Source organism: Pseudomonas sp. NPDC077186 (assembly GCF_044543505.1).
Taxonomy (GTDB): domain Bacteria; phylum Pseudomonadota; class Gammaproteobacteria; order Pseudomonadales; family Pseudomonadaceae; genus Aquipseudomonas.
The window spans coordinates 956,123-1,009,097 of the sequence record NZ_JBITWE010000001.1 but is presented as its reverse complement, the minus strand read 5'-3'; the positions used below and the strand labels follow the sequence as shown (position 1 = coordinate 1,009,097).

Below are 52,975 nucleotides of genomic sequence, written 5' to 3'. Positions count from 1 at the left end.
CCGACGGCGCGTGCTCGGCGTCCGCCATGTTCTCCTCCATCGCCGCCTTGGCGATGCGGTTGGGGATGATCGAGCCATTGGGCAGGACAAGGGGATCGAACAGGTTCATGGGGCGCTTCCTCGGCTGAAGGTGAGGCGACCTTAACCTTTAAGCTCACTTTAATGTCAATGGGCATTTGCACGCGATTTGCCCTGTTACCGCGGCGAAACAAAATCGCCGATTCGACCGCTTGACCTTAAAGCTCTGTTTAACCTTAGGGTTGCCGCGTCTGCCCCTCGGAGCGCTTTCCGGCGGGCAGGAACCGATCGAATCCTCAACGCGGATAACCCCCATGAAGCAGCTTGCCGAGCTTACCAAACGCCTGAAACGCCAACCCACCGCGCTGCTGGCCGGCGCGATTCTCCATGCCGTCGCCATGCCCCTGTGGGCGCAGCAGAGCGACGCGCCCACCGCCACGGTCGATATCGCCGGCCACACCGTGCCGGTGCTGGCAGGCGGGCTGTATGACCGCTACCACTCCAATCCGCCGCTGTCGGTGATCGCCGCCGAGGCGCCGGACATCGATCTCAGCTGGTTCCGCGGGCTGCAGAAAACCAAGGTGGACATGGGCTTCGAGTCCTACTCGCCGAACTTCTATTACCGCAACACCCGCGTCACCGCGGTGTTCACCGCCGACCTCGACAGGCTGCGCGAGCTAATGCCGGCGCAGGTGCTGGAGCAGGTGCAGCCGCTGCAGGTCTGGCCGGGCAGGGGCCTGGTCGCCTTCACCGCCTACGCCTATCACCATTGCGATAACGACAGCTACAACGAGATCGCCCTGTCCATCGTCACCAACAAGCCCGGCAACGCCAACCTGGGACCGCTCAGCCTGGTCGGCCAGTCGCTGTCCAAGGACTTCTGGGGCTACGTGCTCAAGCTGCCGGTCAATACCGAACTGGCGCGGGTGCGCGGCGTGGTCGGCTACAACCTGCCGAAGTGGCTGACCGCCATCGATTATCGCGAGACCGACCAGCGCCTCGTCTTCGAGATCGCCGACAGCGAAACCGGCAAACTCGACGTTGCCTTCGAGGTGGAGAAGCTTGCCGAGCTGTCCAACGAACCCGAACTGGTGACCAACAGCTTCACCAATATCGGCCACGACGGCGAGCTGGCCTATGGCTACGCCGTTTCCCGGCAGCTGCGCCATGCCTCCAACTCGAACGCGGATTCGGTGAAGCTCAAGCTCGGCGATGGCAGCCTGTCGACCTACATCGAGTCGCTGCAGCTGGGCAGGATGATGAAGTACGAATACGTGCCGGACTTCCAGAGCGCGCTCTATGCGCCCGAGCCGCTGAAAGCGGAGTAGGGTGCGCCGCGCGCACCAACGCCGGCGCCGCAACGCTTAGGGTGCGAGGTGCGCACCACCGCCGACAATCCACGGCCGGTGCGCACGGCGCACCCTACGAAGCTCCGCGCCGCCCCACGGCCGGCCTGCGCTTGTTCGTCTTGCTCGCGGCTTTGGGCGCTTCGGCTGCATCCATCTCGCCCAGGTTCATCTTCGACAGCACCCGCTTGGCATTGGCCGCGCAGTCGAGGTCGTCCGGTTTGCCTTCGATCTCGTCGATCAACGCCAGCAGGTGCGTCTTGCTCTGCGCCAGGCGCCGTTCAAGCGCCTCGATGTCATGCACCTTGGCCTGCAGCGTGTCGAGCAGCTTGCCGTGCTGCCACTGCGACAGATCCTGCGGCAGCAGGGTGCGCAGCTCGTCGAGGCTGAAGCCGGCCTGCTGCGCCGTGGTGATCAGGTTCAGCACCAGCACGGCCTCCTGCGGATAGCTGCGATAACCGTTGGCCTGCCGCTGCACCAGCCTGAGCAGGCCGATGCTTTCGTAGAAGCGAATGCGCGAAGCTGCAAGGCCGGTGCGCTGCGCCAGTTCGCCGATTTTCATGGCTGTGCTGCCCCTTTGCTGCAAGGTGATTTCAGGTTTAAGCCTAACTTTAACCTTTGGCTTAGACCATGCCCTCGTCGCGTTGCCGGGGCCGCAGTGCGCAAGTATCAAGACTTCAGCGCCGCCTCGATCTGCGCGATATCGATCTTGCTCATGGTCATCATGGCCGCGAAGGCGCGCTTGGCCGCCGCGCGATCGGGGCTGGCGATGGCGGCGCTGAGGAGGCGCGGGGTGATCTGCCAGGAGATGCCCCACTTATCCTTGCACCAGCCGCATTCACTGGCCTGGCCGCCGTGGTCGATGATCGCGTGCCACAGGCGATCCGTCTCGGCCTGGTCGTCGGTGGCGACCTGGAAGGAGAAGGCCTCGTTGTGCTGGAACGCCGGGCCGCCGTTGAGCCCGAGGCAGGGAATGCCCATCACATTGAACTCGACCGTCAGCACATCGCCCTGCTGGCCAGAAGGGTAGTCGCCGGGGGCGTGATGCACGGCCAGCACCGCGCTGTCGGGAAAGGTCTCGGCATAGAAGGTCGCAGCCTCCAGCGCGTCGCGGTCGTACCAGAGGCAGATGGTGTTCTTGCTGGTCATCCTGAGTCTCCCACCGTGGGTTGAAACTCAGGAGTCTAGACGGCAGTGGGGGGCTGACCCGGTGCGACCGATCTGCGCTGTCCGCGGGGCGTCAGGCGCTGACCCATCTCTGCCGCGCCCAGCCACTCAAGCCATCGACCGCCAGCACCAGCACCAGCATGGCGAGGATCACCGTGGCCGCCTGGGCTTCCTGGAACAGGCTGAGCGACACGTAGAGCATCTGCCCCAGGCCGCCGGCGCCGACGAAGCCGAGCACGCTGGCCATGCGGATGTTGTTCTCCCAGCGGTACAGCGTATAGGCCACCAGTTGCGGCCAGACGCCGGGCAGGGTGCCGTAGCAGAAGGCATTGATGCGCCCGCCGCCGCTCAGGCGGATGGCTTCGGCCGGTTCGCGCGGGGTGTTTTCCAGCGCCTCGGCAAATAGCCGTCCCAACACTCCTGCCGTGTGCAGGGCCAGGGCCAGGGTGCCGGCGTTGGGGCCGAGGCCGGCGGCCAGCACCATCAGCGCGGCCCACACCAGTTCGGGGATGGCGCGCAGGGCGTTGAGCAGCAGGCGCGTGGCATGCAGGGCAACGCTGCCGAAGCGCCCGGCGGCCGGCAATGCCAGGGCCAGGCCGAGCACGGCGGCGAGCAGGGTGCCGATGGCGGACATGGCCAGGGTTTCCAGGGCGCCGCGGCCGATGGCCTGCAGGTGCGTGGCGGAGAAGTCCGGCTGCATAAAGCCGCCGGCGTACCTGGCCATCTGCGCCAGGCTGTCGCCGCCGACCAGGCCGGCCAGGTCGATGCCCAGGTAGAGGAAGGAAGCGATCACCGCGGCGATCAGGGCGGCGAGCAGAATCAGGTTGCCGGCTCTCATGTCAGCCTCGCGCGCAGCAGGCGGCTGAGCTGGTCGGCCAGCAGCACCAGGGCGAGGAACACCAGCAGCATGCTGGCCACCTCGCCGCCGGCGAACATACGCATCGACAGGTCGATCTGCTGGCCGAGGCCGCCGGCGCCGACGAAGCCCATCACCACCGAGGCGCGGACCGCGCATTCCCAGCGGTACACGGTGTAGGACAGCATCTCTCCCGCCGCATTGGGCAGCACGCCGTAGGCGAAGGCGCTCAGGCGGCCGCTGCCGGCCAGCAGCAGGGCGCGGCTGGGGCGGGCGTCGACCGACTCGAAGATTTCCGCGTAGACCTTGCCGAGCATGCCGGCGTAGGTGATGGCGATGGCCAGCACCCCGGCAGTGGGGCCGAGGCCGACGGCGCGGACGAACAGCAGCGCCCAGACGATCTCCGGCACGCTGCGCAGGAAGATCAGCAGGCCGCGCACCGGCCAGCGCGCGAGATTCGCCCACCAGGCCGGGCGGCCGCCGCGGTGCAGCGCCGACAGCGACAGCGCGCGGCTGGCCAGCAGCGCCGCGGGGACGGCGATCAGCAGCGCCAGGCTCATGCCGGCGGTGGCGATGGCCAGGGTTTCCAGGGTGGCGCGGCCGAGCAGGGCGAGGAACTCGCCGTCGTGCGCCGGCGGCCAGAAGTCGGCCAGGAAGTTACCCATGCTGCGGGCGTTGTCGCCGTCGACCAGCACGCCCAGGTCCAGCTCGCTGAGCTGCAGGCCCGGCCACAACAGCAACAGCGCCAGCAGGGTGATCAGCAGCCGCGGCAGGGCGGCCGGGTCGCGCGGGGAGCGGCTCAGCATCGCGGGATCTGTACCGTGAGCGGCTGCACCGGCAGCGAGGCCGGCAGCGGCTGCAGTTGTTCGTTGGCGTACAGCGCCTCCAGCGCCGCCGGCTCGATGGCCGCCGGCGGCAGGTCGAAGACGATGCGGCCGTCGCGCAGGCCGATCACCCGCGGGAAATGCGCCAGGGCCAGCTCCACCGCGTGCAAGCTGGCCAGCAGGGTCATGCCGCGGCTGGCCGCCTCCTGGTTGAGCACCGCCAGGGTGTGGCCGGCCAGCACCGGGTCCATGGCCGACACCGGCTCGTCGGCGAGGATCAGCTGCGGCGCCTGGTACAGCACGCGGGCGATGCCGACCCGTTGCAGCTGGCCGCCGGACAGCTGGTCGCAGCGCTGGAACAGCTTGTCGGCGATATCCAGGCGCGCCAGCGCGGCCTGGGCGCCGGCGGCGTCGAGCGGGTGCAGCAGGTTGAGCAGGCCCTTGGCCAGCGGCCACTGGCCGAGCTTGCCGGCCAGCACCGCGGTGACCACCCGTTGCCGCGGCGGCAGCGGCGGCGCCTGGTGGATCAGCCCAATGCGCGCGCGCAGGCGCTGGCGGGCGCGGTTGCCGAGACGCCAGGGGTCTTCGCCGAGCAGTTCGAGCTGGCCGCTGCTGGGCGCCAGGTTGCTCGCCAGCAGGCGCAGCAGGCTGGTCTTGCCGGCGCCCGAGGGGCCGATGATGGCCACCCGTTCGCCGGGGGCCAGGCTCAGGTCGATGCCGTCGAGCGCCCGCGTGCCGTCGGCGTGGGTCAGGCCCACGCCGCGCAGGGCGATGCTCACTTGAGCAGGCCGGCGGCGCGAGCGGCTTCCTCGATGCCGGCGTAGTTCTCGGCCTTGGTCTCGATAAAGCGGCTGGCGGCCTGCAGCTCGAGGATCGCCTTGTGCTCGGGGTTGGCCGGGTCGAGGGCGAGGAAGGCGGCCTTGATCTTGCCTTGCAGCTCGGCGTCGAGGTTGCCGCGCACGGTCCAGTTGTAGTCGTAGTAGGGCGGGGTGGTGGCGATCACCTTGACCTTGTCGACGTCGACCTTGCCGGCGGCGACCAGCTTGTCCCACACGCTGGCGTTGAGCACGCCGCCGTCGGCCTTGCCGGCCTGGACCCAGGCGGCGGTGGCGTCGTGGGCGCCGGAGTAGGCGATGCGGCTGAAGAAGTCTTCCGGCTTGATGCCGTCCTTGAGCATGAAGTAGCGCGGCATCAGGCTGCCGGAGGTGGAGGACACCGAGCCGAAGGCGAAGGTCTTGCCCTTGAGGTCCTGCAGCGATTTCACCGCCGGGTCGGCGCTGATGATCTTGCTGGTGAACTGCTCGTCCTCGGCGCGCTGCACCAGGGGCACGGCGTTACCGGTCTTCAGGCGCGTCTGGACGAAGGTGAAGCCGCCCAGCCAGGCCATGTCGACGCGGTCGGCGGCCAGCGCCTCGACCACTGCGGCGTAGTCGGCCACCGGGACGAATTCGACTTTCATCTCCAGCTGCTGTTCGAGGTAGGCGCCCAGCGGCTTGAACTTGCGCAGCAGTTCGGTGGGGGCTTCGTCGGGGATGGCCGAGACCTTGAGGACCTCGGCGGCCTGGGCGAAGACGGCGGAAACGGACAGGGCGAGGCCGGCGGCGAGCGCCAGGGTGTGCTTGAGCATGACGGGTTCTCCGGTTCAATAGCGGGGAAAGCGCGCGGAGTATAGTGAGCCGAGGGCCAGGATGCAGCAGGCTTGCGCTGCCGCCGGCCTGACTCTGTGGTTAAGATGGCGTTTTTCCCCTGTTTCAGGAGCTGCTCGATGACCGCTACGCTGCCCGCCCTGGCCTTCGCCGGGATCGGCCTGATGGGCCTGCCGATGACCCGCCGCCTGCTCGCCGCCGGCTACCCGCTGACCCTGTGGAACCGCTCGCCGGACAAGTGCGCGCCACTGCTGGCGCAGGGCGCGCACCGGGTGGAGACGCCGGCCGAGCTGTGCCGCGAGGCCAACGTGGTGATGCTCTGCCTGGCCAATACCGAGGTGGTGCGCGAGGTGGTGTTCGGCCCCGGCGGCATAGTCGAGGGCGCGCGGCCCGGCCAGCTGCTGGTGGACTTCTCCAGTCTGGAGCCGGCCGCCACCCGCGAGATGGCGGCGGAGCTTCAGGCGCGCAGCGGCATGCGCTGGGTCGATGCGCCGGTCTCCGGCGGCACCCCCGGCGCCGAGGCCGGCAGCCTGGCGATCATGGCCGGCGGCCGCGAGGAGGATGTGCAGCGGGTGCGGCCGATTCTCGCCCACCTGGGCCAGCGCCTGACGCGCATGGGCGAGGTGGGCGCCGGCCAGGTGACCAAGGTGTGCAACCAGATGATCGTCGCCTGCAACGCCCTGGTGATCGCCGAGGTGGTGGCCCTGGCGGAGAAGGCCGGGGTCGACGCCAGCCTGATCGCACCGGCGCTGGCCGGCGGTTTCGCCGACTCCAAGCCGCTGCAGATCCTCGCCCCGCAGATGGCCGAGAGCCGCTTCGAGCCGGTCAAGTGGCACGTGCGCACATTGCTCAAGGACCTCGACACCGCGGTCAAGCTGGCGCGCGAGCAGGGCAGCGCCACGCCGATGAGCGGCCTGGCGGCGCAGCTGATGCGCCTGCACGGCAGCCAGGGCAACCTCGAGCGCGACCCGGCCACCCTGGTGGAAATGCTGCGGGAGCAATGCCCATGAAGATCGCCGCCAACCTGTCGCTGCTGTTCACCGAGCTGCCGCTGCGCGAGCGCATCCAGGCGGCCGCGGCGGCCGGTTTCGACGGCGTGGAGATCCAGTTTCCCTACGAGCTGCCGGCCATCGCCCTGCAGGAGGCGCTGGCGCGTGCCGGCCTGCCCTTGGTGCTGATCAACCTGCCGGCCGGCGACCTGATGAGCGGCGGCCCTGGCCTGGCCGCGGTGCCGGCGCGTCAGGCCGAGTTCGACGCCGCCCTGCAGCAGGCGCTGACCTACGCCGCCATGGTGCGCCCGGCCTGCGTCAACGTGCTGCCCGGGCGCCTGGCCGCGGGCGTCAGTCGCGAGCAGGCGCTGGATTGCCTGGCCGCCAACCTGCGCCAGAGCGCCGAGGCCTTCGCCCTGCTCGGCATCCGCGTGCTGGTGGAGGCGATCAACCCCATCGACATGCCGGGGTTCCTGATCAACACCCCTCAGCAGCTGGACGAGCTGCTGCGCGCGGTGGATCACCCCAATCTGGCCGCACAGTACGACCTCTACCATATGGCCCGTCAGCAGCTGGACCTGGCCGCCGGCATGCGCCTGTTGGCCGGGCGCATCGGCCACGTGCAATTCGCCGACTGCCCCGGCCGCGGTGCGCCGGGCAGCGGCGAACTGGCGTTCCCCGCGCTGCTCGGTGCTTTACGTGACAGCGGTTACAGCGGCTGGCTGGGCGCCGAGTACAAGCCGGGCGAGGTGGGTACGCAGGCGAGTCTGGGTTGGTTGCAGGCGTTCAGGGCTTGAGTGCGAGGCGTGCTTTGGTCGCGGCTGAAGCCCCTCCCACAAGGGCTGCACAGCTGGTTGTAGGAGGCGCTTTAGCGGCGAGCCTTTTGGCTGGGCGCGTTTCGGTCGATAGGACGTAGCCCGGATGCAATCCGGGGATCGCTGGCGCTAGAAGCGCGTACCCACCCGCTCCAGCGGCCGATAGTGCGGGGGAAACAGGCTGACGATCTCTTCCAGCGGCAGCGGCTTGCTGAACAGGTAGCCCTGCACCTGATCGCAGTCGCGCTCCTGCAGAAAGGCCAGTTGCTCGCTGGTTTCCACGCCTTCGGCCACCACCTTCAGGCGCAGGGCGTGGGCCATGGCGATGATCGCGTGGACGATCTCGCGGTCCTGGCCGGAGGCGGCGAGGTCCTGGATAAAGGAACGGTCGATCTTGAGGGTGTCCAGCGGCAGGCGGCGCAGGTAGGCCAGGGACGAATAGCCGGTGCCGAAATCGTCGATCGACAGGCTTACGCCCAGGGCGCGGATGCTCTCCAGCAGGCCGATGGCGCGGTTGATGTTGCTCAGCAGCGCGCTTTCGGTGACCTCCAGCTCCAGGCTCTGCCCCGGGCAGCGGCTGTCGTGCAGGATCTGCGCGATGCGTCCGGGCAACTGGTCGTTGCCCAGGTTCAGCGCCGAGCAGTTGACCGCCACCTTCAGCCCCGCATAGCCCATCCCGTCCAGGCCGCGCAAGTCGTGGCAGGCGCGGCGCAGCACCCAGTCGTCGAGCTGATCGATAAAGCCGTTGGTCTCGGCGATGGCGATGAAGCGCTCCGGGGTGAGCAGGCCGTGCTGCGGGTGGCGCCAGCGCACCAGCGCCTCCAGCTTGTGCAGGGCGCCGCTGCGCAGGTCGACGATCGGCTGGTAGAACAGGGTCAGGCCGTTGTCCTGCTGCAGCGCCAGGCGCAGGTCTTCCTCCAGTTGCAGCTCGAACGAGGCCTTCTGTTTCAGGTGCGGGTTGAAGAAGTGCACCACGTTGCGCCCGCTGCCCTTGGACTGGTACAGCGCCAGGTCGGCATGCTTGAGCAGCTCGTCGGCGCCGCCGCCGTCGCGCGGGAACAGGCTGATGCCGATGCTGGTGGTCATCACGATCTTGCGCCCGGCCAGCTCTATCGGTTCCTTCATCTGCTCCAGCAGACGTTGGGCCAGAGCGCGCGGCGCGGCGTTGCTGTCGAGGCTGGCGACCACGCAGAACTCGTCGCCGCCGAAGCGGGCGATCAGGTCGCGCTCGCGCAGGGCGCCGCGGATGCGCTGGGCGACCACCCGCAGCAGGTCGTCGCCGGCGGCGTGGCCGAGGGTGTCGTTGATGCGCTTGAAGTGATCGATATCGAGGAACATCACCGCCAGGCCGCGGCCGACTATGGCGTGCTCCTCCAGGGTGGCGGCGAACACCCGGTTGAAGCCGCGGCGGTTGAGCAGCTCGGTCAGCGGGTCGAAGTGCGCCGCCTGTTCCAGCGAGGCCTTGGCCTGGTCGAGCTGCGCCAGCAGGTGGTTGACCCGCTGCAGGTCGCGCTCCTTGTCGTCCAGCTTGCGGTTGGCCCAGGCCGCCACCAGGCTCAGGGCGACCACTGCCAGGGTGATGGCGGCCACGCTCAGCCCCAGCTGCAGGCTGTTGTCGGCGCCCTGCACCTCGAGCACTGCACCTTGCGGCACCACCAGGTGCAGCGCCGCCATGCCGGTGAAATGCATGGCGGTGATGGCGGCGCCCATCACCAGCGCGGCCGCGTACTTCAGCCAGTGGCGGTAGGACGCGCTGCTGCGGCGCCGATGATGGGCCAGCAGCTGCGCGGCGAGGCTGGCGCCGATGGCAATGACGATGGACAGGGCGAACAGCCCGCCGTGGTAGTAGGCCTGCGCCGTCGAGCGCATGGCGGCCATGCCGCTGTAGTGCATGGCTGCGATGCCCAGGCCGATGATCGCCGCGGCCAGGGCGCGGCGGCCGAGGCCGGCGTCGCGCTGGGCCATGCAGTAGAGGGCGAGCAGGGCGGCGGCCAGGGCCACCAGCAACGACAGCAGGGTGGTGGCCAGGTCGTAATGGATGGCCAGCGGCGCGCGAAAGGCGAGCATGCCGATGAAGTGCATCGACCAGATGCCGCCGGCCAGGCACAGCCCGCCGACCAGGCCCCAGGCCAGGCGCATGCCGCGCTGCGGCACCTGGTCGAGGTGCTCGACTATCGCCAGAGTGCCCAGGCTGCCGGCCGTGGCGACCAGGTAGGCGAGCACCGTCAGCCAGGGATCGTGGCTGCAGTCCAGCAGCAGCTGGCCCTGCTCGGGCAGCTGCGCGAGAAATCGAATCGACCACCCATCCATAGCCACCCCCAGGGTGCGCCCGCGACGCCCTCCTCAGTCAAGCACAAACGTGCCAGGTCAGTCGCTTTTGCCGTAATCGTTGAGCGAGATCACCCGGGTCTTGCCGATGCGGTGGCGGTAGATCTCGCGCAGGTACTTGATCGCCTGCTTGACGCTGTCGCGGCTCAGGCGGATGTCGTTGATCGAGACGAATTTGTCGGCGTCGTGGATCAGCTCGCGGTACTTCTTCTCGTACATCGGCTTGATCGCGTACCAGTTGGTGTCGAGGATCTTCGCCGGGTCCTCGTGCTCGTTGAGCATGGCATCGAGCTTGGCCTCGTCGAAGCGCTCGGCGACGATGAAATCGAGCATGGCGTCGTCCAGGCTGTCGTCGAAGCGGTACTGGTCGCGGGCGAAGCAGCGCTTGATGTAGGCGACGATCAGGGTCAGGAAGTCGTCCGACAGGCACGGGCTCTTGACGATCAGGGTGGTCAGCGACAGGTTGGCCGAGGCGCCGATCACCAGGGCGTAGCGCTTGAGCGTGGTGTTGGGGAAGAGGTTGTTGAGGTGGGTCTTGAGCCGGTTCAGGTCCATGTAGGACAGCTTGTAGTCCTTGGGCAACGAGACGATGGACACCACCGAGGAGCAGTTCTTGAAGAAGTGCAGTTCGCTCAGCTGCGCCGCGTCGTAGCCGCTGGCCTTGTACTGCTCCAGGGCCTGGCGATAGCGTTTGGACTCGATCGGCAGCAGGCTGATGCCCTCGATGGCCTGGGTCACCTTATTGAAGTGCGGCAGGTCGATGGAGCGGAAGAACAGGTCGTCGATGTTCAGCCGCGGCGCGTGCTGCTCCTTGTCCAGCACGCGGAATTTCTCCGAGAGCTGCGCCGGCTGTTCGGGCACCACGGATTCGGCGTAGGCCACCGCCACCGGGCCGGCCAGGCTCATGAACAGGTCGTTGGCGTCGAGGCGGATGGTCTCGCCGATGTCGATGCCGGCGCGGCGGAAGTAGTTCTGGTCGTAGTCGCCGGTGACCGCCTGGGCGGTGAGGATGTTGAAGATCTGCTGCGAGATGTACTGGTTGGCGTGGCGCTCCATGGCGGTCACGTCGATGTTGTGGATGCTGCCGTCGCCGCTTTCCTCGGCGTAACGCATGATGTCGTTGGAGATCAGCATCATGGCGTTCCACGGGCGGATGCGGCGCATCACGCTCTCGGCGCTGCTTTGCTCGTTGTCGAAGTTGTAGGAGAAGTCCCATTCCTCGGCCAGGTACTTGCACAGCAGGCGCCCGGCGTTGATGTGCAGGGCTTCGGACATCTCGCTGCGCTGGTCGGAGATGTTCGGCAGGATGCAGATGCCGCTGGTGAAGATCGGCTCGAAGACGAAACCGTGGTCGCGCTGCGCCTCGTCGTCCACGTTGGCCTTGCTGTCGAAGGTCTTGCTCATGTAGGCGAACTGCTGCGCCAGGCCGAACTCCGAGGCCATGCCCGAGCCGGTGCCGCCGCCGGCGCTGAAGATATAGAAGTACAGGCGCGATTGGTTGGCCTTGATCCCGCAGGAATCGATCAGGTAGCTGTGGATGAACTTCCAGTCTTCGTTGGAGAAGCGCTGGGTGTCCTTGTTGAGGATGATCTTGGCCAGGTACTGACCGAGGATCGGCGCGTTGCCGGCGCCGCCGGCGTGCACCTCGGACAGGTCCATGATCTTCAGCTTGCTGTAGTCGTCGAGGAAGCCGCTCATCTCGCCCTTGCGCGAGAAGCGGATGCGGCCCTCGATGTCCTTGTCCAGGTCGCCGAGCATCACCAGCGGCTCGATCAGGAACACCGGCTTGCTGCTCTTGTGTGGGGCGCGCAGCAGGTTGCTGCGAATCCAGCGGCTGGGCCGCGAGGCCTGCTCGGCGGCGGCGGTGGCCTCGCTGTGGAATTCCTCCAGGTAGAACTGGCGGGCGTTGTAGACCAGCGAGGCGACGTCCAGGGCGATGTTCGAGCCGCAGCGGCCGAGGCCGATCAGGCACACCGAGGGGAACTGCTGGATGCGGCTCGACTCGCCCTCGTCCAGCGGCTCGCCCAGGGGGAACACCAGGTTGCGCAGGCCGTCGAGGTTGTCGAGGATGCGCTCGATGTCGCGTTCGGTGAAATACAGGTACTGCTCGCCGCTTTCGCCGGGCAGCGGCAGCGCGGGCGGCGCCAGCAGGGTGTCGGCGAGATCGGCCAGGGTGGCTTCCTTGGCGGCGGCAACGGCGTCTTTCTTGGTTTTCATCGGCGACAGTCCGGCGGGTCGGTGGGGTATTGGCCATTGGCCATGAAATGGCCAGCCCCATTGGTTCTAGCACGGAATAAAGCACTTCGCGTTATTCCAGCCGGATATGAACGATTTTTGGCGTCAGCGCCCCATCGACGTGCATAAATCCAGCGAATAGTCGCAGACAAGCCGCGGCAAAGGCTCTAGATTGCCCCTCACTCAACGTCCGGCCGGTGCTGCCAAGGTAGGCGCCACCGCGGTAGGCCCGACGTGGACAACAACAAGAGACATTGCCATGCAGCCCAACCAGCAAGCGTCCAACGCCTGGCGCATCCTGTTCCTGCTTTTCCTCGCCAACCTGTTCAACTTCTTCGACCGCACCATCCCCGCCATCATCATCGAGCCGATCCGCCTGGAATGGGGTCTCAGCGACCTGCAACTGGGGCTGATCGGCACCGCCTTCACCATCGTCTACGCCCTGGCCGGGGTGCCGCTGGGACGCATGGCCGACACCGGCGCGCGGCGCAAGATCATGGGCTGGGGCCTGGCCGCCTGGAGCGGGCTGACCGCGCTGAACGGCATGGCCTGGAATTTCTGGAGCTTCCTGCTGATCCGCATGGGCGTCGGCATCGGCGAGGCCAGCTACGCGCCGGCAGCCAACTCGCTGATCGGCGACCTGTTCCCGGCGCACAAGCGCGCGCGGGCCATGGGCATCTTCATGCTCGGCCTGCCGCTGGGGTTGCTGCTGGCCTTCTTCACCATCGGCGCCATGGTCCAGGCCTTCGACAGCTGGCGCGCGCCGTTCCTGATCGCCGCCGTGCCGGGGCTGATCCTCGCCCTGTTCCTGTTCTTTATCCGCGAGCCGGCGCGCGGTGCGGCAGAGAGCACCCGGGTCAGCAGCGCGCCGGTGGACAAGCCGCTGCGCAAGGTGCTGGCGATCCGTACCTTCTGGTGGCTGGTGCTGGCCGGGCTGGCGTTCAACTTCGCCTCCTACGCCTGCAACTCCTTTATGGTGCCGATGCTGCAGCGCTACTTCGGTCTGCAGTTGCAGGATGCGGCGATGGCCACCGGGGTGATAGTCGGGCTGACCGGCCTGCTCGGCCTGACCCTGGGCGGCTGGCTGGCGGACCAGGTGCACCAGCGCTGGGCCAATGGCCGCCTGCTGTTCGCGGCTTTCAGCATGCTGGCGGCCTGTATCTGCACCGCCTGGGCGCTGAGCGCCGGGCGTATCGACACGGCGCTGTTCGTCGGCGTGTTCAGCCTCGGCTGGCTGTTCTCCTACAACTTCTACACCTGCGTCTACACGGCGATCCAGGACGTGGTCGAGCCGCGCCTGCGGGCCACCGCCATGGCCCTGTTCTTCGCCGGCCTGTACCTGCTCGGCGGCGGCCTCGGCCCACTGGCGGTGGGCTGGCTGTCGGATCACTACGCCCAGGCGGCCATGCACGCGGCCGGCGCCAGCGAGATGAGCGAGGCGTTCAAGGCCGTCGGCCTGCACGACGCCATGCTGCTGATTCCGCTGGCGCTGTTTCTCACCCTGCTGGCGCTGCTGCAGGCCGCCCGCTGCTTCCAGCAGGATGCGCTGCGTATGCGCGAGGAGTTGGCGGAGGCCGTGCCGGCATAGGCGGCGGTGCGTGGCGCACCGCATGGATTAGGTCCGCAAAATCCGGAAGCGATTGCGGCCTCGTAGGGTGCGCCGTGCGCACCCAATGGACGGTGTGCATGTGCGCACCACCGTGCATTGAATGGTGCGCGCAGCACACCCTACGGTCGGCACTTCGGAGGTAGAGGGCGCCGTGCGCACCAATCGTGGCTTACCTCAGGGCACCAGCAGGATCTTGCCGTCGCGCTCGCCGCTGGCGGCTGCGGCCACGGCGTCCTTGATATGGGCCAGGTCGTAGGTGGCGGCGACGCGGGTCTTCAGTTTGCCGCCGGCGATCAGCTGCACCAGTTCGCCGAACACCTTCATCTGCTGCGCCGGGCTGGCCTGCTGGAACCACTTGGCCAGCCAGAAGCCGCGCAGGGTGACGTCGCGGAACACGAAGGAGGCCGGCGATACCAGGCACGGCTGGCCGCTCATCATGCCGTAGTTGACCAGCACGCCGCCGTTGCACAGGGTCGCGGCGATATGGTCGGTGCTGGCGCCGCCTACCGCGTCGATGCCTAAGCGCACGTCGGCGCCGCCGGTGGCCGCGCGTACGCGCTTGGCCAGCTCGGGGCCGTCCACCAGCACCAGGTCGCCGCCTTCGGCCTCGACGCCGGCAATCGCGGATTCGCGGCGCACCACGTTGATGGTCTTGAAGCCGCGCAGCTTGGCCAACTGGATCAGGTAGCTGCCGACGCCGGAGTTGGCGGCGTTCTGGATCACCCAGTCGCCCGGCTTGAGGTCGACGAACTCGCTGAGCAGCAGCGAGGCGGTCGGCGGGTTGACGGTGAGCATGGCCAGTTGCAGCGGGTCGGCGTCCGGCAGCGGGATCAGCTTGTCCGCCGGCGCGTTGAGGGCGCTGACCCAGGTGCCGCAGCCCACCGGCAGCAGCACGGTCTGGCCGACCTTGAGGTTGCCGACGCCCTCGCCGAGCGCCTCGACCCGGCCGACGCCCTCGTTGCCGCCAATGGCCGGCAGCGGCGGCAGCATGCCGTAGGCGCCGGTCAGGGTCAGCACGTCGGAGGGGTTGATCGGCGCGGCCAGCACCTTGACCCGCACCTGGCCGGCGGCCGGCGCCGGCAATTGCAGCTCGACCGCTTCGATCACGTCCTGCGGCACCGGGCCGCGTTGCTGGTATTGGGCTTTGAGCATGATGATTCTCCTGGGGCGGGCGCAGAAATGCGTGGAGCCAGTCTAGCCGCGCGCGGGCAAAGCGGAATGAATCGCCGTGCATCCACTCTGGTGATGGGCGGCCGGCGCCGACTATGCTCAGGGCTCGTTCGAATCAGGGACTGCACATGGGCCGGTGCTGGGTGGGGCTGCTGTTGCTGTGGCTGGCCGCGGGGGCGTGCGGCGAGACGCTGCGCGTCGGTTTCGGCACACACAAGCCGCCCTACGTGTTCGAGGGCGAGCCGCGCGGTCTGGAATACGAACTGGTGGACCGCGCCGCGCAGCTGGCGGGGTTCGCCATGGCGGCCTACTACGCGCCCATGGAGCGCCTGCACCTGATGCTGCGCCGCGGCGAGATCGACGCCATCACCACCACCAGCGAGCGTAGCGGCGTCGAGGCCTTCTACTCGGACATCTATATCCACTACCACAACGCCGCCGTCGCCCTGGCCGCGCGCGGCTACCGCATCGAGCGCATCGCCGACCTGGGTGGCTACTCGGTCAGCGCCTTCCAGCGCGCCCGCCTGCTGCTGGGCGCGGAGTTCCAGCGCATGGCCGAGGGCAATCCGCGTTACCGCGAGGAGGCCCTGCAGATCAACCGCAACCGCCTGCTCTACAGCGGCCGGGTCGAGGTGGTGATAGGCGATCCGCGGATCATCCAGCACTTCAATCGCGAGGTGGCCGAGCAGGTCGACGTCAGCCAGCCGCTGGCCTGGTACCCGCTGTTTCCCCCCACCGCCTACCGGGTCGGCTTTCGCCAGGAGGCGCAGCGCCAGCGCTTCGACCAGGGCCTGCGCCAGTTGCGCGCCAGCGGCGCTTATCAGGTGATCGAGCGTCGCTACCTGAGCGACTGAAACCTGGCGAAACCTTTTGCCGGGCTGTCTCGGCCGTACCGCTGTAGCACTATGCGGACTCGTTCCGCGACTCGCATGGAGGAACCCCGATGTTGCGTCCACACCTGCTTGCCAGCCTTGCTCTGGCGGCGCTGCTGAGCAGCCAGGCGAGCCTGGCCGAGTCCCGCCAACTGCCCAGCGAGCTGGGGCAGCTGCAGATCGATACCGTTGCCGAGGGGCTGGCCAACCCCTGGGGCCTGGCCTTTCTGCCGGACGGCCAGGGTTACCTGGTGACCGAGCGCCCCGGGCGCCTGCGCCGGATCGCTCCGGACGGCGGGTTGTCGGCGCCGCTGGGTGGCGTGCCCGAGGTCTACGCCAGCGGCCAGGGCGGCCTGCTCGACGTGGCGCTGTCGCCGGATTTCGCCGCCGACCGTCTGGTCTACCTGTCCTACGCCGAGGCCGGCGACGGTGCGGCCGGCACCGCGGTCGGGCGCGGCCGCTTGTCCGCCGATGCCACGGCGCTGGAGGGCTTCGAGGTGATCTTCCGCCAGCAGCCCAAGCTGTCCAGCGGCACCCACTTCGGCTCGCGCCTGGTGTTCGACCGCGACGGCCACCTGTTCATCGCCCTCGGCGACAACAACCAGCGCCCCACCGCGCAGGCGCTGGACAAGCTGCAGGGCAAGCTGGTGCGCATCCATCCGGACGGCAGCATTCCGGTGGACAACCCCTTCGTCGGCCAGGCCGGCGCGCGCGCGGAAATCTGGTCCTACGGCCATCGCAACCAGCAGGGCGCGGCGCTCAATCCCTGGAGCGGCCGCCTGTGGAGCCACGAGCACGGCCCGCGCGGCGGCGACGAGATCAACATCCCCGCCGCCGGCAAGAACTACGGCTGGCCGCTGGCGACCCACGGGGTCAACTACTCGCTGCTGCCGATTCCCGAGGCCAAGGGCGAGGTCGTCGCCGGCACCGAGCCGCCGCACCACGTCTGGGAAAAATCGCCGGCCATCAGCGGCATGGCCTTCTACGACGCCGAGCGTTTCCCGGCCTGGCAGCACAACCTGTTCATCGGCGCGCTGGCCGGCCAGGCGTTGATCCGCCTGCAGCTCGACGGCGACAAGGTGGTGCACGAGGAGCGTCTGCTGCAACCGCTCAAGGCGCGCATTCGCGACGTGCGCCAGGGGCCGGACGGCTTTCTCTACGTGCTGACGGATGCGAGCGACGGACGACTGCTGCGCCTGGGGTTGGCGCGCGAGTGACGCGGGGGAGGGAGATGCCGGGTGCGCGCTGCGCACCCGCGGGCATTACTTCTTGCTGATGGTGATCTGCCGGGTGCCGCCGTAGGTCTGGCCGCTGACGCCCTTGGCGATCTGCTGGATCTCGCCGCCGCCCTGGAGGAAGGCCGCCACCTGGGCCTCGATGGACTCGCGGGTTTCCACGGCAGGGGCCGGCTTGCTGACTTTGCTGGTGGACGACTTGACGCGCAGGGTGGCCATGACCTTATCTCTCGACGATGGGCGGCCGGCCATTGTGCCTGATCGGGGCGCCGCCTGCTCGCCTAATCGTCTGGGGCCGCTCTGGCGGGGCCGCTCGTCGAGGCCCTGGATGCCGGCTAATCGCTTGTTTTCCAGACACTTAACGCGCTTTTCGACCGGCTGTCGATTAACCGTGCGGGCAACCCTGGCGCCGCCGAACTCGGGTAGAATGGCCGGCTGTTTTGGCGAGGTGGCACGCGATGGCCTTAATCGGGCGGATGAATTCTTTGCAGGTGGTCAAGCACACCGACTTCGGTCTGTACCTGGACGGCGGTGCGGACGGCGAAATCCTCCTGCCCAAGCGCTACATCCCCAAGGACACGCCGAGCGAGGTGGACGACTGGCTCAACGTGTTCCTCTACCTCGACAGCGAAGACAAGCTGATCGCCACCACGCAGAAGCCCAAGCTCCAGCTCGGCGAGTTCGCCAGCCTCAAGGTGGTGGATATCAACCGCATCGGCCTGTTCCTCGACTGGGGCCTGGCCAAGGACCTGCTGCTGCCGCACTCCGAAGAGAAGCGCCCGCTGCAGCTCGGCGACTATTGCGTGGTCTACCTCTACCTGGACAAACGCACCCGCCGCCTCACCGCCACCGCGCGTCTGGATCGTTACCTGGACAAGACCCCGGCCAATTACCAGGTGGGCCAGGAGGTCGACCTGCTGGTGGTCGAGCGCAGCGACCTGGGCTTCAAGGCCATCATCAACGGCCAGCACTGGGGCCTGATCCACAAGAACGAATTGTTCAAGTTCGTGCGCAACGGCATGCGCGAGAAGGGTTATATCAAGGAAGTGCGCGCCGACGGCAAGATCAGCCTGAGCCTGCAGCCGGTGGGCCGCGAGGCGGCCAGCGGCCTCGGCGAGCAGATCCTCGAACGCCTGCGCGCCCAGGGCGGCAGCCTGGCGCTGGGCGACAAGAGCCCGCCCGAGCTGATCGCCGAACAATTTCGCGTCAGCAAGGGCAACTTCAAGAAGGCCATCGGCGGCCTGTACAAGCAGGGCCTGATCCGCATCCACGACGACCGCATCGAACTGCTCGACGGCTGAGCCGCCAGCGGCTTGAGTCGCGCCGCGCCAACTCGCATAATGCCGGCGTTTCCCCGCCGGTGTAGCTCAGTCGGTAGAGCAGCGCACTCGTAACGCGAAGGTCGCAGGTTCGATTCCTGTCTCCGGCACCATCCAACCCAAGGGCTTGCAGCGATGCAGGCCCTTGGCGTTTTCGGGCGTAGAATGCCGGGAACCTTGGTTCTGCCTGTGAGGTGCCCATGTTGCTCCGACAGCTGCTGCCGATCCTGTTCTGTGCATGGGCCTTGCCTTCCTGGGCCGATGCCACGCAGCCGATCCGGGTGATTCCCAAGAGCTATGTCAGCCCCGGCGCCAGCGGCAGCGTGTCCGGTTCGGCGCATTTCCAGCAGTACGATCTCTATGGCGGCCAGCGCCTGCCGCAGGCGCCGCTGCGCGAGGAGAGCCGCTACGGCAGCCATGCCAGCGAGGTTCGCGGGGGCATTCGGCAGAGCATCGAGTATCCCGGCGGTTTGCGTCTGGAGCTGCAACCCGGCAACGGCAGTTACCAGCAGCAACGCAGCCGCTGAGCGCGATCGGCCTCGCGACGGGCGTGGCGTCAGCGCCGACGATCCGCCGCGTGGTGGGCGGCGTTCGCTTGCGGTGCGGGGTCGTTGCGGTCGATGACCACGCGGTTGCGGCCACCGCTCTTGGCTTGATAGAGGCATTCGTCGGCGCGTTGCAGCCAGCTTTCCCAGTGTTCGCCGCTGCGCAGGATGGCGCCGCCGATGGACACCGTCACCGGCCCGCCGGGGCTCTCCAGTTCGCTCGCGACGCGCTTCAGCAAGTGCTGGGCGGCGGCGTGCAGGCCGTCGAGTTCGGTATTGGGCAGCAGCAGGAGAAATTCCTCGCCGCCGAAGCGGAACAGGCGGTCTTCCTTGCGCGAACAGCGCTTGACCAGCTCGACGAAGGCCACCAGCACCTGGTCGCCGACGTGGTGGCCGAAGCGGTCGTTGATCTGCTTGAAGTGGTCCAGGTCCATCACCAGCAGGCCGAAGCTGTCGCTGTGGCGGCGGTGGCTGGACATGGCGATCTTCAGTTCCTCGTTCATCGCCCGGCGGTTGCGCGCGCCGGTCAGCGGGTCATGGATGGCCAGCAGTTGCAACTGGTCGCGCTGGGTGCGGGTGCGGACGGCGAAGATGAAGCTGAGCACGCTGGCCATCATCCCGGTGACCAGGAAGGAGACCATCTGGTAGTGGCTGTCGAACACGCTGCCGGGCACCAGCAGGGCGTGCGCCACCAGACAGGCGAGCACCAGGGCGGTGGCCAGCAGGGCCTTGCGGGGGGTGACCATGAAGAAGTTGAAGAGGATCAGCGGGTAGATCCAGAACAGGCCGTTGACCCCCAGGTTGATGGCGATCAGCGTCGAGCCGATGGAGAACACCGTGGCCAGGTAGATGCCGGGTTTGACCGTGTCGCGGGTGCGCCAGGCGTAGAGCACGGCGAACAGGGTGGAGAGCACGATGATGGTGTCGGCGATGCCCACCAGGTAGTTGCCGTGCAGCAGGCGGTACACGGCGTAGGGTGAGATGCCCAGGACGCCGAACAGGCCCATCAGGGTGATGATCGACAGCTGGAAATCTTCGCGCAGGCGCTTGAGCAAGCGGGCAGTCTTGATGGCCATAAGCGTTCTTGTCGTTGTTATGCGGCAAGCATGCAGAGCTTTGACCGCTTATGGCAAGGGTAGATCCTGAGCAAAGTGCCAGCATTTGCGCCAGGCCGACGAGTCGCTCCAGCGGTTGAGGCCGGTTTGGTTAACCGCTGCGCATTTGCAGCCGGGTGGCCGGTGACAGTTCGCCGGCGCCGCCGCATCATGGGCCGCCCGCCATCAGCTCAAGGATCTGCGCGTGTCCCAGTCATCGCCCCCATCCGTGGTATTCGCCGCGCAAAGCGTCGCCGGCCAGGTGCGCACGCACAACGAGGACGCCCTGGCCTGTCGCCCCGAGCTCGGCCTGTGGGCGCTGGCCGATGGCATGGGCGGCCACGAGCGCGGCGAGGTGGCCAGCGCGCTGGCGCTGCAGGGGCTGATCGAGGCGTTGCAGCAGGGCGCCGAGCTGGCCGCGGCGGTGCAGGCCGCGCACCGGGCGATTGCCGACGCGGCGGGGCCGGGCGCCGGAGAGGCGAGCATGGGCAGTACCCTGGTGGCGGTGCGCCTGGCGGGCGATGCGTTCGAGCTGGCCTGGGTCGGCGACAGCCGTGCCTATCGCATCGGCGCCGAGCGCATCGAGCAGCTCAGCCACGATCACAGCTGGGTGCAAGCTATGGTCGACGCCGGCCAGATGAGCGCCGAGGAGGCGCGCCAGCACCCGCGGCGCAACCTGATCCTGCAGTGCCTGGGCCAAGGCGAGCAGGCGCCGGAGGTGGGCCTGCTGCACGCCCGGCTGGCGCCCGACGAACTGCTGCTGCTGTGCAGCGACGGCCTCAGCGGCGAGCTGGACGACGCGGCGATCCAGCGCTGCTGCGCCGAGGCCGAGACCCTGGAGGCGATGGTCGAGCAACTGGTGGGGCTGGCCAATAGCCATGGCGGCAGGGACAATATCAGCTGCATCGTCCTCGGTCTCGGCCCGGCTGCCGAACCGCGCGAAGCGCCGCCCCGCGGCCTGCTGCGCAAACTGTTCAAACCCCGTCAACCCTGAGCGCCAGTCCAGCCGCATGAGTCAGCCTCCGATCAGCGTACCCGGTTACAGCATCCACGGCCGCCTGGGCAAGGGCGGCATGGCCGAGGTCTACCTGGCCACCGAGCAGGCGCTGCAGCGCCAGGTGGCGCTCAAGGTGCTGCTGCACCGCGAGGACCAGGCCTTCACCCAGCGCTTCATCCAGGAAGGCCATATCGTCGCCTCCCTGCAGCATCCGTCGATCATCACCATCTACCGCATCGACCAGTTGGCCGACGGTCGTCACTTTCTCGCCATGGAATACCTGGCCGGCGGCGACCTGGCCCAGTACAAGGGCCAGCGCCTGGAACCGGCGCGGGCGCTGCGCATCGTCCGGCAGATCGCCAGCGCCCTGGCGCTGGTGCACGACCGCGGCCTGGTGCACCGCGATATCAAGCCCGGCAATATCCTGTTTCGCGACGACGGCACCGCGGTGCTCACCGACTTCGGCGTGGCCAAGCAGCTGCAGCTGGACAGCGAGCTGACCCAGTCCGGCATCGCCGTCGGCAGCCCGGCCTACAGCAGCCCGGAACAGGCGCAGTGCCAGGCGCTGGATGCGCGCAGCGACATCTACAGCCTTGGCGTGATCCTGCTGGAGATGCTGACCGGGCATAACCCCTTTCGCGGCGCCAACTACACCCAGACCCTGATGAACCAGCTGCAGCTGCAACCGCCGCCCCTGCCCGAGCCGCTGGGCGAGTGGCAGTGGCTGCTCGAGCGCATGCTGGCCAAGGACCCGCAGGATCGCTTCGCCGATTGCCACGTGCTGCTGGCCAGCCTCGACGAACTGCAGGACGCCGAGCAGGATCACACCCGCCTGAGCCCGGCGCTCGGGCCGGCGCCGCGCAGGGCCAAGCGTCGCTGGCTGCCCTGGGCCCTGCTCGGTGTGCTGCTGCTCGGCGCCGGCAGCGCCGGCGGCTACTACTGGCAGCTGCAGCAGCGCATCGCCGGGCTGCTCGCCCTCGGTGAAACGCGCCTGCGCGAAGGCCAACTGCTCGCCCCGGCGCAGGACAACGCCGACTACTATTTCCGCCAGGCCCTGGCCCTGGATGCCGATAACGCCCAGGCCGCCGACGGCCTGCAGCGGGTATTGCAGGCGCGCATCCAGCAGTACCTGGAACTGGCCGAGCAGCGCCTGGGCGAGGGCCTGCTGATCCTGCCCGAGGACGACAGCGCGGTGCACTACTTCCGCCAGGTGCTCGGCTGGGAGCCGGACAACCTGCTGGCGCAGGCCGGGATCAACCGCGTGGCGCAGCGCTTCATCGAGCAGAGCGAGGCGGCCTATGCGCGGCGCGAGTACAACCTGGCGCTGGAGCAGATCAAGCAGGGGCTGAAGGCCGAACCCGACAACGAACGCCTGCTGGCGCTCTACGACGGTCATGAGCAGCGCGTGCGCCAGGCAGCGAGCCGGCCGCGCAGCGCGCCGTCGGCCCAGCAGAACCCGATCAAACGTTTGCTGAACAACCTTTTCGACTGATCCGAGGCGCCCGAGATGCTCAGATTGCAGTTCCTGGATAACCGCCAAGCGCCGGTCTGGCTGACCGAAGAACGCCTGACCATCGGCCAGGACAGCCGCAACCAGCTGGTGCTCGGCGATGCCGGGATCGCCAGCTTTCATGCCGAGATTCGCCAGGATCACGGTTACTACTACCTGAGCGATGCCAGCCAGGGCGCGACCCATGTCAACGACCAGCGCATCGGCACGCGCTTTCAGCTGCGCGACGGCGACCGCGTGCGCCTGGGTGGCGTCGAGCTGCTGCTGGTCGACCCGGCGAAGAGCGCGGCGCGTCCCGAGGCCGCCGCGCCGCGCTGGTTCCTCCAGGTGATCCAGGGCGAGCACCAGGGACGCAAGTTCCATATCCACGGCTCGATGACCTTCGGCCGCTCGAGCAAGTGCGAGCTGTGCTTCGGCGACCCGGAGCTGTCGCGCCGGCACTGCGAGTTCTTCCTCAAGGACGACGTGCTGGAGGTCAAGGACCTGGCTTCGGCCAACGGCGTGACGGTCAACCAGCAGAAGGTCAGAACCGCCGTGCTGCAGCCGGGCGACCAGTTGAAGATGGGCTCGGTGAGCCTCTTGGTGATCGGGCCGAAGGTCAGCCTGAGCGAGACGCCGGACGAGGATGCCACCCAGTTTATGCGCGTGACCGATTTGCCCAAGGCGCTCGCCAGCGGCGCCACGCAGATCGCCCCGGTACCGCAGGTGCCGCGCGCCAGCGCCAAGGCCGCGCCGGCGGCGGCCAATCCGCTGCGCGCCGCTCAGGCCAAGGCGACGCCCGCCGCCGCGGCGCCGGCGGCCAGTACCGGCAGGCTATGGCTGGGCGGCGTCGTGCTGCTGTTGGTCGGCGCCGGCCTCGGCGCCGCGTCGATGCAGCTGCTCGGTTGAGCCGGAGGGGCACCCTTCGCATCGGCAATACGCCGCCTGGGTTGGTGCGCATGGCCCTAAGGTTCGGGGCGCCGTACGTCCCGTAAGGTGCGCCGTGCGCACCGATAATTTGCCGATGCACCCCATGCCTCAGGCCGGCGTCAGGCGTCGCCGCTGCGCGCGGATTTCCGGCAGGTCGCTGCGCCGCAGGTAGAGGCGCAGCGCCTCGCCGAGCTTGACCCGCTCGTCGATGCGCTGCTCCTGCAGCCAGGCCAGGCGCTGGCGATCCAGGCGCATCAGGCCGTCTGCCTCGGCGTGCCAGACGTATTCGCAGGTCGGGGTGATGGTCTCGGCCGGCACGTCGAGGCCGAAGCTGTCCTCGGAGAAACGCAGCAGGTATCGGCCGGTCTTGGCGTTGAAGCCGACGAAGCCTTGCAGCCGGTCGGCGGCCTGGCAGATCTGGGCGGAGCTGATACTCATGGCAAACCTCGGGTTGCTGTGGGTTTGCACGCAAAACTAAGGGTTCTGGTTATCGGCGCAGCCTAGCGCTTGGCGGTGTGGCCAGACTTGCCGTGGATCAATAAGGCTATGTCTGCGTTAAGTGTTGGGAGTGGGTGCAAAGGCCCGTAGGGTGGGCTTTAGCCCACCAGTGGTGGTTGCGGATCGTCGCCCGACCCACCCGACAAGGCCCCCGAGCCTTCCTTGGAGCGCCTAGCGACAGCTAACAGGGACATAGCCATCAATAAAGGCGCGCGGCCAGGGCGGGCAGCACCTGCTCGCGCAGCAGCGGCGCCAGCTCGCCGTCGAAGGGCTGGCCGGCGGCGTACCAGCGCAGTTCCTCCAGTTCGGCCGCCGGTTGTACGGCGTGGGGCAGGGCGGCGTGGAAGATTTCCGCCTGCAGCCAGGTATCGGCCTCGTTGGCGGCGCTTGCCTGGAACTGGCCGAGCGGGTGCAGCGCCGCGTCGTCCAGCTGCAGTTCCAATTCTTCATGCAGTTCGCGGCGCAGGGCGGCCAGGGCATCCTCGCCGGCTTCGCGCTTGCCGCCAGGCAGCATGAAGAACCGGGTGTGGCGCTTGCGCACCAGCAACAGGCGGCCCCGTTGGTCGAACAGGCAGGCGGCGGCGATATGCAGGGTGGTTTTCATGGGGCAAGCACTGAACTGATTGCGTCTCTGGCGGCCCCGGACAACGCAAGTTGCAAAGCTTCGCCCCGGGGCGGGGCTCCTACAGGGGGCTGGAAGCCTTGCCTGATATGGGCGCCGGATCAGGGCGCCCAGTGAGCGTCAGCCGGCCAGGCCGACGTAGACATTCTGCACGTCGTCGTGGCCGTCGATGGCTTCGAGGAAGGCTTCGACTTCTTCCAGCTGCTCCGGCGTCAGGCTGCTCACCGGGTTCTTCGGGCGGTAGCCGAGCTTGGCCGAGTTGACGGTGAAGCCCTGCTCCGGCAGCGCCTTGCACACGGCGTCGAGGTCGGTCGGCTCGGTGATGAACAGGGTCGCGCCCTCGTCATCGGGGACGAAGTCCTGGGCGCCGGCTTCGATGGCGGCCAGTTCCGGGTCGGCGCCGTCGTCGGTGTTGGCCTCGATCAGGCCGACGTGGTCGAAGTCCCAGCTCACCGAGCCGGAGGCGCCGAGCTGGCCCTTGCGAAACAGCACGCGGATCTCGGCCACGGTGCGGTTGACGTTGTCGGTCAGGCACTCGACGATCAGCGGCACCTGATGCGGGGCGAAGCCTTCGTAGAGGGTGCGCTCGTAGTTGATCACCTCGCCGGACAGGCCGGCGCCTTTCTTGATCGCGCGCTCCAGGGTGTCCTTGGGCATCGAGGCCTTCTTCGCCTGGTGCACGGCCAGGCGCAGCTTGGCGTTGGTGTCCGGGTCGGCGCCGTTACGCGCGGCGATCATGATTTCCTTCACCAGCTTGCCGAAGATCTTGCCTCGGGCATTGGCGGCGGCTTCTTTGGGTTTGGCTTTCCACTGGGCGCCCATCTGGGGTCTCCTGGCCGATAGGTGAGACGGCGTCGCGGCGCGGGGCGGCCGGACGATCGGTTAGGCTGCGGATTCTAGTGCCTTGCGGCGCCGGCGGCACGCGCAATTTCCCGGATGGCGTTGCGGCGGGGGAAGCGCCGGCGCAGCGGTTCTGCGCCGGCAGGCTGGGGCTCAGGCGTTGGGCGAGTGGCTGCCGAGCAGGGTCTGGCCGTGTTTCTTCTCGCGCTTGGCCATGCGTTTCTCGTGTGCCGTTTTCAGCGGCTTCTTCTTGCCTTCTTTGTGGGAATCCATGCTCTTGCTCATGGTCGTGTCTCCGGGAAGTGGGTCATTGACGGGGTAAATGCATTCGGGTCACTGCCACCTCCTCGGCCCCTGCAGCCGGCTGCAATGCGTTATCGCCTTTCAAGCATAGCTGGCGGGCAACGCCCTGTTGCGAATCGGCGACGGTCGTCGCGTGCGGCTTTTCTATGCTTGGCCTGTGTCGCCATGACGCGTTCGAGGAGGTCGCCATGTCCCCTTTCCTGCATCGTTGCGCCGCCGCGCTGGGCCTGCTGGTGCTGCTGGGCGGCGCCCCGGCGCACGCGGACGCCCTGCGCATCGGCATCATCGGCACCGGCAATATCGGCGGCGCGCTGGCGCGGCTGTGGGTCGAGGCCGGGCACGAGGTGATGATGTCCTCGCGTCATCCCGAGCGTCTGCAGCCGCTGGCCCTCGAGCTGGGTGAGCGTGCCCGGGTCGGCACCCCGCGCGAGGCGGCCGAGTTCGGCCAGGTGATACTGCTGGCGGTGCCCTACGCCGCCACCCCGCAGATCGGCCGCGACCTTGCCGGCGAGCTGGCCGGCAAGGTGCTGCTGGATGCCGGCAATCCGCGCCCGGAACGCGACGGGCCGATGGCCGAGGAGGCCCGCGAGCTGGGCGCCGGCCTGGCCTCGCAGCGCTTTCTGCCCGGCGTGCGCCTGGTGCGCGCGTTCAACGCCATTTCCGCCCACAACCTGCGCAGCCAGGCCCATCGCAGCGGCGAGAAACTGGCCATCCCGCTGGCCGGCGACGACGAGGCGGCGCTGGAGGTGGCGGCGCGTCTGGTGACCGATGCCGGTTTCGATCCGGTGCTGGTCGGGCCGCTGGCCACGGCCAAGCGCTTCGACTTCGCCAGCGGCATCTCGGCGCGGATGCCGACGGCGCGCGAGTTGCGCGAGATCCTGGGGCTGTAGCTCCAACGGCGGCGGGCTGCGGACTGAATCCCCTCTGCTGCCAGCTTCGCGGCTAAAGCCGCTCCTGCAGGGGCGATGAGGGCTACAGATTGCGCCAGATCAGCTGCACGCCGGCCAGCAGGATGCCCAGCCGGGCGATGCGGTAGAACCACTGGTGGTTGACCCGCGACTGCAGCCACAGGCCGCTCCACACGCCGAGCGGCACTATGGGCGCGAGCATCAGGCTCAGCAGCAGATTGTCCCGGCTGAACTGGCCCAGGGCGGCGTAGGGCACCAGCTTGGCCGCGTTGGTCAGCAGGAAGAACAGGTTGATGGTGGCGACGAAACGCAGCTTGTCCAGCTGTTGCGGCAGCAGGTGCATCATCACCGGCGGCCCGCCGGCGTGGGCGACGAAGCTGGTGAAGCCGGCCAGGCTCGACAGCAACAGGCCGCGGCCCCTGTGCAGCGGCCGCGGCGCCTGGTTGCCGGCGAGCAGGCCGAGGGCGACGAAGCTCACCGCGATCGCCCCGATCAGCAGGCCGATGCTGCGCTCGTCGAACAGCTCGAAGGTCAGTGCACCGATGACGATGCCGATCAGCGCGCCGGGCAGCATCACCCTGAGGTTGGCCGCGTCCCACTTGCCCCAGTAGGCCTTCAGCCCCACCAGATCGGCCAGGCAGAGGATCGGCAGCATGATCGCCACCGCCTGCTTGGGCGAGGTGGCCAGCGCCAGCAACGGCACGGCGATGCCGCCCAGGGCGCCGCCGAAGCCGCCCTTGGACAGCCCGGTGAGGAAGATCGCCGGCAGGGCGAACAGGAGGAAGTCGGACAGGCTCATAGCAGCGGCCGCGGCGAAGGAGGGCGCAGGGTAGCAAAGGGCGCGGCGCGGCAGAACGGCCAGCGGCACAGGACGGGCGATCAGCGCACTGTGTGGCGTTTTTCCGCGCTCACTGTGTCTGCCGCGCAGGCTATGCGCTTGCTCTAATGGCCGCTCCCCGACCGCGAGGATTGCCCCATGTCGCCCAAGGATCTGCTGCTGGCGCTGCTGGTGATAGTCGTCTGGGGCCTGAACTTCGTGGTGATCAAGCTCGGCCTGCACGAGATGCCGCCGATGCTGCTCGGCGCGCTGCGTTTCCTGCTCGCCGCCTTTCCCGCGATTCTCTTTGTGCGCCGCCCGCAGGTGCCGCTGCGCTGGCTGCTGGCCTACGGCCTGACCATCTCGCTGGGCCAGTTCGCCTGCCTGTTCTACGCCATGCAGGTGGGCATGCCGGCCGGGCTGGCCTCGCTGGTGCTGCAGTCGCAGGCCTTCTTCACCCTGCTGCTCGCCGCGCTGCTGCTGGGCGAGCGCCTGCGCGCGAGCAACCTGCTGGGCCTGCTGGTGGCGGCCGCCGGGCTGGCGTTGATCGGCCTGCAGGGCGGCCAGGCGATGACCCTGGCAGGCTTCGCCCTGACCATTGGCGCCGCGGCGATGTGGGCGCTGGGCAATATCGTCACGCGCAAGCTGGGCCGGGTGAACCTGGTCGGCCTGGTGGTCTGGGGCAGCCTGGTGCCGCCGCTGCCTTTTCTGGGGCTGTCGCTGTGGCTGGAAGGGCCGGCGGCGATCGCAAGTGCGCTGCGCGGCTTCGGGGTGGAGGCGCTGCTGGTGCTGGCCTACCTGGCGTTCGCCGCGACCCTTCTCGGCTATGGCCTGTGGAGTCGCCTGCTGTCGCGCTACCCGGCCAGCCAGGTGGCGCCGTTCTCGTTGCTGGTGCCGGTGGTGGGCATCGGTTGCGCGGCGCTGCTGCTGGGCGAACGCCTGGGCGCGCTGCAACTGCTCGGCGCGGCGCTGGTGATGGGCGGGCTGCTGATCAATGTGTGGGGCGGCAAGCTGCTGGAGCGGCTGCGCCTGTGGCGGGTGCAGGCGGCGGGGCTGGAGTGACGGCGTCGGCCGGGCGCCGACGCCAGCGCCGCGCGGATCAGTCCTGGCGGCTGGTGACTTCCAGCAGGTGGTAGCCGAACTGGGTCTTCACCGGGCCCTGGACCACGCCGACCGGCGCGCTGAACACCACGGTGTCGAATTCCTTGACCATCTGGCCCGGGCCGAAGGAGCCCAGGTCGCCGCCGTTGCGGCCGGACGGGCAGGTGGAGTTGTCCTTCGCCAGCTGGGCGAAGTCGGCGCCGCCTTCGATGGCGGTTTTCAGTTCGTTGCACTTGTCTTCGCTGGCAACCAGGATGTGACGGGCAGTGGCGCGGGCCATGGGGATACCTCCGTTGGATTGAGGGGCAGAGCCTAACCGAATCGGCCGGCCAGGCAAACGCCGTTGCCGCCTGTCCTGCGTCTGCAGCCAGTCGACTAAACTGTTGTCCAATGGCCTAGCCGCGGGCGGCGGGCTTGTGGCACCCACTTTCAGGAGGTCCGGATATGAATACCTTGACCATCGAAGGCTGGCGTAAAGGCAGCGGTGAGCAGAAATCCACGCCCATCGGCACCTTTCACTTCCGCGTCAGCGAGGCCGATCACCTACGCCTGGAACGCGCCGAGGAAGAGCTGCAGAAGAGCGGCGGCAAGGACATGATGGTCGATGCCGACATGGCGGCGATGGAGCTGGTCACCCCGGCCGAATGCGGCCCGCTGTCCGATTGCCAGTGGCGGGTCTACCTCAGTGGCGAAGACCGCCGCGGCCAGTTCCACCTGGTCGGCCACCGCGCCAGCGACGGCAGCCTGGTCTACAGCAACGCGGTGATGGTCGACCAGCTCGGCTGATGCCGCCGCGGCCCGCGCTGCCGGATCGCCTCCGGCAGCGCGATACCTTCACTGCTGCAGCCAGGCCTCGGCTTCCGCCTCGCGGATCGAGTCGAACGCCTTGATCGTCAGGCCGGGAATCAGCGCGCCTTCCATTTGGCTGGCGGTGCGCAGCCACTGCTGATCGGCCACCACCGCCACGCGGTCGAACTGGCGGATAAAACGCAGCAGCTGCGGGATGCGCGCCAGCTCGACGCCCACCGCGCCCAGGGTCGGCCACTCGAAGTTGCCGATGCGATAGAGCATGCGCCCGTGCTCGATGCCTTCGGCGGCCTGGGTCAGCTCGTCGAGGGCGGCGCGCATGGCGTCGCTGTCCAGTTTGCCGGCGAAGTCCACATCGAGGCGCTGATCGCCGTTGCGGGTTACCTTGAACATGGCGGTTCCTCCGTGAGGGATGGAACTATCACCATACGCTCCCTGGCGGCGCAGGGTAATGGGGCGGCCTATAAGCGCGCTGCGCCGCCGCCGAGGGCTAGGCCTGGACGGCGGCAATCGCGCATCATCTGCGCCATCGGTTGGTTAAGGAGAGTTCCATGCGCTTGTCCCTTTCTGCACTGGTTCTGGCACTGGGCCTGTTCGCCGCGGCGGCGCAGGCGGCCGAGGAGGGCGCGTTGGTCGAGGCGATCAACGCCTATCGCGGCGAGGTGCAGCGCTGCGGCGTGCAGGCCTCCGAGCCGTTGCCGCCGCTGGCCAGCGATGCGCGCCTGCTGCTGCCGGCGGCCGGCACCGGCGATCTGCAGCAGGCCCTGAGTGCGGCGGGCTATCCGCTGGTCAACGTGCAGGCCATCAGCCTGTCCGGCCCGCGCGATGCGCAGGCGGCGATGCAGGCGTTGGCGGAAAGCTTCTGCCGGGTGCTGCTCGACCCGCAGTTCGTCGATATCGGCGTCAGCCGCGCCGAGCGCGACTGGCGCATCGTCCTGGCACGGCCGCTGCTCAGCGGCCGCCTGGGGGACTGGCAGGCGGAGGGGCAGAAATTGCTGGAGCAGATCAACGCCGCCCGCGCCCAGGCGCGCCAGTGCGGCGGCCAGGCCTTCGCCGCCGCCGCGCCGCTGGCCTGGAACGCCGAGCTGGGCAGCGCCGCCGAAGCGCACAGCCGGGCCATGGCCAACGGCAACTTCTTCGCCCATCAGGGCCGCGACGGCCGCACCCCCGGCGACCGCGCCGAACTGGCCGGCTATGCCGGTGGGCAGATTGGCGAGAACATCGCCGCGGCGCTGGATACGCCGGCCAAGGTGGTCGAGGGCTGGCTGGCCAGCCCCGGGCATTGCGCCAACCTGATGCACCCGCAGTACCGGGACCTCGGCGCGGCCTACGCCAGCGATCCGCAGAGCGACGCGGGCATCTACTGGACGGCGCTGTTCGGCGGGCGCTGAACTCAGCCCTTGACCTGGAACACCTCGGCCAGATGCTGCTGGTAGCGGGCCACGTCGCGCTCGATATTCGGCTGCTTCATCACGTCGGTGCTGAGGAAGGTGGGCAGGGCAGTCATGCCGAGGAACTGGTTGGCCTTGTGGAAGGGGAAGTACACGGCGTCCACGCCCTTGCCTTCGAAGAAATCGCTGGGGTCGTCGAAGGCCTGTTGCGGGGCGTTCCAGGTCAGCGACAGGAGGTACTGCTTGCCCTGGATTAGGCCGCCGCTGCCGTACTTCTGCGAGGCGTCGGAGCGGGTGCGGCCGTCGTTGGCGTAGAGGCTGCCGTGGCCGGCGGTGAACACCTCGTCGAGGTACTTCTTCACCGTCCAGGGCGCGCCCATCCACCAGCCGGGCATCTGGTAGATCACCACGTCGGCCCAGAGGAATTTCTCCACCTCTGCCTCGATGTCGTAGCCGCCGTCGATAAAGGTGGTCTTGATATCGAACCCGGCGCGGTCGAGGAAGGCCGCGGCGGCCTCGTGCAGGGTGGCGTTGTACTGGCCGTTGGAGTGGGCGAACTGCTTGCCGCCGTCGAGCAGAAGGATGTTTTTCATGGCTGTCTCCGCAAAAGAATGGCGGCAGGTTAGCGGCGCGCCTGCGCGGGAAACAGAGCGGGTCAGGCAAATGATTGTTGAGTGAAAGGCACGAATGTCAGGATTTATCCTGCGTTAGAGTGCGGCAAACAACGCTTTTGCAGGAGGTCTTGCATGCACGCCTTTATCCTTCACGCCCACACCAGGCCGGAGCAGGCCGAGGCCTTCGAGCGCCTGTTCCGCGCCCATGTCGAGCCCAGCCGCGCCGAGCCCGGCTGCATCGAGTACCACATGCTGCGCGACGCGCAGGACCCCACGCTGTTTATCTTCTACGAGGTCTGGGCGTCGCCGGAGGCGTTCGCCGAGCACACGGCGCTGGCGCATATGCGCGCCTTCCACGAGAAGCGCATGGATTACCTGCGCCGCGATTTCGAGGTTCGCCAGATCGAGGTGCTTAGTCCGCTTAGCTGAGGGGCCAGCCGGTGCGCACGGCGCCATACGGAGGGGCTCATACGAATGGCGAATGCCGCGTAGGGTGCGCCGTGCGCACCGAAACCGAGAACTCCCCGGTGCGCATGGCCTAGGCGGCCCCGCGACACCCTACGGGACGGCGCGCACCGAACAGCCGGGCTCAGTGGCTATAGCCCGGCTTCTGGCGGATGGTCTTGAGCAGGTCGTCCGGGCTGATCTGGCCGACCACCTGGGTGGCGGCGCTGCCCGGTTGCGGCAGGCCGAGGATATGGCCCTTCATCTTGCCCACCACGTGCATCTCGCACGGCTTGCAATCGAACTTCAGGGTCAGCACCTCGTCGCCGTGGATCAGCTGCATCGGCGCGACGCGGGTTTTCACGCCGGTGACGCCCTTGGCCTGCTTGGGGCAGAGGTTGAAGGAGAAGCGCAGGCAGTGCTTGGTGATCATCACCGGCACCTCGCCGGCTTCCTCGTGCGCCTCGTAGGCCGCGTCGATCAGCTGCACGCCGTGGCGGTGGTAGAAGTCGCGGGCCTTCTGGTTGTAGACGTTGTAGAGGAAGCTCAAATGCGCCTCCGGATAGACCGGCGCAGGAATGGCTTCGGCCTTGCGACTGCCGCGCGGATGGGCGGCGACGCGTGCCGCGGTCAGCGCCTCGATGGCCTCGCGGCGCAGCGCCTTGAGCTGCGAGTTGGGCACGAAGAAGGCCTGCGGCGCGTCCAGGGTCACGCCCTGGGCGTGGTAGATGGTGGTGCCGAGCTGGGTCAGCAGATCGCGCAGGCCGTCGAGCGCCTGTGCAGGCTTTTGCGCCGGGCCGAACGGACCGGGCAGGGCGACCTCGACGCTGACGCCTTCCTCGCTGGTGGCGGTGAGTTTCAGCTGCTGCTCGCGCAGCTCGGCCTGCCAGCTGACGCCGATACGCCGCTCGGCGCTGGTCCTCTGCAGGGCCTGCTGCCAGTTGTGGTCGAGGTTGCGCGACAGCGGGTGATTCGGGCGCAGGCGGAACAGCCCCTCGGGCATCTCGTTGGGCTCGACGCGGTAGCGGTAGCGCTTCTCGCCTTCTTCCTCGAACTCACCTTTTAATTCGGCGATATTGGCGCGAAAACCCACCACCTCGCGCTTGACCAGCACGTTGAGGCCGTCGCCGTTGGACAGTGGCTCATGGGTGACGGCGATCAGGTCGCGCTTGCCCACCTTCTCGACCTGGCCAACGGAGAGCCCGGTAAAGGTCGGCGAGTCGAAGGCGCCGATGTCCACCTTGCGCTCGGTGACGAAGTAGTCGGTGCTGCCGCGGTGGAAGGTCTTGTCCGGATCGGGCAGGAAGAAGTGCGCGGTGCGGCCGCTGGAGGCGCGGGCCAGGTCCGGGCGATCCTCGAGGATGGCGTCGAGTTCCTTGCGGTAATGGGCGGTGATGTTCTTCACGTAGCCCATGTCCTTGTAGCGCCCCTCGATCTTGAACGAGCGCACGCCGGCCTCGACCAGCGCGCGCAGGTTGGCGCTCTGGTTGTTGTCCTTCATCGACAGCAGGTGCTTCTCGTAGGCGATCACCCCGCCTTTCTCATCCTTGAGGGTGTAGGGCAGGCGGCAGGCCTGCGAGCAGTCGCCACGGTTGGCGCTGCGCCCGGTCTGCGCGTGGGAGATGTTGCACTGGCCGGAGAAGGCCACGCACAGCGCGCCGTGGATAAAGAACTCGATGGCCGCGTCGGTGGCCTCGCTGATCGTGCGGATTTCCTGCAGGTTCAGCTCGCGCGCCAGCACCAGCTGGGAGAAGCCGGCCTGATCGAGGAACTTGGCCCGCTCCAGGGTGCGGATATCGGTCTGGGTGCTGGCGTGCAGCTCGATCGGCGGAATATCCAGCTCCATCACCCCCATGTCCTGCACGATCAGCGCATCCACGCCGGCGTCGTAGAGCTGGTGGATCAGCTTGCGCGCCGGCTCCAGCTCGTCGTCATGGAGGATGGTGTTGAGGGTGGTGAACACCCGCGCGTGATAGCGGCGGGCGAATTCCACCAGCTCGGCGATCTCGCTCACCTCGTTGCAGGCGTTGTGCCGCGCGCCGAAGCTCGGCCCGCCGATATAGATGGCGTCGGCGCCATGCAGGATGGCCTCGCGGGCGATGGCCACATCGCGGGCAGGGCTGAGCAGTTCCAGGTGGTGTTTGGGCAGGGACATGGCGTTTTCTTTTATCCGGCGGCACGGGCAAGGCGCGCATTGTAGCCGCCTGCCGGGCGCAGGGCACGCCGAGCTGCCGGGTGGCGGCGCCCGCCATGGCGACGGGCTCTGAAACCTGGGGCCTTACTGGCGCGGCGCCGGGCTGGCGGCGGCTGCGGCCGACCAGATGCGGTAGCGCACCTCGACATCTGCCGGGGCGTAGATCACCAGCGGCAGCTTGCTGTTGTAGCGCACCAGCAGGGGCTCGCCGCCGACCTGGACGAAAGCCGGCTTGCGGCTGCCGTCGGGGCAGGCCATCAGGGTGCTGACCGCCGGGCCGACCTGGCCCAACTGGTAGTAGTTGTAGCCCCAGCCTTCGACCGTCTTCTCCTGCCACTGGCCGCCGAGGCGCTGCTGGTTGCAGTCCACCTCCAGGGTCTTGCCGGCGATCAGTTCCACCTTGTGCTCGGCCTCGTTGGCCTGCGCCGGCAGCTCGATCACGTGGCGGGCGTAGCCGTCGGCGGCGGCCGGGTAGGGTTTGAGCGCCTCGGGCGTGGCGGCGCAGGCGGCCAGCGGCAGGGCGCAGGCGAGGGCGAGCAGCGGCAGTTTATTCGCGTTCATAAGAGTCCTTGCTTCACAGGCCTTGTGGGCCGTCCGTTGAGGGGAAACCGCCGGGTCGGCGGCGCAGCACAGACCCTTCTGGATAGGCGAAGTTCCGGAGCTTGGCAAGACGGCTGGTCAACCGCGCAGGGTTTTCCGCCGCGCAGTGCAAGGGGCGCCTCGTGCGGCCTGGCGCGCCTCGTGGGCGTGGCTGCCGGCCGGCGGCGGATAAAAAAAGACCGGCTGATTGGGCCGGTCTTTTTCTGGCTGCAGTGGCGTTGTCGTCATGCGCGGGTCTCGATCATCAGGGGCGCTGGATCAGGCCGCGCGGCTTTGGATCAGGCGATCCGAGCCGCCTTCGGCGACGCGGCTTTCGATCAGGCGGTCCGAGCCGCCTTCGGCGACGCGGTTCTCGATCAGGCGATCCGAGCCACCTTCGGCGACGCGGTTCTCGATCAGGCGATCCGAGCCACCCTCGGCGACGCGGTTCTCGATCAGGCGGTCCGAGCCACCTTCGGCGACGCGGTTCTCGATCAGGCGATCCGAGCCACCTTCGGCGACGCGGTTCTCGATCAGGCGATCCGAACCACCTTCGGCGACGCGGCTTTCGATCAGGCGGTCCGAGCCACCTTCGGCGATGCGGCTTTCGATCAGGCGATCGGCACCGCCCTCGGCGACAACAGGTTGGGCGGAAGAAGCAGCGAATACGTTGGCTGCCAGTACGGAGAAAGCGAAGCTGAGGATGAGTTGGCGTTTCATGGCGGTGTGCTCCGGGGTGGTTGCTGCTTGGGTATGGAGCAGATGGTACGCAGGTGAATTTTTAAGAGAACTTCATTGACCTGATGGTAACTATCGATGCCGGCAATGGTCGGTGGCACATCCCAGGCGTTGGCCTGACAAGGCATCCTCGGCCCCGTCGCCGGCGGGCCTCGCCTGGACAAGCGGCGCTTGGCGCCAGCGTCACGCCCCGGACGGCGAGCTAGACTGACTGCATTCGGGCTCGGGCTGCCGTGCTCGGGATGCCGGGGCGCTCCCGGCCAGGAGGCGGCGGTGGATAAACGGCAAAGGCCTGGCGCCGGCCTTACACGGCGTCACTTTCTCTATGGCGGCGCCGTGCTCGGCGGTGGCCTGCTGGCCGCGCCGGCCCTGGCGCAGCAGCTCTGTCGGCCCACGGCCGGCGATATCCTCGGCCCCTATTACCGCTTCGGCGCGCCATTTCTGGCGCAGCTGGCCGGGCCGGAAGAGGCGGGCGAGCGGCTGGTGGTCAGCGGCACGGTGCTCAGCGCGGACTGCCGCACGCCAATCGCCAACGCCTTGGTCGAAGTCTGGCAGGCCAACGGCGCCGGCCTGTACGACACCCAGACGCCGGGCAACTACACCGACAAGGGCCGCTTTCACCTGCGCGGCATGCTCTACACCGACGCCCAGGGCCGCTACCGCATCGAGACGGTGATGCCCGGGCGCTACCCGGTGCCGCCGAACCTGCCGGGGCTGGAGCAGTACGGCGGGATCACCCGGCCGGCGCATATCCACTTCCGGGTGATGGAAGCGCTGCACGTGCCGGTGACCCTGCAACTGTACTTCGCCGGCGACCCCCATATCGCCGAGGACCCCTGGGCCAGCCAGCACCCGGACAACGTCATCGCCCTGGAGGCGGATGGCCAGGGCCGGCGCGGGACGTTCGATATCGTGCTGGCCAGGGGGGTCTAGACCGCGCCGCAGGCGGTGCACCTATTAGGGAAACTGAAATAGTCGTCATTCCCGCGCAGGCGGGAATCCAGAACCTCCGGAGTGCCTGGGCTCCCGCCTTCGCTGGAGTGACGATAAATGGCTTTTTCAGAATTTCCTTAGCCAACGTAGAGGTGTGGCATGGGCCGGATCAGCAGTTGCGAACTGCTCGAGTGGCAAGCGGCGCGGCGCAGTTTCACCCTGCTGGATGTGCGCCGCGAGGCGGCACGGCTGGCGGATGCGGCCGCCATCCCCGGCGCGCACTGGCATGCGCCCGAGACGCTGCTCGCCTGGAAGGATTCGGTGCCGCGGGACAGGCCGGTGGTGCTCTATTGCGCCCATGGCCGCGAAATCAGCCAGGGCATCGCCGCCACCCTCGAAGCGATGGGGCTCGATGCCCGCTACCTGATCGACGGCTTCGCCGGCTGGCGCAATGCCGGTCGGCCCACCGTGGCCCTGTAGCGCTCGGGCTTGCAGCCAGCGCTACCGCTCGCCGCCCTGCCGGTGCTTCCGGTGGCCGGCTTGGGCTATGATGCGCGCCCGCAAATCACCCGGTCCAACCCCAGGTCAGCATGCCCGGCAACGCCCTCTATACCGACCTGTCGGGTTACTACGATCTGCTGTGCGCCGATATCGACTACCAGACGCAGAGCCACTGCGTGCAGCGCCTGCAGCAGCTGTTCGGCAACGGCGGCAGGCGCCACCTCGACCTGGCCTGCGGCACCGGCCCGCACGTGCGGCATTTTCTCGATGCCGGCTATGCCAGCGGCGGCCTCGACATCAATCAGCCGATGCTCGATAGAGCCGCCCTGCGCTGCCCGGAGGCGCGCTTTGCCCGGCAGGACATGTGCGGCTTCAGCGCGGACGAGCCGCTGGATCTGATCACCTGCTTTCTCTACTCCATCCACTACAGCGCCAGCATCGAGCGGCTGCAGGCCTGCATCGCCAGCGTGCACGGCGCCCTGGCCGCCGGCGGGCTGTTCTGCTTCAACGCGGTGGACAAGCACAAGATCGACAACGCCTCGTTCGTCTACCACAGCGCCGAGCATGCCGGCGGCCAGCTGCGTTTCGGCTCCGGCTGGCACTACCCGGGCGAGGGCGAGCGGCAGACGCTGAGGTTGCGCATCGAACGCACGCTGGCCGACGCGACCCAGGTCTGGCACGACGAACACCCCATGGTGGCGGTGAGCTTCGCCGAGCTGCAGGCGCTGCTGGCGCCGTACTTCGCGGTGCAGGTGCTGGAGCACGATTACCAGAAACTGCTGCCCTGGGACGGCGCCTCCGGCAATGCGCTGTTCGCCTGCGTCAAGCTTTGATGGCGCGGCGCCCTGCATCCCGCGCTGCGGCCAGGCCCCGGGGCGGAAAACCGCGCCGCGTTTTACCCGGCGTAGCCACTGCGCCGATCCCCGCGCGGCGGCAAGACAAGACTTCCCGCGCAAAAGCCGGATAATGGCGGCCATTTCGTCTCGCTGCTGTCTGGTACCCGCGCATGGAAATCAAGGTCAACTTTCTCGACAACCTCCGTCTCGAAGCCAAGTTCGATGACTTCACGGTGATTGCCGACCAGCCCATCCGCTACAAGGGCGATGGCTCGGCGCCGGGGCCGTTCGACTATTTCCTGGCCTCCTCGGCGCTGTGCGCGGCCTACTTCGTCAAGCTGTACTGCCAGACCCGCGACATCCCCACCAACAATATCCGCCTGTCGCAGAACAACATCGTCGACCCGGAAAACCGCTACCAGCAGATCTTCAAGATCCAGGTCGAGCTGCCGGCGGACATCTCCGAGAAGGATCGCCTGGGCATCCTGCGCTCCATCGACCGCTGCACGGTGAAGAAGGTGGTGCAGGCCGGCCCCGAGTTCGTCATCGAGGAGGTGGCCAACCTCGACGCCGATGCCCAGGCCCTGCTGATGCCGGCGCTGACCCAAGGCCCGGGCACGCGCATCCTCGGCAAGGACCTGCCGCTGGAGCAGACCATCGCCAATATGTCGGGCATCCTCGCCGAACTGGGGATGAAGATCGAGATCGCCTCCTGGCGCAACATCGTCCCCAACGTCTGGTCGCTGCATATCCGCGACGCCCAGTCGCCGCTGTGCTTCACCAACGGCAAGGGCGCGAGCAAGGAGAGCGCGCTGGCCTCGGCGCTGGGCGAGTTCATCGAGCGGCTGAACTGCAACTTCTTCTACAACGACCAGTTCTGGGGCGAGGAAATCGCCAATGCCGATTTCGTTCACTACCCCGACGAGCGCTGGTTCAAGCCCGGCCCCAAGGACGCGCTGCCGGAAGAGATCCTCGACGCGCATTGCCTGGCCATCTACAACCCGGACGGCGAGCTGCGCGGCTCGCACCTGTACGACACCAACTCCGGCAACAAGGCGCGCGGCATCTGCTCGCTGCCCTTCGTGCGCCAGTCCGATGGCGAGACGGTGTACTTCCCGTCCAACCTGATCGAGAACCTGTATCTGTCCAACGGCATGAGCGCCGGCAACACCCTGGTCGAGGCGCAGGTGCAGTGCCTGTCGGAAATCTTCGAGCGCGCGGTCAAGCGCGAGATCCTGGAGAACGAACTGGCCCTGCCGGACGTGCCGCAGCAGGTGCTGGCCAAGTACCCGGCCATCCTCGCCGGCATCCAGGGCCTGGAGGAGCAGGGCTTCCCGGTGCTGGTCAAGGACGCCTCGCTCGGCGGCGAGTTCCCGGTGATGTGCGTGACCCTGATGAACCCGCGCACCGGCGGCGTATTCGCCTCCTTCGGCGCGCACCCGAGCTTCGAGGTGGCGCTGGAGCGCAGCCTCACCGAACTGCTCCAGGGGCGCAGCTTCGAGGGCCTCAACGACCTGCCGCAGCCGACCTTCGAGAGCCAGGCGCTGACCGAGCCGAACAACTTCGTCGAGCACTTCATCGACTCCAGCGGCGTGGTGTCCTGGCGCTTCTTCAGCGCCAGGGCCGACTACGAGTTCGTCGAGTGGGACTTCGCAGGGAAAGGCGAGGACTCCAACGCCCAGGAGGCCGCGACCCTGTTCGGCATCCTCGAAGACATGGGCAAGGAGGTGTATATGGCGGTGTACGACGACCTCGGCGCCAACGCCTGCCGCATCCTGGTGCCGGGTTACTCGGAGATCTACCCGGTCGAGGACCTGATTTGGGACAACACCAACAAGGCGCTGCTGTTCCGCTCCGACATCCTCAACCTGCACAGCTTGAGCAACATGCGCCTGAGGAGCCTGCTCAAGAGCCTGGAGCAGTACGACGGCGACGACTACACCGACATCACCACCCTGATCGGCATCGAGTTCGACGACAACACCGTGTGGGGCCAGCTGACCATCCTCGAACTCAAGCTGCTGATCTACCTGGCGCTGAACAAGTTCGACGAGGCCAAGGAGCTGACCGAGGCCTTCCTGCAGTACAACGACAACACCGTCGAGCGCGGCCTGTTCTACCAGGCGCTCAACGTGGTGCTGGAAGTGCAGCTGGACGACGAGCTGGAGCTGGCCGATTTCGAGACCAACTTCCGCCGCATGTTCGGCAACGAGCGGATGGACGCGGCCATCGGTTCGGTCGACGGCAGCGTGCGGTTTTATGGCCTGACCCCGACCAGCATGCAGCTGGAAGGCCTCGACAAGCACCTGCGCCTGATCGACAGCTACAAGAAGCTGCACGCGGCGCGGGCCAGGGCGGCGGGGCTTTGATACGCCGGCCGTAGGCGCGGCTCCTGGCCGCAACGCTGTTCGCTGTGCGGCTGGGCGCGGCTGAAACGAGCCGGCAGCGCGCGATGGCACCCGCTCGCCATCCATGCCAAGATTTGAACGGTAGACACGCACGAGGCTTAACCATGGATCTGCAGAAAATTGAGGATGAAGCTCTGCACCTGCCCAGGGATGAGCGGGCACAGCTGATTCAGCGCTTGGTCCTGAGCCTGGAGTCGCCCTCCGATGAAGAGCTGCGCGCAGACTGGTTGCTCGAAGCGCGGCGTCGCGCCGAAGAGCTTGATAGTGGCTCGGTTCAGGCGGTGCCCAGTGACGAGGTGATGCGCAAGGCCAGAGCCCTGATCAGATGAAGTATTCCTTTCACCCGGCAGCGGAAGCCGAGTTCCTGGAGTCGGTCGGTTATTACGAATCGAAGGTTCCCGGATTGGGTGGTGCCCTTATTACGGAATTCGAAGCGCTGGCCGCCCTGGTTGGCGAGTCACCCAAAGCCTGGCAAATCGAACTGGAACCCGATATTCGCAGGGTTCCTCTCAAGCGTTTTCCCTTATCCATCGTCTACCGAGAAAGTCCCGATGGCTTTCAGGTGCTGGCCGTTGCCCATGAGCGGCGACGGCCGCAGTACTGGCTGGGCAGGCTTTGATACACGGCGCGTAACTGCCGGCCTCCTGCAGAGCGCTTATCCTCTTGGACATCTGGGCTGCTAGCTGTGGTAGGTACTCTGCCGCAACGGCGGAGTGTTGGAATCTACGCGCCCGGTTCACCCTACGAAACGCATCATGCTCGGCCTGGCGTGGGGAGGATGACGCGCTGTTCATCCGCCATGGGCGCGGCCATCCAGGAGGCTCGCTACCCGCTAGAGAAATTGCTTCGGCGCGTCGATCAGGCGCTGATACCGGCGCATATCCCGATAGCCGCCGCGGATATCCAGCAGCAGGATCTCCGAGGTGCGCCACACCAGCATCCAGGCGGTGACGGTGACGATGCCCAGGGGGATGGTGCCCTCCACTTCCAGCCAGGTCGCCAGCATGACCAGGCCTACGGCCAGGGCCATCAGCAGCAGAGCCAGCAGGCGCCAGGCCCGGATGTCCTGTTTCAGCTGGCCGATCCTGTGGCTGCAGCTATTGCCGATGGCCCTGGCCAGGCGCTCTCGCTCCGCTTCCGGGCAGTGGATCTGCAGGCTCAGTTGCGGGTGATAGCTCGCCTCGTCCAGCAGGTAGTCCAGCAGCTCGGGACATAGCTTGGGTGTGTGATCGGCGGCGAATGCTTGCAGGTAATCCCCTCGGATCACCAGATCGATCTGCTGGACCATGCCCACCCTCCCGCTACCTTGCCCTGTCCGCGCGCGACGACGGTTGCAGCCGTGTCGTTGTGCTCTCTTGCAGACTAGCCGTGGATGCTGCGTTTCTCGAACGCCTGCAGGGCTTTTGCCGTGCGCGGGAGGCGCCGATCATGGCCATGACCGGTGCCTCGACTGCGGAGCGACAGGCTACCGACATGGCCTGGCCCTTCTTTGCTTCATGCGGCGCTTGAAGCATCAGGCCGGCTGCGCCGTGCGCTCCGTCTGCAACGCCCGCTGCAGTTCCACCACCAGCGCATCGACCCGACTCAGCGCCTGCGCCACCGAGGTGGCCAGCAGCTCGCCGCCCACTTCCTGGCCCTCGATGGCGATCTGGTGCACGCGGGTGATGCCGATAAAGCCGAGGGCGGTGATCAGGCTCGACTCCAGGTGGTTCATATGCGCCATCGCCCCGCCGGCGTCGAAACCGACCCCGCCGCGGGCGCTGAGGATCACCGCGTGCCGCGGCCGGTCGGCCAGCAGCGGTACATAGGGATCGAGCGGCTTGCTGGCGTCGAATGCCACGGTTCTGTCGGTGCGCACTATCTGGTCGATCCAGGCCTTGAGCGCGGCCGGCATGCTGAAGTTGTACAGCGGCGCGCCGATCGCCAGCACGTCCGCGGCGATCAGCTCGTCGATCAGCCGGTCGCTCTCCGCCAGGGTGTCGCGCATCCACGGCTCGCGCTGCGGCTCCGCGGTGAAGGCGGCGGCGATCCAGTCGTGGTCGATGAAAGGTGGCGGGTTCTGGCCGATGTCGCGGTAGCTGAGGCTGTCCTGTGGGCGGCGGGCCAGCCACTGGGCGACGAAGTGCTGGCTGAGGTGGCGGCTGTGCGAGCCGTGCAGGTCCTTGCCGGCGAGGCCGGGGCGGGCGCTGGCGTCGAGGTGCAGGATGTGAGGCATGTCGCGTCTCCTTTCTGAAGTTGAACTCATCTGTGTTTCGCAGCAGACTCAGGCTAAGTTCCAGCCGGTATGGACGACAAACGACGATTATTTTCCGTTATGGATGAGAGAGGTTCATGTATGGCGCAGCGCTGGTTACCTTCGCTATCGGCCCTGCGGGCCTTCGAGGCGGCCGCGCGCCATGAGAGCGCCAAGCGGGCCGCCGAAGAGCTCTCGGTGACCGCCACGGCGATCAGCCACCAGATCCGCACACTGGAGGAATCGCTCGGCGTCGCGCTGTTTCTGCGCAAGCCCAGGCAGCTGGAGCTGACCGCCCAGGGCCGCGAGCTGCGGCAGGTGCTGGAAACCGCCTTCGACAGCATCGGCGCCACGGTCGAACGGCTCAGCGCGGTGCCCAGTCGCCAGGCCATCACCCTCAGCACCACGCCCGCGGTGGCGATGCGTTGGCTGCTGTCCTGGGTCTGCCTGCTGCGCGAGGCCCACCCGACCATCGATCTGCGCATCCACGCCTCGCACGAGCCGGTGGCGCTGGACGGCGTCACCGCGGACATCGCCATCCGCTACGGCGACGGCCGCTGGCCCGGCCTCGTGGCGGAGAAGCTGTTCGACAACAGCTTCATCCCCACCTGCAGCCCGCTGCTCGGCCTGCACGATGCCGCCGAGCTGCCCAGGCATTCGCTGATCCACTTTCGCAACCAGGCCGCGGTTTCCTCGCCGCTGGACTGGGCCCTGTGGCAGAAGCAGGCCCAGGTGCCGGGGCTGGACGTCAACGCCGGGCTGGTGTTCTCCGACGAGACCCACGCCGTCTCGGCCGCCATCGGCGCCCAGGGCGTGGCGCTGATGAGCCGCCAGCTGATCGAGGACGAGCTGAGGGAAGGGCGCCTGGTGCAGCCCTTCGGCCCGGAAATTGAGGGCAAGCCGTTCTTTCTGGTGTACCCGGAAAGCCGCAGGAACGATCCGACCATTCGGGCGGTGAGGGATTGGGTGATGGCGGTGCCGGGAGGGTTGTGTACCTTGTAGGCTGCTGAGTTAGCGGCCTGCTGCGGTTGCGCTCAACCCATACTGCGAATCTGGGTTGTGCATCCGATCAACGTCGGCGGGCGCCGTCTCGATAGAATGCAGACACGGAGTAGAACGGTTTTTATCGCAGGTCTCGGACCAAGGAGTTACAGATGAGCGGCAAACCCGCTGCGCGCGTTAGCGACCCCACCGCTTGCCCAATCCCAGGGCACGGTACCAACCCCATCGTTACTGGCTCTGGCGATGTGCTGTTCGACGGCCTCAGCGCCGCCCGAATGAGCGACACATCGGCTTGCGGCAGTCCCATCGCCGCCAACGTCTCCCCGACGGTTTTCATCAATGGCCTGAACGCCGCGACGCTGGGCAGTGTCGGCGGGCATGGCAATACCATCATTGGTGGCTCGGGCAGCGTAATTATTGGCAATAGCGGTGGCGGTGCGCCATTCATTCCGGTTGCACCGTTGAATATTCAAGCTGCGTTCAATGATCGTTTTCAGCTGGTTGATAAGCGCAGCGGCAGGCCACTGACCTACCGGAATTATGCAATCAAGCATGAAGACGGACGCTTTGAGTACGGCCAGTCAGACGAAAATGGATTTACCAAACTGGTCACTCATTCTGTTCGTGCCGAAACCATCGAAATCTACATAGAGGACTGAGCATGGAAGCTCAAAAAATCATACTTCCAAACGGAAAAGAGGCAACCCTGGCCGCGTCGCCCACGCTGACGCCCTCGGACAATCAAGCGCCCAAGGTCGTTGAGGCCAGCAATTGCAGGGTGGTGGTGTTCTTTATTGGTGGGGCGGGGGACAAGGAGTCGTACTACTTTGCTGGGGCCTATCATAATATTGAATTGGCTCATGATTATTTTAAGGGGCGGGTTAAGAGTGCCGGCTACTTGGGTTTCTATGCTTCCCATTATTTGGGGTATAGTGATGTTCGGGGTGGTTGGGATATCGATAAAAATGTGTACAAAGGCATTCCAGATAAATCGGCCCCTGTCTATATTGTTGGGCATAGCCTTGGTGGGTGGAATGGTGCTCATCTCTCCAAGATATTGAGTGAAAAAGGGTACAAGGTGGAGATGTTGATTACCCTTGATCCTGTCGGGGAGGGCGCTCTGGTATGGCTGGGTTCTGATATTTATTTCAGCAAGCCAGAACCTGTCAGTGGATACTGGATAAATATTCGAGCAGTCCCCAAACGCCCAGATAGCTCTGATTCAGTAGCGAATTTTGGTGAGCAATGGCAGGTTGTTACGGGGCCTGACATCAATGCTCGCATGGATATTAATCATGCGGATGCCCTCAGTATGTTCAGGAATTCTGTTCGCGATGGAGCATCGGCATCCGATATTCTATTTGAGTCTGTTGTTAGTTATATTGAAGGTGGTTGTCGTGCCTAGGTTTTTATGGGTAATGGTGTTGCTTTTTTTGGGGGGGTGCGCCAAGGATCATCACATGCCTCCTGCAGAGCTTGGTTATCTCGGGAGTTTTGGGGGCTCAGAACATTATAAAGTCATGTTTACTGCTGATGCCGATCTTTTGAATGTGTTCAAGCCCGAAGACTCACCCGTTGGTGGCCTGTTACGATGTTCGCTCGTTAGTGATGTGCCAAATGAGCACAGTTCTGAACGGTATGTGGCAAAAGGACTGATTTCTGCCATTGAGCCTAAGTCTACTACGGTGCCTTTCGTATTTAGTTCGTCAATCATGTTCGTCGAGAACCTTAATGACGGGCGTAGCTATCGAGATTTGAAGGCGCCAGAGTTACGGGAGATATTGAGTGTCAGGCAGTCAGTACCTTGTGTTTATTGGGCTACAGCTTACGGTTTCAAACCGTATCGTTCTGGAATTTTACAAGTTCCCGTCGCTGATATTTTGCGTGAGATGGATAAATGATGCCAGTAGTGCCGGAACAGGCAAGGTTCTTGTCTAGATTAATATGGCTGGCCGTGTTGCCCTTATTTCTGGGGTGTGCAAAGGATCATGGTGTTCCTGCTACCACGCTTGGTTATCTTGAGCTCAAGCGGAGAGAAGGCATCAATCGTTATGAGGTGAGATTTTCATCGAATATCGATTTTTTCAATATCTTCGAACAGGATAAGCGGCCCATAAGCAGCATGCTGCGCTGTGCTCTTGGGATCGATGAAGTTTCACGAAATTATGATCTCGATCCCTATAGGGCTAACGGTTTGGTTTCAGGCGCTCAACCGTTGGGGGATGGGACCTTTATCTACTCTGCCGTGCTGATGTTCGATGAGAACCTCAATGAAGGCCGTAGCACTCGCATGCTGAGTGCCGACGAGTTGCAGCATATTCTGGACGGCAAGCAGTTCGTGCCCTGCGTGTACACGGCGACAGCGTTTGGATTCAAGGCGTATCGCTCGGCAACCATGCGGGTGCCGGTGGCGGATATATTACGTGAAGTCCATCGCTAGCCAGTAGGCTGGAAAACAGAGAGGCGTTTTCCACCGAGGGATATTCAGTTACTTTATCCAACATTGGGGAGATGGTTATCCGTGCTACTGGCTGATGTGGTGTTCTTGGGTAATGGTTCCGCCCTTACGGCGGGTTACTTTTGGCATTGCCCGGATGGCCGGCCCCGCCAAAAGTAACCAAAAGGTCTAGCCCCGCCATCCGGGTCTGGCTGCGCCAGACTTGACTCGCTTCGCTCACCCTGCGGGCCAGCCTACGGCTGTTACTCCGCTGCGCTCCGTTTCCTCGTTCCATCGTTACTCCGGGGGCGGCGTACAAGGGCCGTCCCTGGCCCTTTACGCCTTTCGCCGCATCCATGCGGCTCACCCCCTGCGCAACGATTCCGCTCGGCCTCCTGAAGGGGCGCTTGGCGTCGTCTGCGAGATTGTGGATGGGTAAAAGCCGAATGCGACAGTTATCGCGGAAGGTGGTTTGGTCATCACGGTGGACAAGCTTCGCGTTGTCCACCCTACAGGACCGCAGTCCCGTGTTCGGGCGTCCAGATCGTAGGGTGGATGACGCTTTTTTCATCCACCATCAGCGGTTGTCCGGGCTACTCGCTCGTCAAAATATCTACTCCATTGGTATTAGTCCGAAAAGACGTTTTGCTGCATCTATTTGAATAGTTCAGTAAAGCCGTAGGCGCGCTAAGTTAAAGCCGTAACGGAACCGAATGCTTTATCGACAGGTAAGGAGTCTGGAACCGAGCTGTTTAGAAAGGTGGCCACGATGTTAATCCAACAACGTCCGTCATTTTTGGAGAAAGAGAACCAGCAATATGCTGGCACCGGAGGCGTGAGCGAAAACAATGCCCAGGCTCGCTTCGTTCCCGCATTCAAGGACTCTCATACCGGACAGGTAGCAATAGCCCGATATCGAGATGGCCGTCCCGCCCCCTTCCATTTGATTGATGGATTGCCTGATGAATGGATAACCAATAGGGATTTGGCGGGGGAAGTTGTTGAGATCAAAGCCACAATAATTTCTGGATTCGTCCGTCTTGGGCGCTTCTTTACCCGTCAGGAAGCCGCGGAGTTTGTCGGGCGGATCGCATCTTGAGTGCTCCGTCCAAGTGACAAACAAGAGCATGCCACTGGTAGCGCGTAGGGTGGAGGGCCACTGGCTACCGGACGGCAACCCGGTGCTCGGGCGTTCAGATCGTAGGGTGGATGACGCTTTTCTCATCCACCATCAGCGGTTATCCGGGCTACTCGCTGGTGATATGCAACTTATAAGTCCGACGAGCGCGCAGCCCTGTGCACTGAGTGCCATAGGTGCCTGCGGATAGTTGAACCTCATAAACGCCAGCCCGGGTTGGCGTCCCGACGATAAGGCCGTGGTTGTCTCGATCCTGATGTTCGATTCGCAGGCCTTCCGGCAGAGGATGCGTGTCGCCCACATAGATGCCATGAACCGGTGCCGGGGCATCGATGACTTTGAGGGCGACGCGATCCGCTCGCGCTCGCCGCTGGTCGCAAGGCTTCGGGAGCGGTCAGGCCGCTGTGTGAAGGCGTTTCTTAGGCGCCGGGTGGCAGAGTAGGGCGATAAGGGGGAGGGTCAACCTGACTGAGCTGCATTGGCGCATTGGCCTGAGCGAGCCATTCTCCGGCGCGCTTGGTTTTTTGTGACAAATGCTGCTGACATATTCGATTCAGGTGCAGCACACTCTGCCGCCTGGATTGGAAAGGGAATTCGACCGCTGCCCGAGCGGTCGTTTCTGGGAGTAAGGATGCTTCACCCACCTACATTCAAATCGTCCATTCGTTTATACGGCCTGGTCAAAGACGGGGTTGGCGGTCAGCCGAGCCAGGTTTCCGTCGCCTATAACGCCAATGGCAGCCAGGCCATCTGCGCCTTCGTATCGCGGCTGGATGCCGAGATCGCCATCCGCGCCTGCGGCCTGGAGGATTACCAGGTCCGTCCGCTCTCGCAGTTCTTCGATCCCAATCCCTATCTTTCCGATCAGGGTTGGTTGGCCATGCATATTTGCTGTGGATTTGCCGCGAATCACGAGCAACTACTGGAGACGGGCGAAGGGCTAATCCCCATGGGGTGGCTTACCCACGCCCATATCGTCGAATGGACGGCAGAGCACTATCTGAATTGGGGCGAGCAATTGTCCCACCAGTTGCAGACTCTGTACGACAGGGCAGGGCTGCGTAATTACAACGCGCTGCTCAATGAATTCGACGGCGCCTGCGCGGCAGAGATGCGCTGGCACACCGATGAAGCCCTGCATGTCATGCCGCCCCGTTTCCCCTCCTCCGAAAGCCCTTCTCAATTCGCACTGTTCGATGCAATCGAGTGTCGCTGGTGCTTTGGAAACTCGAACAAGGATGTGCCCGAGCCGCACACCAAGATCCCATCTCAAGGAGCATTGTCATGAGCGGAAAACCTGCCGCCCGAGTGAGCGATCCAACCGCCTGCCCAGTACCGGGGCACGGCACCAACCCAATCGTCAGCGGCTCGCCGGACGTACTGTTCGACGGCCTGAGCGCCGCCAGGCAAACCGACAGCACCGCATGTGGCAGCGCCCTGGCCGGCAACGTCATCTCGAATGTGCTGATCAATGGCCTGCCGGCAACCACCATCGGAACCGTTGGTAACCACGGAAACGTGGTCATCGCGGGTTCGGGCACCGTCATCATCGGCAATAGCGGTGGTGGCGCGCCATTTACCCCAGTTGCGCCGTTGAATATTCAAGCTGCGTTCAATGATCGTTTTCAGTTGGTTGATAAACGTAGCGGCAGGCCACTGACCTACCGGAACTATGTGATCAAGCGTGAAGACGGGCGCTTCGAATACGGGCAATCAGACGAAAACGGATTTACCAAACTGGTCACTCATTCTGTTCGTGCTGAAACCATCGAAATCTACATAGAGGACTGAGCATGGAAGCTCAAAAAGTCATACTTCCGAACGGAAAAGAGGCAACCCTGGCAGCGTCGCCCACGCTGACATCTTCGGAAAATCAAGCGCCCAAAGTCGTTGAGGCCAGCAATTGCAGGGTGGTGGTGTTCTTTATTGGTGGAGCGGGGGATAAGGAATCGTATTACTTTGCTGGCGCCTATAATAATATTAAATTGGCTTATGACTACTTTAAAGACCTTATTGGAGATGCCGGTTACCTGGAATTCTATGGTTCTCATTATCTTGGGTATAGCGATGTTCGCGGTGACTGGGATATTGATAAGTATGTCTATAAGGGAGTTCCAGATAAGTCGGCCCCTGTCTATATTGTTGGACATAGTCTTGGTGGGTGGAATGGGGCGCACCTTTCCAAAATTCTGAGTGAGAAAGGGTATAAGGTTGAAATGCTGATTACTTTGGATCCTGTTGGCGAGGGAGCCTTGGTGTGGCTGGGATCTGATATTTATTTCAGCAAGCCTGAGCCTATAAGTGGATATTGGATAAATGTCCGAGCAGCCCCTAAACGTCCAAATAGCTCTGATTCCGTCGCAAATTTTGGTGAACAATGGCAGATTGTGACGGGGCCTGATATCAATGCTCGTATGGATATTAATCATGCGGATGCCCTCAGTATGTTCAAGAACTCTGTTCGCGATGGGGCATCGGCATCCGATATTCTTTTTGAGTCTATTGTTAGTTATATTGAAGGAGGTTGTCGTGCCTAGATATTTATGGTTGGCGATATTGCCATTTTTTCTGGGGTGCGCCAAAGATCATAATATTCCGCCAGCAAAGCTTGATTATCTTGAGCTTTCGAGGAAAAATGAAAGTTTTTATACGGTAAAATTTGCTTCTGATGCCGACCTTCTGAATGTTTTCAAGCCCGAGGATTCTCCGGTTGGTGGGCTGTTACGCTGTTCGCTCAGTAGCGATAATGCAGCGAATGAGGATGGGGCTGAGCGGTATGTGGCAAGTGGGTTGATTTATGCCGTTCAGCCTATATCAAGCTCGGGACCCTTCGTGTTTTATTCATCAATTATGTTCTCAGAGAGTATTAATAGTGGGCGTACCCATCGTCCCCTGGAAGCGCAAGAGTTACGTGAGATTCTGAGTGTCAGGCAGTCAGTGCCCTGTGTTTACAGATTTACTGCTTATGGCTTTAAGCCATATTACTCTGAAGTTCTTCCCGTGCCTGTAAGTGATATTTTGCGCGAGCTGGATGAGGGGTATTGATGTTGGTTACGCGGGCGAAGGTTCTCTCATCCAGATTTATATGGCTGGCGGTGTTGCCGTTTTTTCTGGGGTGTGCGAAAGGGCATAATTCCCCTGCGGCGGAACTCGGATATCTTGGGCTTGAGCGGGAACGGGATACCAATCTTTATAAGGTGAGGTTTTCATCTGGTATTGATCTTCTGGAGGTGTTCGAAAAGGGGAAGCGACCGATAGGTAGCATGCTCCGCTGTTCGCTTGGGGTCGACGAAGTGTCAGCTAATTATGATGATGATCAATATATTGCTGACGGTTTGGTTTCAGTTGTTCTGCCGGCGCGGGATGGAGAAGACTTCATTTACTCTGCCGTGCTGATGTTCGATGAGAACCTCAATGAAGGCCGTAGCACTCGCATGCTGAGTGCCGACGAGTTGCAGCATATTCTGGACGGCAAGCAGTTCGTGCCCTGCGTGTACACGGCGACAGCGTTTGGGTTCAAGGCCTATCGCTCGGCAACCATGCGGGTGCCGGTAGCGGATATCTTGCGGGAAGTTGGTATTTATTTAGCAGCCAGTTGCCCCGGTGAGTAAATATCACTACGAGCATATTGGGGCGATAGGAGGCTGGTAACGCGTAGGGTGGATGACGCTTTTTTCATCCACCATCAGCGGTTATCCGGGCTACTCGCTGATTTTGCGTACATACGCCGCTTCTTTATTGTCTGGACTACCGGTTCCGCCCTTACGGCGGCTCACTTTTGGCAGACGCCCCAAAAGTAAGCAAAAGGTCTTGCCCCTTGCATACGGCCCGACTTCGTCGGGTTCCCTCGCTCCATCATTGCTCCAGGGGCACGCCGCGAAGGGCCATCCCTGGCCCATCGCGGCTCTCGCGGCATCCATGCCGCTCAACCCCTTCCGCAACGATTCCACTCGGCCTCCTGATGGGGCGTTTGGCGTCGTCTGCGAGACCGGTGTTCTAGAAACAGAGCCAGAGCATTGCGGCTTCGGCCGCAATGCTCTGGCTCTTTACGCTCTGCTCTTGCTTGTTGCTCCGCCTTCCACAAAAAGTTCAGGCACCGCGATCCCGAATCCCGTCAGGAGGCCGAGCGGAGGTGCTGTGGAGAGGGGCGTTTGGCATGGATGCCAAACGAGGAGTGATGGGCCAGGGATGGCCCTTCGCGACGACCCTCGGAACAGCGCCGGAGTGAGGCGAGTTTCGCGCAGCGAAACCCGGATGCCGGGCGCGCTTTCTCTTTGGTTGCTTTCTGCGCGAGCAAAGAGAAACGGAGCGTAGCGGAGTAACAGCCGCAGGCTGGCCCGAAGGGCGAGCGAAGCGAGTCAAGTGACTCGCCGTAAGGGCGAAACCAGTAGAAGTGGACAGTGGATATAATAAATCTGTCTCCTTTTCCTCTTTTCCTCGCTATTACTTCTGTTGCCTTAAATCTACTAGCTTTTGATCAGACTTGAATGGAAGTCCTCTGAGAGAGATTGCGGTTCAAGATGCTTTAGTAAGTTGTATTTGCTTACGAGGGGGAGTAGTTTTATGTTTCCGTAACTGCTTATGCAGTTATATAGTATTAAATTGAGTTCGTATTTCGATAGTTGCGCTCTTATAAGTTCTGCGTAAAATTTCTTTGACTCCCAGTCTAAGTTGGACTGGTCTATGAATTTTATTATGTTGTATAGGGTTCTGAAGTAATGGCCAATGATGTGGCCGTAGCTTTTGTAAAAGTTTTTATATTGAATTTCTATTGCCTCTTTTGGAGGTTCGGTAAAGTTTCCTAGTTTGATCTCATATAGAAAATCTTCCGAGAGTATTTTGTATATTTTTCTTATGCATTCCTTGCCTGATTTGCTGTCGTAGCTTAGGTCTCTAACTAGTTCGTTGAAGATTTGAGTAAGGTTGAAAAATGAGTTTTCGAAACTTTGCTTTGTGAGAACCGAGTTTTGTGCTGTCAGTGCGGCTGCTGACTTTTCTAGTTGTTCGGTCGAGATGCTGAGCTCTGTTGCTTGTAGTTTTATTGTCTGAATTAGTGCTGTTAAGGCTGCTATTGCTACTAGCGGGTTCAGGGTTCCTCCAATAAAGTCTCCAAATTGGCCCCATGTTTCTTGGCTGCTAGATAGCGAGCCATGAAATTTCATAAAGTAAGAGGCGATGGATGCTATGGCTATTATTAATATTACAGCTAGCAGTGCTTTTAAAAAGGAGAGAGATTTTTGGTGTTTCATTTGTTGTCCAAAAAATAAAGCCCCGCACTTGGCGGGGCTTTTGTTTGTCGCTGCCCCAAACATCCATTTCAGGTAGAGCGCTAACTAAGTGGTTAGTGAGAAATCAATCCCAGCTCAACGCCCCACCAGTCTGATACTCGATCACTCGGGTCTCGAAGAAGTTCTTCTCCTTCTTCAGGTCCATGATCTCGCTCATCCACGGGAAGGGGTTGCTGGTGCCCGGGTACTCTTCCTTCAGGCCGATCTGGGTCAGACGGCGGTTGGCGATGAACTTGAGGTAGTCCTCCATCATCGCCGCATTCATGCCCAGTACGCCGCGCGGCATGGTGTCGCGGGCGTATTCGATCTCCAGCTGGGTGCCCTGCAGGATCATCTGGGTCGCTTCGTCCTTCATCTGGGCGTCCCACAGGTGCGGGTTCTCGATCTTGATCTGGTTGATCACGTCGATGCCGAAGTTCAGGTGCATGGACTCGTCGCGCAGGATGTACTGGAACTGCTCGGCGACGCCGGTCATCTTGTTGCGGCGGCCCATGGAGAGGATCTGGGTGAAGCCGCAGTAGAAGAAGATGCCTTCCAGCACGCAGTAGTAGGCGATCAGGTTGCGCAGCAGTTCCTTGTCGGTTTCCACGGTGCCGGTGTTGAACTGCGGGTCGGAGATGGCGCGGGTGTACTTCAGGCCCCAGCTGGCCTTCTTCGCCACGCTCGGGATCTCGTGGTACATGTTGAAGATTTCGCCTTCGTCCATGCCCAGGGATTCGATGCAGTACTGGTAGGCGTGGGTGTGGATCGCCTCTTCGAAGGCCTGGCGCAGGATGTACTGGCGGCATTCGGGGTTGGTGATCAGGCGGTACACGGCCAGGGCCAGGTTGTTGGCCACCAGGGAGTCGGCGGTGGAGAA

At 64.9% G+C, this 52,975-nt stretch carries 59 protein-coding genes and 1 tRNA gene (2 of these 60 cut by a window edge); 34 read left to right on the top strand and 26 right to left on the bottom strand.

Features of this window, described 5'->3' with window-relative positions; genetic code table 11:
* Positions 1-109, bottom strand: partial view of an NADH:flavin oxidoreductase/NADH oxidase family protein gene (locus tag ACIGKL_RS04630; protein WP_397485532.1) — the 5' portion only. It extends 1,127 nt beyond the left edge of the window; only the first 109 of its 1,236 coding nucleotides appear in the window; the start codon lies at positions 107-109; its stop codon lies off the left edge, out of view.
* 223 nt (positions 110-332) lie between these two features.
* Here ACIGKL_RS04630 and ACIGKL_RS04625 point away from each other — a divergent pair, with 223 nt between their 5' ends.
* On the top strand, positions 333-1,346 hold the full coding sequence (locus ACIGKL_RS04625; protein ID WP_397485531.1) for an acetoacetate decarboxylase (ADC): 1,014 nt from the start codon (positions 333-335) through the stop codon (positions 1,344-1,346).
* Positions 1,347-1,440: 94 nt separating this feature from the next.
* On the opposite strand, the gene ACIGKL_RS04620 is transcribed toward ACIGKL_RS04625, so the two are convergent.
* The 6 genes from ACIGKL_RS04620 to ACIGKL_RS04595 form a co-directional block, all read right to left on the bottom strand.
* Entirely contained in the window at positions 1,441-1,926 is a 486-nt protein-coding gene (locus tag ACIGKL_RS04620; RefSeq protein WP_397485530.1) for a MerR family transcriptional regulator, read from the bottom strand.
* Between the two features lie 107 nt (positions 1,927-2,033).
* Positions 2,034-2,513: a VOC family protein gene (locus tag ACIGKL_RS04615; RefSeq protein ID WP_397485529.1), complete on the bottom strand. Its 480-nt coding sequence runs from the start codon at positions 2,511-2,513 to the stop codon at positions 2,034-2,036.
* Positions 2,514-2,604: 91 nt separating this feature from the next.
* On the bottom strand, positions 2,605-3,369 hold the full coding sequence (phnE, locus tag ACIGKL_RS04610) for a phosphonate ABC transporter, permease protein PhnE (RefSeq protein WP_397485528.1): 765 nt from the start codon (positions 3,367-3,369) through the stop codon (positions 2,605-2,607).
* A complete protein-coding gene (locus ACIGKL_RS04605; RefSeq protein WP_397485527.1) occupies positions 3,366-4,193 on the bottom strand; it encodes a PhnE/PtxC family ABC transporter permease in 828 nt (275 codons plus the stop codon). Before ACIGKL_RS04605 ends, phnE begins: the two co-directional genes overlap by 4 nt.
* Positions 4,187-4,990: a phosphonate ABC transporter ATP-binding protein gene (locus ACIGKL_RS04600; protein WP_122107467.1), complete on the bottom strand. Its 804-nt coding sequence runs from the start codon at positions 4,988-4,990 to the stop codon at positions 4,187-4,189. The genes ACIGKL_RS04605 and ACIGKL_RS04600 overlap by 7 nt, the downstream gene beginning before the upstream one ends.
* On the bottom strand, positions 4,987-5,838 hold the full coding sequence (locus tag ACIGKL_RS04595; RefSeq protein WP_397485526.1) for a putative selenate ABC transporter substrate-binding protein: 852 nt from the start codon (positions 5,836-5,838) through the stop codon (positions 4,987-4,989). Before ACIGKL_RS04595 ends, ACIGKL_RS04600 begins: the two co-directional genes overlap by 4 nt.
* Before the next feature lie 138 nt (positions 5,839-5,976).
* Here ACIGKL_RS04595 and ACIGKL_RS04590 point away from each other — a divergent pair, with 138 nt between their 5' ends.
* Both ACIGKL_RS04590 and ACIGKL_RS04585 read left to right on the top strand, forming a co-directional pair.
* Positions 5,977-6,867 carry an NAD(P)-dependent oxidoreductase gene (locus ACIGKL_RS04590; RefSeq protein WP_397485525.1) on the top strand — a complete coding sequence of 297 codons (891 nt, stop codon included), beginning with the start codon at positions 5,977-5,979 and terminating at the stop codon, positions 6,865-6,867.
* Positions 6,864-7,643, top strand: coding sequence for a hydroxypyruvate isomerase family protein (locus tag ACIGKL_RS04585; RefSeq protein ID WP_397485524.1), 780 nt, complete (start codon positions 6,864-6,866; stop codon positions 7,641-7,643). The genes ACIGKL_RS04590 and ACIGKL_RS04585 overlap by 4 nt, the downstream gene beginning before the upstream one ends.
* 147 nt (positions 7,644-7,790) lie before the next feature.
* On the opposite strand, the gene ACIGKL_RS04580 is transcribed toward ACIGKL_RS04585, so the two are convergent.
* Both ACIGKL_RS04580 and ACIGKL_RS04575 read right to left on the bottom strand, forming a co-directional pair.
* Complete coding sequence (locus ACIGKL_RS04580; protein WP_397485523.1) at positions 7,791-9,971, bottom strand: putative bifunctional diguanylate cyclase/phosphodiesterase; 2,181 nt, start codon at positions 9,969-9,971, stop codon at positions 7,791-7,793.
* Between the two features lie 57 nt (positions 9,972-10,028).
* Positions 10,029-12,206: a hypothetical protein gene (locus ACIGKL_RS04575; protein WP_397485522.1), complete on the bottom strand. Its 2,178-nt coding sequence runs from the start codon at positions 12,204-12,206 to the stop codon at positions 10,029-10,031.
* Positions 12,207-12,483: 277 nt separating this feature from the next.
* Between ACIGKL_RS04575 and ACIGKL_RS04570 the strand changes: the two genes are divergently transcribed.
* Positions 12,484-13,812, top strand: a complete 1,329-nt coding sequence (locus ACIGKL_RS04570; RefSeq protein ID WP_397485521.1) for a spinster family MFS transporter — start codon at positions 12,484-12,486, stop codon at positions 13,810-13,812.
* 195 nt (positions 13,813-14,007) lie between these two features.
* Here the strand turns inward: ACIGKL_RS04570 and ACIGKL_RS04565 are convergent, their stop codons facing one another.
* On the bottom strand, positions 14,008-14,985 hold the full coding sequence (locus ACIGKL_RS04565; RefSeq protein WP_397485520.1) for a zinc-dependent alcohol dehydrogenase family protein: 978 nt from the start codon (positions 14,983-14,985) through the stop codon (positions 14,008-14,010).
* A 146-nt stretch (positions 14,986-15,131) separates the two neighbouring features.
* Here ACIGKL_RS04565 and ACIGKL_RS04560 point away from each other — a divergent pair, with 146 nt between their 5' ends.
* Positions 15,132-15,857 (top strand): substrate-binding periplasmic protein, encoded by a 726-nt coding sequence (locus ACIGKL_RS04560; RefSeq protein ID WP_397485519.1) that lies wholly within the window; start codon positions 15,132-15,134, stop codon positions 15,855-15,857.
* Between the two features lie 89 nt (positions 15,858-15,946).
* The gene (locus tag ACIGKL_RS04555) at positions 15,947-17,092 is read left to right on the top strand and encodes a PQQ-dependent sugar dehydrogenase (protein WP_397485518.1); all 1,146 of its coding nucleotides are present in this window, start codon (positions 15,947-15,949) and stop codon (positions 17,090-17,092) included.
* 45 nt (positions 17,093-17,137) lie between these two features.
* Here the strand turns inward: ACIGKL_RS04555 and ACIGKL_RS04550 are convergent, their stop codons facing one another.
* Positions 17,138-17,329, bottom strand: a complete 192-nt coding sequence (locus ACIGKL_RS04550) for a hypothetical protein (protein WP_021441765.1) — start codon at positions 17,327-17,329, stop codon at positions 17,138-17,140.
* A 239-nt stretch (positions 17,330-17,568) separates the two neighbouring features.
* Between ACIGKL_RS04550 and ACIGKL_RS04545 the strand changes: the two genes are divergently transcribed.
* The 3 genes from ACIGKL_RS04545 (at position 17,569) to ACIGKL_RS04535 (ending at position 18,956) form a co-directional block, all read left to right on the top strand.
* A complete protein-coding gene (locus ACIGKL_RS04545; protein WP_397485517.1) occupies positions 17,569-18,411 on the top strand; it encodes a S1 RNA-binding domain-containing protein in 843 nt (280 codons plus the stop codon).
* A gap of 55 nt (positions 18,412-18,466) precedes the next feature.
* Positions 18,467-18,542 (top strand) — tRNA-Thr (locus tag ACIGKL_RS04540).
* An 87-nt stretch (positions 18,543-18,629) separates the two neighbouring features.
* Positions 18,630-18,956 carry a hypothetical protein gene (locus tag ACIGKL_RS04535; RefSeq protein ID WP_397485516.1) on the top strand — a complete coding sequence of 109 codons (327 nt, stop codon included), beginning with the start codon at positions 18,630-18,632 and terminating at the stop codon, positions 18,954-18,956.
* 29 nt (positions 18,957-18,985) lie between these two features.
* Here ACIGKL_RS04535 and ACIGKL_RS04530 read toward each other — a convergent pair whose 3' ends face one another.
* Positions 18,986-20,050 carry a diguanylate cyclase domain-containing protein gene (locus ACIGKL_RS04530; RefSeq protein ID WP_397485515.1) on the bottom strand — a complete coding sequence of 355 codons (1,065 nt, stop codon included), beginning with the start codon at positions 20,048-20,050 and terminating at the stop codon, positions 18,986-18,988.
* Positions 20,051-20,273: 223 nt separating this feature from the next.
* Here ACIGKL_RS04530 and ACIGKL_RS04525 point away from each other — a divergent pair, with 223 nt between their 5' ends.
* Genes ACIGKL_RS04525 through ACIGKL_RS04515 form a run of 3 tightly spaced genes read left to right on the top strand, consistent with a single transcriptional unit; the run spans position 20,274 to position 23,463 of the window.
* Positions 20,274-21,062 carry a PP2C family protein-serine/threonine phosphatase gene (locus ACIGKL_RS04525; RefSeq protein WP_397485514.1) on the top strand — a complete coding sequence of 263 codons (789 nt, stop codon included), beginning with the start codon at positions 20,274-20,276 and terminating at the stop codon, positions 21,060-21,062.
* Positions 21,063-21,078: 16 nt separating this feature from the next.
* Positions 21,079-22,557 carry a protein kinase gene (locus ACIGKL_RS04520; RefSeq protein ID WP_397485513.1) on the top strand — a complete coding sequence of 493 codons (1,479 nt, stop codon included), beginning with the start codon at positions 21,079-21,081 and terminating at the stop codon, positions 22,555-22,557.
* 15 nt (positions 22,558-22,572) lie between these two features.
* Positions 22,573-23,463, top strand: a complete 891-nt coding sequence (locus ACIGKL_RS04515) for an FHA domain-containing protein (RefSeq protein WP_397485512.1) — start codon at positions 22,573-22,575, stop codon at positions 23,461-23,463.
* A 129-nt stretch (positions 23,464-23,592) separates the two neighbouring features.
* Here ACIGKL_RS04515 and ACIGKL_RS04510 read toward each other — a convergent pair whose 3' ends face one another.
* The 3 genes from ACIGKL_RS04510 to ACIGKL_RS04500 form a co-directional block, all read right to left on the bottom strand.
* Positions 23,593-23,922 (bottom strand): DUF2025 family protein, encoded by a 330-nt coding sequence (locus tag ACIGKL_RS04510; RefSeq protein WP_397485511.1) that lies wholly within the window; start codon positions 23,920-23,922, stop codon positions 23,593-23,595.
* A gap of 259 nt (positions 23,923-24,181) precedes the next feature.
* Positions 24,182-24,586: an NUDIX domain-containing protein gene (locus tag ACIGKL_RS04505; protein ID WP_397485510.1), complete on the bottom strand. Its 405-nt coding sequence runs from the start codon at positions 24,584-24,586 to the stop codon at positions 24,182-24,184.
* A 138-nt stretch (positions 24,587-24,724) separates the two neighbouring features.
* On the bottom strand, positions 24,725-25,426 hold the full coding sequence (locus ACIGKL_RS04500; protein ID WP_397485509.1) for a YebC/PmpR family DNA-binding transcriptional regulator: 702 nt from the start codon (positions 25,424-25,426) through the stop codon (positions 24,725-24,727).
* Positions 25,427-25,935: 509 nt separating this feature from the next.
* On the opposite strand from ACIGKL_RS04500, the gene ACIGKL_RS04495 reads away from it, so the two are divergent.
* The gene (locus tag ACIGKL_RS04495) at positions 25,936-26,637 is read left to right on the top strand and encodes an NADPH-dependent F420 reductase (RefSeq protein WP_397485508.1); all 702 of its coding nucleotides are present in this window, start codon (positions 25,936-25,938) and stop codon (positions 26,635-26,637) included.
* Between the two features lie 82 nt (positions 26,638-26,719).
* Here ACIGKL_RS04495 and ACIGKL_RS04490 read toward each other — a convergent pair whose 3' ends face one another.
* Positions 26,720-27,454: a sulfite exporter TauE/SafE family protein gene (locus tag ACIGKL_RS04490; protein WP_397485507.1), complete on the bottom strand. Its 735-nt coding sequence runs from the start codon at positions 27,452-27,454 to the stop codon at positions 26,720-26,722.
* A gap of 177 nt (positions 27,455-27,631) precedes the next feature.
* On the opposite strand from ACIGKL_RS04490, the gene ACIGKL_RS04485 reads away from it, so the two are divergent.
* Complete coding sequence (locus ACIGKL_RS04485) at positions 27,632-28,534, top strand: EamA family transporter (RefSeq protein WP_397485506.1); 903 nt, start codon at positions 27,632-27,634, stop codon at positions 28,532-28,534.
* A gap of 37 nt (positions 28,535-28,571) precedes the next feature.
* Here ACIGKL_RS04485 and ACIGKL_RS04480 read toward each other — a convergent pair whose 3' ends face one another.
* Complete coding sequence (locus ACIGKL_RS04480) at positions 28,572-28,853, bottom strand: peptidylprolyl isomerase (protein WP_021445077.1); 282 nt, start codon at positions 28,851-28,853, stop codon at positions 28,572-28,574.
* A gap of 164 nt (positions 28,854-29,017) precedes the next feature.
* On the opposite strand from ACIGKL_RS04480, the gene ACIGKL_RS04475 reads away from it, so the two are divergent.
* Entirely contained in the window at positions 29,018-29,359 is a 342-nt protein-coding gene (locus tag ACIGKL_RS04475; protein ID WP_397485504.1) for a hypothetical protein, read from the top strand.
* Between the two features lie 48 nt (positions 29,360-29,407).
* On the opposite strand, the gene ACIGKL_RS04470 is transcribed toward ACIGKL_RS04475, so the two are convergent.
* The gene (locus ACIGKL_RS04470) at positions 29,408-29,773 is read right to left on the bottom strand and encodes an STAS/SEC14 domain-containing protein (protein WP_021445079.1); all 366 of its coding nucleotides are present in this window, start codon (positions 29,771-29,773) and stop codon (positions 29,408-29,410) included.
* A gap of 158 nt (positions 29,774-29,931) precedes the next feature.
* Here ACIGKL_RS04470 and ACIGKL_RS04465 point away from each other — a divergent pair, with 158 nt between their 5' ends.
* Positions 29,932-30,771 (top strand): CAP domain-containing protein, encoded by an 840-nt coding sequence (locus ACIGKL_RS04465; RefSeq protein WP_397485503.1) that lies wholly within the window; start codon positions 29,932-29,934, stop codon positions 30,769-30,771.
* A gap of 2 nt (positions 30,772-30,773) precedes the next feature.
* On the opposite strand, the gene ACIGKL_RS04460 is transcribed toward ACIGKL_RS04465, so the two are convergent.
* Positions 30,774-31,364: an NAD(P)H-dependent oxidoreductase gene (locus ACIGKL_RS04460; protein WP_397485502.1), complete on the bottom strand. Its 591-nt coding sequence runs from the start codon at positions 31,362-31,364 to the stop codon at positions 30,774-30,776.
* A gap of 153 nt (positions 31,365-31,517) precedes the next feature.
* Between ACIGKL_RS04460 and ACIGKL_RS04455 the strand changes: the two genes are divergently transcribed.
* A complete protein-coding gene (locus tag ACIGKL_RS04455; protein WP_397485501.1) occupies positions 31,518-31,814 on the top strand; it encodes a putative quinol monooxygenase in 297 nt (98 codons plus the stop codon).
* A 160-nt stretch (positions 31,815-31,974) separates the two neighbouring features.
* Here the strand turns inward: ACIGKL_RS04455 and ACIGKL_RS04450 are convergent, their stop codons facing one another.
* The 3 genes from ACIGKL_RS04450 to ACIGKL_RS04440 form a co-directional block, all read right to left on the bottom strand.
* Complete coding sequence (locus ACIGKL_RS04450) at positions 31,975-33,984, bottom strand: U32 family peptidase (RefSeq protein ID WP_397485499.1); 2,010 nt, start codon at positions 33,982-33,984, stop codon at positions 31,975-31,977.
* A 123-nt stretch (positions 33,985-34,107) separates the two neighbouring features.
* Positions 34,108-34,584 (bottom strand): serine protease inhibitor ecotin, encoded by a 477-nt coding sequence (eco, locus tag ACIGKL_RS04445; RefSeq protein ID WP_397485498.1) that lies wholly within the window; start codon positions 34,582-34,584, stop codon positions 34,108-34,110.
* Between the two features lie 297 nt (positions 34,585-34,881).
* Positions 34,882-35,322 carry a phage infection protein gene (locus ACIGKL_RS04440; RefSeq protein WP_397485497.1) on the bottom strand — a complete coding sequence of 147 codons (441 nt, stop codon included), beginning with the start codon at positions 35,320-35,322 and terminating at the stop codon, positions 34,882-34,884.
* 291 nt (positions 35,323-35,613) lie between these two features.
* On the opposite strand from ACIGKL_RS04440, the gene ACIGKL_RS04435 reads away from it, so the two are divergent.
* The 6 genes from ACIGKL_RS04435 (at position 35,614) to ACIGKL_RS04410 (ending at position 40,637) form a co-directional block, all read left to right on the top strand.
* Positions 35,614-36,273, top strand: a complete 660-nt coding sequence (locus tag ACIGKL_RS04435) for a twin-arginine translocation signal domain-containing protein (RefSeq protein WP_397485496.1) — start codon at positions 35,614-35,616, stop codon at positions 36,271-36,273.
* A gap of 159 nt (positions 36,274-36,432) precedes the next feature.
* On the top strand, positions 36,433-36,753 hold the full coding sequence (locus tag ACIGKL_RS04430; protein ID WP_397485495.1) for a rhodanese-like domain-containing protein: 321 nt from the start codon (positions 36,433-36,435) through the stop codon (positions 36,751-36,753).
* Between the two features lie 110 nt (positions 36,754-36,863).
* Positions 36,864-37,607 carry a class I SAM-dependent DNA methyltransferase gene (locus ACIGKL_RS04425; protein WP_397485493.1) on the top strand — a complete coding sequence of 248 codons (744 nt, stop codon included), beginning with the start codon at positions 36,864-36,866 and terminating at the stop codon, positions 37,605-37,607.
* 173 nt (positions 37,608-37,780) lie between these two features.
* Positions 37,781-39,979 carry an OsmC domain/YcaO domain-containing protein gene (locus ACIGKL_RS04420; RefSeq protein ID WP_397485492.1) on the top strand — a complete coding sequence of 733 codons (2,199 nt, stop codon included), beginning with the start codon at positions 37,781-37,783 and terminating at the stop codon, positions 39,977-39,979.
* 143 nt (positions 39,980-40,122) lie between these two features.
* Positions 40,123-40,347 carry an addiction module protein gene (locus ACIGKL_RS04415; RefSeq protein WP_397485491.1) on the top strand — a complete coding sequence of 75 codons (225 nt, stop codon included), beginning with the start codon at positions 40,123-40,125 and terminating at the stop codon, positions 40,345-40,347.
* On the top strand, positions 40,344-40,637 hold the full coding sequence (locus tag ACIGKL_RS04410; RefSeq protein WP_397485489.1) for a type II toxin-antitoxin system RelE/ParE family toxin: 294 nt from the start codon (positions 40,344-40,346) through the stop codon (positions 40,635-40,637). The genes ACIGKL_RS04415 and ACIGKL_RS04410 overlap by 4 nt, the downstream gene beginning before the upstream one ends.
* 213 nt (positions 40,638-40,850) lie before the next feature.
* Here the strand turns inward: ACIGKL_RS04410 and ACIGKL_RS04405 are convergent, their stop codons facing one another.
* Together ACIGKL_RS04405 and ACIGKL_RS04400 are read right to left on the bottom strand one after the other, a co-directional pair.
* Complete coding sequence (locus ACIGKL_RS04405) at positions 40,851-41,306, bottom strand: hypothetical protein (protein WP_397485488.1); 456 nt, start codon at positions 41,304-41,306, stop codon at positions 40,851-40,853.
* A 225-nt stretch (positions 41,307-41,531) separates the two neighbouring features.
* The gene (locus ACIGKL_RS04400) at positions 41,532-42,233 is read right to left on the bottom strand and encodes an FMN-dependent NADH-azoreductase (protein ID WP_397485487.1); all 702 of its coding nucleotides are present in this window, start codon (positions 42,231-42,233) and stop codon (positions 41,532-41,534) included.
* 120 nt (positions 42,234-42,353) lie between these two features.
* Here ACIGKL_RS04400 and ACIGKL_RS04395 point away from each other — a divergent pair, with 120 nt between their 5' ends.
* The 11 genes from ACIGKL_RS04395 (at position 42,354) to ACIGKL_RS04345 (ending at position 50,439) form a co-directional block, all read left to right on the top strand.
* Positions 42,354-43,253 carry a LysR substrate-binding domain-containing protein gene (locus ACIGKL_RS04395; protein ID WP_397485486.1) on the top strand — a complete coding sequence of 300 codons (900 nt, stop codon included), beginning with the start codon at positions 42,354-42,356 and terminating at the stop codon, positions 43,251-43,253.
* A 152-nt stretch (positions 43,254-43,405) separates the two neighbouring features.
* Entirely contained in the window at positions 43,406-43,912 is a 507-nt protein-coding gene (locus tag ACIGKL_RS04390; RefSeq protein ID WP_397485485.1) for a PAAR domain-containing protein, read from the top strand.
* A gap of 2 nt (positions 43,913-43,914) precedes the next feature.
* The gene (locus tag ACIGKL_RS04385) at positions 43,915-44,658 is read left to right on the top strand and encodes an alpha/beta hydrolase (RefSeq protein ID WP_397485484.1); all 744 of its coding nucleotides are present in this window, start codon (positions 43,915-43,917) and stop codon (positions 44,656-44,658) included.
* A 55-nt stretch (positions 44,659-44,713) separates the two neighbouring features.
* Positions 44,714-45,154, top strand: coding sequence for a hypothetical protein (locus ACIGKL_RS04380; protein WP_397485483.1), 441 nt, complete (start codon positions 44,714-44,716; stop codon positions 45,152-45,154).
* Entirely contained in the window at positions 45,151-45,693 is a 543-nt protein-coding gene (locus tag ACIGKL_RS04375; protein ID WP_397485482.1) for a hypothetical protein, read from the top strand. Before ACIGKL_RS04380 ends, ACIGKL_RS04375 begins: the two co-directional genes overlap by 4 nt.
* Positions 45,694-46,459: 766 nt before the next feature.
* The gene (locus ACIGKL_RS04370) at positions 46,460-46,789 is read left to right on the top strand and encodes a hypothetical protein (RefSeq protein WP_397485480.1); all 330 of its coding nucleotides are present in this window, start codon (positions 46,460-46,462) and stop codon (positions 46,787-46,789) included.
* Positions 46,790-47,459: 670 nt separating this feature from the next.
* Positions 47,460-48,116, top strand: coding sequence for a hypothetical protein (locus tag ACIGKL_RS04365; protein ID WP_397485479.1), 657 nt, complete (start codon positions 47,460-47,462; stop codon positions 48,114-48,116).
* Positions 48,113-48,619 (top strand): PAAR domain-containing protein, encoded by a 507-nt coding sequence (locus ACIGKL_RS04360; protein ID WP_397485478.1) that lies wholly within the window; start codon positions 48,113-48,115, stop codon positions 48,617-48,619. The genes ACIGKL_RS04365 and ACIGKL_RS04360 overlap by 4 nt, the downstream gene beginning before the upstream one ends.
* A gap of 2 nt (positions 48,620-48,621) precedes the next feature.
* On the top strand, positions 48,622-49,365 hold the full coding sequence (locus ACIGKL_RS04355) for an alpha/beta hydrolase (protein ID WP_397485477.1): 744 nt from the start codon (positions 48,622-48,624) through the stop codon (positions 49,363-49,365).
* Positions 49,358-49,873, top strand: coding sequence for a hypothetical protein (locus ACIGKL_RS04350; protein ID WP_397485476.1), 516 nt, complete (start codon positions 49,358-49,360; stop codon positions 49,871-49,873). The genes ACIGKL_RS04355 and ACIGKL_RS04350 overlap by 8 nt, the downstream gene beginning before the upstream one ends.
* Positions 49,873-50,439: a hypothetical protein gene (locus tag ACIGKL_RS04345; RefSeq protein ID WP_397485475.1), complete on the top strand. Its 567-nt coding sequence runs from the start codon at positions 49,873-49,875 to the stop codon at positions 50,437-50,439. The genes ACIGKL_RS04350 and ACIGKL_RS04345 overlap by 1 nt, the downstream gene beginning before the upstream one ends.
* A gap of 855 nt (positions 50,440-51,294) precedes the next feature.
* Here the strand turns inward: ACIGKL_RS04345 and ACIGKL_RS04340 are convergent.
* Both ACIGKL_RS04340 and ACIGKL_RS04335 read right to left on the bottom strand, forming a co-directional pair.
* On the bottom strand, positions 51,295-52,077 hold the full coding sequence (locus ACIGKL_RS04340) for a putative phage abortive infection protein (protein ID WP_397485474.1): 783 nt from the start codon (positions 52,075-52,077) through the stop codon (positions 51,295-51,297).
* Positions 52,078-52,180: 103 nt separating this feature from the next.
* A protein-coding gene (locus ACIGKL_RS04335) for a ribonucleotide-diphosphate reductase subunit beta (protein ID WP_397485473.1) crosses the window boundary here: on the bottom strand, positions 52,181-52,975 show its 3' portion. Its footprint extends 456 nt past the window's final position; 795 of the gene's 1,251 nt are visible here — the last part of the coding sequence; the start codon falls outside the window, past its right edge; the stop codon is at positions 52,181-52,183.

Bases quoted from the DNA above. Each gene is read 5' to 3' on its own strand.
- ACIGKL_RS04505 (WP_397485510.1), bottom strand. From the start codon at position 24,586: ATGAAAACCACCCTGCATATCGCCGCCGCCTGCCTGTTCGACCAACGG.
- ACIGKL_RS04475 (WP_397485504.1), top strand. From the start codon at position 29,018: ATGAATACCTTGACCATCGAAGGCTGGCGTAAAGGCAGCGGTGAGCAG.
- ACIGKL_RS04365 (WP_397485479.1), top strand. From the start codon at position 47,460: ATGCTTCACCCACCTACATTCAAATCGTCCATTCGTTTATACGGCCTG.
- ACIGKL_RS04570 (WP_397485521.1), top strand. From the start codon at position 12,484: ATGCAGCCCAACCAGCAAGCGTCCAACGCCTGGCGCATCCTGTTCCTG.
- ACIGKL_RS04500 (WP_397485509.1), bottom strand. From the start codon at position 25,426: ATGGGCGCCCAGTGGAAAGCCAAACCCAAAGAAGCCGCCGCCAATGCC.
- ACIGKL_RS04530 (WP_397485515.1), bottom strand. From the start codon at position 20,050: ATGGCCATCAAGACTGCCCGCTTGCTCAAGCGCCTGCGCGAAGATTTC.
- ACIGKL_RS04360 (WP_397485478.1), top strand. From the start codon at position 48,113: ATGAGCGGAAAACCTGCCGCCCGAGTGAGCGATCCAACCGCCTGCCCA.
- ACIGKL_RS04370 (WP_397485480.1), top strand. From the start codon at position 46,460: ATGTTAATCCAACAACGTCCGTCATTTTTGGAGAAAGAGAACCAGCAA.
- ACIGKL_RS04395 (WP_397485486.1), top strand. From the start codon at position 42,354: ATGGCGCAGCGCTGGTTACCTTCGCTATCGGCCCTGCGGGCCTTCGAG.
- ACIGKL_RS04590 (WP_397485525.1), top strand. From the start codon at position 5,977: ATGACCGCTACGCTGCCCGCCCTGGCCTTCGCCGGGATCGGCCTGATG.
- ACIGKL_RS04345 (WP_397485475.1), top strand. From the start codon at position 49,873: ATGTTGGTTACGCGGGCGAAGGTTCTCTCATCCAGATTTATATGGCTG.
- ACIGKL_RS04425 (WP_397485493.1), top strand. From the start codon at position 36,864: ATGCCCGGCAACGCCCTCTATACCGACCTGTCGGGTTACTACGATCTG.
- ACIGKL_RS04380 (WP_397485483.1), top strand. From the start codon at position 44,714: ATGCCTCCTGCAGAGCTTGGTTATCTCGGGAGTTTTGGGGGCTCAGAA.
- phnE (WP_397485528.1), bottom strand. From the start codon at position 3,369: ATGAGAGCCGGCAACCTGATTCTGCTCGCCGCCCTGATCGCCGCGGTG.
- ACIGKL_RS04605 (WP_397485527.1), bottom strand. From the start codon at position 4,193: ATGCTGAGCCGCTCCCCGCGCGACCCGGCCGCCCTGCCGCGGCTGCTG.
- ACIGKL_RS04485 (WP_397485506.1), top strand. From the start codon at position 27,632: ATGTCGCCCAAGGATCTGCTGCTGGCGCTGCTGGTGATAGTCGTCTGG.
- ACIGKL_RS04495 (WP_397485508.1), top strand. From the start codon at position 25,936: ATGTCCCCTTTCCTGCATCGTTGCGCCGCCGCGCTGGGCCTGCTGGTG.
- eco (WP_397485498.1), bottom strand. From the start codon at position 34,584: ATGAACGCGAATAAACTGCCGCTGCTCGCCCTCGCCTGCGCCCTGCCG.
- ACIGKL_RS04575 (WP_397485522.1), bottom strand. From the start codon at position 12,206: ATGAAAACCAAGAAAGACGCCGTTGCCGCCGCCAAGGAAGCCACCCTG.
- ACIGKL_RS04480 (WP_021445077.1), bottom strand. From the start codon at position 28,853: ATGGCCCGCGCCACTGCCCGTCACATCCTGGTTGCCAGCGAAGACAAG.
- ACIGKL_RS04375 (WP_397485482.1), top strand. From the start codon at position 45,151: ATGATGCCAGTAGTGCCGGAACAGGCAAGGTTCTTGTCTAGATTAATA.
- ACIGKL_RS04415 (WP_397485491.1), top strand. From the start codon at position 40,123: ATGGATCTGCAGAAAATTGAGGATGAAGCTCTGCACCTGCCCAGGGAT.
- ACIGKL_RS04410 (WP_397485489.1), top strand. From the start codon at position 40,344: ATGAAGTATTCCTTTCACCCGGCAGCGGAAGCCGAGTTCCTGGAGTCG.
- ACIGKL_RS04595 (WP_397485526.1), bottom strand. From the start codon at position 5,838: ATGCTCAAGCACACCCTGGCGCTCGCCGCCGGCCTCGCCCTGTCCGTT.
- ACIGKL_RS04390 (WP_397485485.1), top strand. From the start codon at position 43,406: ATGAGCGGCAAACCCGCTGCGCGCGTTAGCGACCCCACCGCTTGCCCA.
- ACIGKL_RS04405 (WP_397485488.1), bottom strand. From the start codon at position 41,306: ATGGTCCAGCAGATCGATCTGGTGATCCGAGGGGATTACCTGCAAGCA.
- ACIGKL_RS04355 (WP_397485477.1), top strand. From the start codon at position 48,622: ATGGAAGCTCAAAAAGTCATACTTCCGAACGGAAAAGAGGCAACCCTG.
- ACIGKL_RS04585 (WP_397485524.1), top strand. From the start codon at position 6,864: ATGAAGATCGCCGCCAACCTGTCGCTGCTGTTCACCGAGCTGCCGCTG.
- ACIGKL_RS04555 (WP_397485518.1), top strand. From the start codon at position 15,947: ATGTTGCGTCCACACCTGCTTGCCAGCCTTGCTCTGGCGGCGCTGCTG.
- ACIGKL_RS04455 (WP_397485501.1), top strand. From the start codon at position 31,518: ATGCACGCCTTTATCCTTCACGCCCACACCAGGCCGGAGCAGGCCGAG.
- ACIGKL_RS04550 (WP_021441765.1), bottom strand. From the start codon at position 17,329: ATGGCCACCCTGCGCGTCAAGTCGTCCACCAGCAAAGTCAGCAAGCCG.
- ACIGKL_RS04470 (WP_021445079.1), bottom strand. From the start codon at position 29,773: ATGTTCAAGGTAACCCGCAACGGCGATCAGCGCCTCGATGTGGACTTC.
- ACIGKL_RS04580 (WP_397485523.1), bottom strand. From the start codon at position 9,971: ATGGATGGGTGGTCGATTCGATTTCTCGCGCAGCTGCCCGAGCAGGGC.
- ACIGKL_RS04535 (WP_397485516.1), top strand. From the start codon at position 18,630: ATGTTGCTCCGACAGCTGCTGCCGATCCTGTTCTGTGCATGGGCCTTG.
- ACIGKL_RS04420 (WP_397485492.1), top strand. From the start codon at position 37,781: ATGGAAATCAAGGTCAACTTTCTCGACAACCTCCGTCTCGAAGCCAAG.
- ACIGKL_RS04515 (WP_397485512.1), top strand. From the start codon at position 22,573: ATGCTCAGATTGCAGTTCCTGGATAACCGCCAAGCGCCGGTCTGGCTG.
- ACIGKL_RS04510 (WP_397485511.1), bottom strand. From the start codon at position 23,922: ATGAGTATCAGCTCCGCCCAGATCTGCCAGGCCGCCGACCGGCTGCAA.
- ACIGKL_RS04620 (WP_397485530.1), bottom strand. From the start codon at position 1,926: ATGAAAATCGGCGAACTGGCGCAGCGCACCGGCCTTGCAGCTTCGCGC.
- ACIGKL_RS04460 (WP_397485502.1), bottom strand. From the start codon at position 31,364: ATGAAAAACATCCTTCTGCTCGACGGCGGCAAGCAGTTCGCCCACTCC.
- ACIGKL_RS04565 (WP_397485520.1), bottom strand. From the start codon at position 14,985: ATGCTCAAAGCCCAATACCAGCAACGCGGCCCGGTGCCGCAGGACGTG.
- ACIGKL_RS04400 (WP_397485487.1), bottom strand. From the start codon at position 42,233: ATGCCTCACATCCTGCACCTCGACGCCAGCGCCCGCCCCGGCCTCGCC.
- ACIGKL_RS04615 (WP_397485529.1), bottom strand. From the start codon at position 2,513: ATGACCAGCAAGAACACCATCTGCCTCTGGTACGACCGCGACGCGCTG.
- ACIGKL_RS04465 (WP_397485503.1), top strand. From the start codon at position 29,932: ATGCGCTTGTCCCTTTCTGCACTGGTTCTGGCACTGGGCCTGTTCGCC.
- ACIGKL_RS04560 (WP_397485519.1), top strand. From the start codon at position 15,132: ATGGGCCGGTGCTGGGTGGGGCTGCTGTTGCTGTGGCTGGCCGCGGGG.
- ACIGKL_RS04430 (WP_397485495.1), top strand. From the start codon at position 36,433: ATGGGCCGGATCAGCAGTTGCGAACTGCTCGAGTGGCAAGCGGCGCGG.
- ACIGKL_RS04490 (WP_397485507.1), bottom strand. From the start codon at position 27,454: ATGAGCCTGTCCGACTTCCTCCTGTTCGCCCTGCCGGCGATCTTCCTC.
- ACIGKL_RS04545 (WP_397485517.1), top strand. From the start codon at position 17,569: ATGGCCTTAATCGGGCGGATGAATTCTTTGCAGGTGGTCAAGCACACC.
- ACIGKL_RS04450 (WP_397485499.1), bottom strand. From the start codon at position 33,984: ATGTCCCTGCCCAAACACCACCTGGAACTGCTCAGCCCTGCCCGCGAT.
- ACIGKL_RS04625 (WP_397485531.1), top strand. From the start codon at position 333: ATGAAGCAGCTTGCCGAGCTTACCAAACGCCTGAAACGCCAACCCACC.
- ACIGKL_RS04440 (WP_397485497.1), bottom strand. From the start codon at position 35,322: ATGAAACGCCAACTCATCCTCAGCTTCGCTTTCTCCGTACTGGCAGCC.
- ACIGKL_RS04385 (WP_397485484.1), top strand. From the start codon at position 43,915: ATGGAAGCTCAAAAAATCATACTTCCAAACGGAAAAGAGGCAACCCTG.
- ACIGKL_RS04520 (WP_397485513.1), top strand. From the start codon at position 21,079: ATGAGTCAGCCTCCGATCAGCGTACCCGGTTACAGCATCCACGGCCGC.
- ACIGKL_RS04340 (WP_397485474.1), bottom strand. From the start codon at position 52,077: ATGAAACACCAAAAATCTCTCTCCTTTTTAAAAGCACTGCTAGCTGTA.